Source organism: Micromonospora cathayae, from assembly GCF_028993575.1.
Classification (GTDB): Bacteria; Actinomycetota; Actinomycetes; order Mycobacteriales; family Micromonosporaceae; genus Micromonospora; species Micromonospora cathayae.
In genome coordinates, this window is record NZ_CP118615.1 from 3,297,346 (window position 1) to 3,353,999 (window position 56,654).

Here is a 56,654-nt window from a genome sequence, read left to right on the forward strand (position 1 = left end):
ATCCGTAATGGACGTCGAGGAAATGTTCGGCCACACAGAACTATCGACATCGGACAATGTGTCCGATGTCGTGGGGAAAGCGTGGGTCAGAGCGTGACGGTCACCAGCGGGGTCGCCACCCCGGCCGCGTCCACCGACTGCACCTGCAACCGCCGGATCTGGTCCCGCGCGGTGGCGGTGTTGGTGGACAACCGCAACGGCACCGAGTTCGCGCCGGTGCCGTACCCACCGGCCGGCACCGACCAGGAGCTGACCACCTCGGTACTGGCGTCGGCGTGCACCAGCACCAGCCGGCACTTGCGAGGGCCGGGCAGTCGGGACACCTGGAACGCGACCTGCGTGCCGAACGGCTCGGCGGCCAGGATCACGTCCAGCCGTACCCCGGTGACCTGGTCGGTCGCACCGGACTTGTCGCCCACGATCTCGTCCGGGCCACCCACCCCGCCGAGGTCCGGCCGGGTGGGACCGGGCTGCGGCGACTCCACCGCCGCGGAACCGGTGGGCAGGGCGACCGGCGGACCGCCGGGTTCCCCGCCGGTCACCGTGCCGATCCCGACCCCGGTGAGCACGCTGAACGCCACCACCGCCGCGGCGGTGGCGAGCACCTGACGCATCCGGGCCCGCCGCCGGTCGGCCCGGACCGCGGCCAGCGTCCGATCCAGCAGGGCCGGATCGGTGGCGGTCTGCTCCACGGCGGTCATGGTGTCCCCGTCGATGCCGGAGAGCAGCCCGACCACCGGCACCATGGTCTCCAGTTCGGCGGCGCACGCCCAGCAACCGGCCAGATGCTCCTCGAACCGTTCCGTGTCCTGCTGGTCCAGCACGCCGAGCGCGTACGCCGCGACGTCCCAGTGGTCGGCCCGGCTCACCCTGTCACCCCCCGTTCCCGCAGAGCCGTACGCAGCGCACGCAGCGCGTAGTACACCCGCGACTTGGCGGTGCCCAACGGCAGCCCCAACTCCTCGGCCGCCTCCGGCACCGTCCGGCCCCGGAAGTACGTCGCCACCAGGATCTCCCGGTGCGACTGGCTCAGCGTACGCAGGGCGTCCGCCACGGTCATCGTCCGCAGCACCTGGTCCGTACTGTCCGACTCGGCGAACGCGGTGAGGTCCCGGTCGTACGTCTCCGCCGGCCGGGCCTGCTCGCTGCGGTGCTCGTCGATGGCGATCCGTCGGGCCACCGTCACCAGCCAGGGGCGCAGCGACGTCTGGCCCTGCGTACCGAGGCGGTGCGCGTTGCGCCAGGCCCGCAGCAGGGTCTCCTGCACGATGTCCTCGGCCCGCTGCCGGTCCCCGCCGGTCAGCCGCATCACGAACATCAGCAACGGCCCGGCGTGCTCGGCGTACAGCAGCCGGATCAACTGGTCGGAGTGACTGGCCTCGGTGGACCGCGCCTGGTGCCGCCCGGGGGCGGGACGGGGTGCCACCGGCTCGTCATGGCGACCGGTGGAGCGGGCGTCGACCCCGCGAGTCGACGTGGCCGGACGGGACGGGGAGCGCGTCGGGGTCCACTTCGCCCTCACCATGTCGCCGTGCCAGCCGGCCGCCACCGCGTGCATGCAGACCTCCGGGGTGCCATTGACATCAGCCGCGCAGTGGTACGGGTCGGGACGCCGGAAGGATCAACGCCGGACGGAGAAAATTCCCGGCGGGGGCGGCGTCGAGTCGGCCGCCCCGTCGTCCCGGACCACGGCCGCGCCACCGGCGAAGCGGTCCAGCTCGTCGCCGGCCACCAGCCGCCCGGGGAACCAGTCCCCGGCGGCCCGCCGGGTCAACGCCGCGACCGGCGGCTCGACCCGTCCGGCGACCAGCACCAGGTTGCCGTACCGGCGACCGCGCAGCACCCCGGCGTCACCGACCAGGCAGGCCCGGGGCAGCACGGCACGGACCGTCGCGACCTGGGCGCGGGCGTACCGCAGCGGCGGCCCGTCGGCCAGGTTCGCCAGGTACCAGCCGTCCGGCCGCAGCACCCGGGCCACCTCGGTGGCGTACTCGACGGAGGTCAGGTGGGCCGGGGTACGGGCACCGGCGAACACGTCGGCGACCACCACGTCGTAGGCGGCGTCCCGGGTGGACGTCAGCACCTCCCGGGCGTCGGCCACCCGGACCCGCAGCCGGGCCGTGGCGGGCCAGGGCAGTGCCCGACGGACCAGATCCACCAGTGCTCCGTCCACCTCGGCCACCCGCTGCGTCGACCCGGGCCGGGTGGCCGCGACGTACCGGGGCAGGGTCAGCGCGCCACCGCCCAGGTGTAGCACCCGCAGCGGCGCGCCGGTCGGGGCCAGCAGGTCGATCGCGGCGGCGAGTCGGCGGACGTACTCGAACTCCAGGTGGGTCGGGTCGGTCAGGTCGACGTGCGACTGCGGTGCGCCGTCGAGCAGCAGCGTCCACGATCCGGGCCGGTCGACGTCCGGCACGAGTTCCGCCCGCCCGGTGTCGACCTGCTCGACCACCCGCTGTTCGTCCCGCCTGCGCCCCACCCCGCCCAGTATCCCCACCACCCCGCCCCCCAATCCCACCCGCCCCCACCCAGCCCCCCACCCAGCCCTCCACCCGCCCCCGCCGCGGGCACCGCTCGGTTGACCATGAAGTTGTTGTCACCCCGCCCGGCGTGTCGCGACAACAACTTCATGATCAACGCGGCGGGGGCAGGATCAACGCAGCGGGGGCAGGATTCACGCGGCGGGGGCAGGATCAACGCGGCGGGGCAGGGGCGGGGCGGCGGGCGGCGGTGGAGAGGGCGCGGTGCAGGAGGCGGGCGTCGCCGAGCAGGGACCGCAGCCGGCGTTCCAGGCCGGCGATCGGGATCAGGTTCTGCGGGGCGCGCGGGTCCTTGTACGGGGTGGAGGCGAACCTCGGCAGGGTGACCAGGGAGAGGTCGGCCAGCCCGATCGCCTCGGCCGGATCCAGCTCGGGGGAGCACTCCACCCGGACGATGCCCGCCCAGGGCGCGCCCCGGCCCACCGGCAGCCGCAGATACCACGACCAGCCACCCCAGGCGGTACCCAGCCGGAACACCGGGCAGCGCTGCCCCGGGGCCAGCCCGGTCACCACCGCCGCCAGCCGGGCGTCGAGGTACTGGCTGTGCTGCGTCTTGACGTACCCGAGGGTGCGCGGCAACTGCCGGCGGGCCCGCAGCGGACCGTCCACCACCAGCAGGTCGTCGTCGGTGCGGGCGGCGTTGGAGACCTCCACCTCCAGCGCGGTCAGCGGCCCCTGCACGGCGGCCGGCAGCTTGCTCAGCTCACCGCTGCCGCCGACCCGGTGCACCGGGTAGCGGACCGTGCCGGCCACCACCTCCTCCGCCGACGGGCTCGCCGTGAACAGGCCCCGGGCCACCCGCGCCCCGGCCAGCTCCGCCGCGCCCCGGCCCAGGTCACAGCGGACCACCCCGGCCGCGTACGACGCCGCCACCCCCGGGTACGACACCCCGTCCGCCTCGGCCGTCCAGACGCTGGCGTCGATCCGGCGTACCCCGTCGACCAGCAGCACCACCTGCGGGGCGCGTACCCCGGCCCGCGGGCCGAGCGCCCGCCAGTCCGCCGCCGGCAGCTCCACGTCCGGGTCAACCTGGGCGCTGCTCGGGGCGGCCGGGCCGGCCACGGACGCCTCGAACGACGCCCCGTACGCCGGATCCCAGGCGTCGACGAAGAAACCCGGCCGGGTCATCGGCCGGTCCGTTCGACCCGGGCGCTGCGGGCGTCCTTGCTGACCTCGAACCGGACCGGGATCCGTTCGGCCAGCGCCGGTACGTGGGTGACCACCCCGACCATCCGGTCACCCCGGGCGGCCAGGCTCTCCAGGGTGGCGGCGACGGTGTCCAGGGTGGCCGCGTCGAGGGTGCCGAAGCCCTCGTCCAGGACGATCGACTCCAGGCTGGCCGAGGTGGTGGACAGCCCGGCCAACTGCTCGGACAGGGCCAGCGCCAGGGCCAGCGACGCCTGGAACGTCTCCCCGCCGGACAGCGTCCGCACCCCGCGTCGCAGTCCCGCGTCGTGGTGGTCCACCACGAAGAACTCGCCCTTGTCGTGGACCAGGTCGTACTGCCCGCCGGAGAGTTCCCGCAGGATGCCGGAGGCCCCGTCGACCAGCAGGTCCAGCGCCTCGGCCAGCAGCCAGCGTTCGAAGTTGTTGGCCCGCAGGTGACCGGCGAGCGCGCGGGCCACCCGGGCGTCGCGTTCGTGCCCGGCCCGCTGCTCGCGCAGCTCGGCGGCCTGCTCACGGCGTTCCACCAGCCGCCGGTGCGCCGCCTCGGCCCGTTCCACCGCCACCGTGGCCGCGCGGACCGGGTCGTCGCCGGCCGGCAGGCCGGCGGCGGCGAAGATCCCGTCGATCCGTTCCTCCACCGCCTCGGCGGCGGCCTCCGCCTCGGCCACCGCACCGGCCAGCCCGGCCCGGTCGGCGCGCCGCCGGGCCGCCTCCCCGCCGGCCCAACCGGCCAGGGCCGTCCAGGCGGCGGCCACGTCGTCCCGGTCGGCGGCCGGCGGGCCGAACCGGGCCAGCCCGTCGCGGACCGTGTCGAAGTCCCGCCACGCGGCGCGCAGCCGCTCCTCGGCCGTGTCGAGCACGCCCCGGGCCCGCCGGGCGGCGTCCCGGCCGGACCGGACCGCGCCGGCCGCCTCGTCCAGTTCGGCCCGCAGTCGGGCGTGTTCGGCCAGGTCGTGCCGCAGCGCCGCCACCGTGGCCGCGCCGGAGAGCTGGTCGTCCAGCTCGGCCAGCCGGCCGGTGAGCTGGTCGTGCTGGGCGCGGGCCCGCAGCAGTACCCGCTCCAGCTCCCGGGCCGCCGCGTCCTGCTCCTGCACCGCCCGCCGGGCCGCCTCGCTGGCCGCCCGCGCGGCCTTACCGGCGGCCACCGCCGTCGCCACCGCCGAGCCGGCCGGCACCGCCGGCACCCGGGGCACCGGCTGCTCGCACACCGGGCACGGCGCGCCGGCGACCAGGTGGGCCCGCAACGCGACCGCCTGGTCGGTGGCCTTGGCCTCCTCGTGCGCCCGGAACGCCGCCTCCAGGTCGGCCTCGGCCCGTTCGGCCGCCGTCCGGGCCCGGGTCAGCGCGGCCACCGCCGTGTCGTGTTCCCGTTCGGCGGCGGTCAACGCGGCGGCCACCGTCGCGGTCTCCTCGGTGAGCCGGTCCCGGTCGGCGTACGCCTTCAGCAGCAGCCGCACCGTGCTCTCGTCGCCCGCCCCGGCCAGTTCGCCGCGCAGCTTCTCCTCGCGCTCCTCGGCCAGCACCACCGCCTTCGCCGCCTCGTCCACCCCGGCCCGCGCGGCGGCGACCTTCCGGGCCACCTCGGCCACCCCGTCCGGCGGGCGGACCGCGTCCAGCACGGTCAGCTCGGCGTCCAGGGCGGCCAGCGCCGCGTGCGCGTCCCGCGCCGCCGACCGCGCGGCGTCCCGCTCCGGTACGGCCGCGGCGACCGCCCCGGCCAGCTCGTGCGCCCGGTCAACCTGCGCTCGGACCTGCGCCAGCGCCGCGTCGTCGACGTCGGTCAGCCCGGCGAGCACCCGGTCGACCGCCTCCAGCTTCGCCTCGGCCTGCCCGGCCCGTTCGGTGGCCTTCTTCTGCACCGCCTCGTAGACGCCCAGGCCGAGCAGGTTCACCAGGATCTGCTGCCGGGTGGCCGGTTTGGCGTGCAGGAAGTCCGCGAACTGCCCCTGCGGCAGCACCACGCAACTGGTGAACTGCTCGTACGGCAGGCCGACCGCCGCCAGCACCGCGTCCTCCATCTCGGCCGGGCTCCCGGCGAGTACCTCGCCGAGATCGTCCGGGCTCAGCCCGGTGTCCAGCTTGGTCACGTCGAACCCGGCCGGCATGAGCTGCAACCCGGCCCCCGCGGTCTTGACGGTGCCCCGGCCGTCCCGGCGGACCACCCGGGTCGCCACGTAACGGTCCCCGGCGGACTCGAACACCAACCGGACCCGGGCCTCGGTGGCGGACGGGGCCAGCGCGTTCGCCAACCCCCGCGCGCCACCCCAGCGGGGCACCGTGCCGTAGAGGGCGAAGCAGATCGCGTCCAGCACCGTGGACTTGCCCGCACCGGTCGGCCCGACCAGCGCGAAGAAGTCCGCGTCGGTGAAGTCGACCCGGGTCTCCTCCCGGAACACCGTGAAGCCGGCCATGTCCAGTCGCATCGGTCGCATCAGCGGTCGACCTCCTCGAACAGCTCGTCGAACAGCTCCCGCACCTCGTCGTCGGCGTGCCCCCGGCTGTCCAGGTAGTCGGCGAACAACTGGCCGGGGGAGCGGCCGGCCCGCTGGGCGGCCCGCGCGCCGCCGCCCGGGGCCGGCACCAGCTCCGGGTCGATCCGGATCTCCAGCGCCCCGGGGAGCAGCTCCTGGACCTCCTCCCGCAGCCCGGCCCGGGGCTGCTCCCGGACGAACACCCGCAGCCAGCCCTCCGGCGGCTCCAGCTCGGCCAACTGGGCCAGGGTGCCGCGTACCGTCCGCAGCGGCACCGCCCCGGGCAGCGGCACCTCGCGGACCTGCGCCGCCGTCCGGGCGGTCACCTCCACCACGGTCACCGAGCAGACGTTCTCCTGCTCGCCGAAGTCGATCGCGATCGGGGAGCCGCTGTACCGCACCGGGCAGGGGCCGTCCACCCGCTGCGCCCGGTGCAGGTGCCCCAGCGCCACGTAGTGCGCGGTGCCCGGGAAGACCGTCGCCGGGACCGCGTACCCCATGACGGTGTGCGCGTCCCGTTCGCCGCCGCCGGCCGCCGCCCCCACCACGGTCAGGTGCGCGGTGACCAGGTGCACCCGGTCCGGCTCGGTGAACCCCTCGGTCAGCCGGCCGATCACCCGGCCCAGGTGGTCGGCGTACGTCTGGGTGGCCTCGGCGGCGGTCAGCTCGTACATCTCCACCGCGCGGACCGCGTACCGCTGGGAGAGGAAGGGCAGCGCGGCGAGCTGCCAGCGCTCGCCGTCGCGGGTCGTCCCGTCCACGATCAGCTCGTCGGGGGACTCCCGGACGCTGCCGCGCAGGGTGATCCCGGCGGCCTCCGCCCACGGGCGCAGCGCGTCCAGGGCCGGCCCGTTGTCGTGGTTGCCGCCGATGGCGACCACGTCCGCGCCGGTACGCCGCAGCGCGGTCAACGCCCGGGTGACCAGCCGGGTCGCCTCCGGGGTGGGCGCGCCGTTGTCGTACAGGTCACCGGCGACGATGACCAGGTCGGGCCGTTCCCGGCGGGCGACCTCGATCACCTGGGCGAGGACCTGCTTGTGCTCCTCGGCCCGGGACCGTCCCTTGAGGACCTTGCCGACGTGCCAGTCGGAGGTGTGCAGGATCTTCACCGGTGAGCTTCCCCTCTAGAACGGGATGTCGTCGTCGGATCCGCCGGAGCCGACCACCGCGAACGGGTCGGCCGCCTGGGTGATCGAGCGGAGGGTCTCCGACGGGGCGCGGCCGGCCTCGGAGACCCGGGTCGCCCAGGCCGGGAAGGGGAACTCCAGGCACAGCGGCACCGGGATGTCCGGCTGGTTGACGAACATGGTGCCCGGCTTCGCCAGCAGCGCCCGCTGCCGCTGGGCCGGCGGGAGGAAACCGTACTCCGGGCGGGACGCCTCGGCCGGGTCGAGCCGACCCACCACCCGGATCGCCGAGTTGGTGACGATCCGCCGTTCCACCTCGCTGGCCGTCTGCTGCGCCCCGACCAGGATCACCCCGAGCGACCGGCCCCGCTCGGCGATGTCAAGCAGCACCTCCTTGATCGGCGAGGAGCCCTCCCGGGGGGCGTACTTGTTCAGCTCGTCGAGCACCACGAACAGCAGCGGCTTCGCGGTGCCGGCCTTCTCCTTGCGCTCGAACTCGCCGCGCAGCGTCACCCCGACCACGAACCGCTGCGCCCGGTCCGGCAGGTTGTGCAGGTCCACCACGGTGACCTGGGCGCTCTCCGCGGTGTTGATCGAGTGCGGGCGGCGGGTGGCCAGGTCACCCCGGATCAGCCGGCCCAGGTCCTTCTTGCTGCCGATCAGCCGGCGGGCGAAGGCGTTGACGGTGCCGATGCCGACCGCGCTGCCGGCCCAGTCGCTGCGGGTCTCGTCGTCGTTGAGCTGCTCGACGATGTGGTCGACCAGGTCGCCGTACGAGCCGAGCCGGACCCCGTCGACGCTCACCCCGCCGTCGGCGGGCTGGGCGTACCGGGCCAGGTGCGCGGTGACCGCGTGCACCACCATCGTGTACTGCTGGCGTTCGTCGTCGGCGTCGGCGAAGACGTACGGCAGCAGCCGGTCGGCGCAGAACTCGCTCAGCGTCCAGTAGAAGCTGTCCACCCCGGTCAGCCGGCTGCTCACGTCCGGGGTGCCGGACGAGTCACCGGGGCGCGGCGGGGCGTACACCCGCACGTCGGGGAAGGCCCCCGCGGCCAGCCCGAGCTTCGCGTACGCCGCCCGGGTGGCGTCGTCGAGCCGGGTGTTCGGGTGGTCCAGGAAGAGCAGGTCCTCGCCCTTCACGTTGAAGATCAGCGCCTTGGCGTTGACCGCGTCCCCGCCGAGCACCCCGGAGCGGAACACCGAGTAGAGCAGGAAGGTGGCGAAGCTGGTCTTGGTCGCCACCCCGGAGATGCCGGAGATCGACACGTGCGCGCCCCGGCTGCCGTCGAGGAAGTCGGCGTTGAGGTAGACCGGCACCCCGTCCCGCCCGGTGCCCATCGGGATCCGGCGTTCCATCCGGTCGAAGTGCAGCGCCCGGGCCCGGGCGTCGCCCTCGGCCCGGTACACCACCGCGCCGGGGGTGGGCGGCACGTACAGCTCCGGGTCGACCCGGGTGGTGGTGATCTCGGCCGCCTCCTGCACCATCGCCGGCAGCGTGCCTTCGGCGATGGCGAACACGTCCGAGTCGAACTGGGCGCCCTCGTGCCGGGCGCGCACCTGGGTCACCACCCCGGCGATGGTGACCGGCTCCCGGTCGGGCAGCTCCCGCCGGGTCACCACCACGTCGTCGAGTTGCAGGTAGCTCTGCGTGGAGACCGCCGTCCAGAAGGTCAGCGGGGTGGCGTCGGCGGTGCCGAGGACCCGCCCGACCTCCTCTCCGGGGCCGCCGGAGACGTCGTCGGTCATCGCCGGGCCGTCGGTCATGGTCGGACTCCGCTGCTCAGTCGCTCGTCTCGCTCAGGGCACACGTGCTGCATCCTGCCCCAGCGGTACGACAGGTTGCCAGGCGACGCGGCCGGGAGCACCCCACGGTCACCCACCGTCACTGATCGTTGGCGAATCGTCAGGTTCTGGGGCGATCCGCCCCGCAGGTCGGGGCCGGCGCGGGATCCTGTGAGCAGCCACGACGGCGAGGGGGAGCGGTGGGGTCGACACGGAGCCGGACCGGCTGGCTGCTCGTGCTGACCACGGTGCCACCGCTGGTCGAGACCGTGATCTTCTCCGCGTTCGGCTACCGCGCCGCCCAGGCGCTCGCCCCGCAGTTGACCGCCGTCTGGCCCTACGACTCGTACCACGACATGCGCTGGCTGTTCGTCTACCACAACTCCTGGGCCGTGTTCGTGGTCGGTCTGGTCGCCCTGGTGGGCCTGCGCGGGCTCTTCTCCGGCCTGGTGACCTGGCTGGCCTGGCCGACCGGGCGGCCCCGGCCCACGTTCCGCTGGCTGCTGGTCCGCAACCTGCGGGTCGCCGCCCTCGCCGCGCTGGTGGTCAGCCCCTGGGCGATCCTGTCGGTGTTCGCCGCGGTGGTGTCGCTGTCCTGGTTCCTGGCCGCCTCGCTGGTCCCGATGCTGGTCATCGCGCCGTTCCTGCAACGGGCCGGGGTGACCGAGCACTGGTGGCGGGGGTTGCCCAGCATCGAGCAGGTCGGCTGGACCCTGCTGAACGTCGCCGCCCTCACCGTGGTCGGCGCGGCCCTCTGGTCGGTCGGCCGCTGGTGGGACCCGCTCGTGGTGATCCCCGGCGGCATCGTCAACGGGCTGCTCTGGCGGCAGACCATCCGGGCGGCCGTGCTGCCCACCCGGGTGCGCTGGGCGCGGGTGCCGGTGGCGCCGCTGGTGGCCGCCGTGCTCGTGGTCGCCGCGGCCGGCGGGTACGTCCGGGTCACCACCAACACACCCGGGCCGGGCGGTTGGCGGCCCCCGCTGATCACCCGGCCGCTGCCGGCCACCGTCGACCGGGCGGTCATCGTGCTGGCCGGGTACGGGACCGCGTACGACGGGCAGCCGGCCGTGGACCCGGCGGTGGTCCGGTTCTCCTACCGTGGCCTGGACGGCCAGGGCCGGCCACTGCCGTACGCCCCGGAGGACACCCACCGGTCGCTGGAGTCCAGCACCGCGCTGCTCGCCGCCCAGGTGGACGTGCTGCACCGGCGGACCGGCCGGCCGGTGGCGCTGGTCGGGGAGAGCGAGGGCGCGATGGTCGCCCGCACGTACGTGGAGCGACGACCGGGGTCGCCGGTCGACACGGTGCTGATGTTCAGCCCGCTGGTCCGTCCCGGCCGGGTCTACTACCCACCCCGGGACGAGCGGACCGGGTGGGGGATCGCCGCCGGCTGGGCGCTGCGGATCCTGCTCGGGCTGGGCAACCTGATCAGCCCCGGCGAGGACGTCAACGCCGACCAGCCGTTCCTCCGGTCGCTGCTGGACGACGCGCCGTTCTACCGGTCCCGTACCCTCTGCCCGGTCCCCGGGGTCCGGATGCTCGCGTTCGTGCCCACGGTGGCCGCGACCGAGGCCCCGCCCCGCGACGTCGCGGGCATCCCGGTCTTCGAGATCCCCGCCCTGCACGGTGGCCTGCTCGGCCGGGCCGTGGTCCAGGACGAGGTGGTCCGGTTCCTGGGTGGCGCACCGGTCAGCGGCGGACGGCGCGAGTACGACCTCTTCCAACGCCTCAGCGGCGCCTGGCAGGCACCCTCGCTGGTCATCTCGATCAATCCGGCCTGGCGGGTGGCACCGTCGTTCGACCCGTCGTTCACCCCGCGCCGGGCGTGCTGACCGGGCCGTCCGTCGCCACCGGCCGGGACCGCAGCACCAGCCGGGCGGCGGCCAGGTACAGCCCGAGCACCAGGGCGGCCCGCAGCGGGTGGTACGGCAGGAACAGCAGGTTGACCGCGCCGGCGGCCACCGCCGCCACCACCCCGACCCACCACGCCCACCGGCGGCCGGTGAGCACGACCAGCGCCGCGACCAGGGCCAGGCTGCCGGTGCCGACGTGCAGCCAGAGCCAGCCGGTGACGTCCAGCCGGACCAGCCCCTCGTCGGTGACGACCAGGTACGGGTCGATGTCCAGTTCGCTGACCCCGGCCAGGATGTCGACCAGGCCGGCGGACCCCAGCAGCGCCGCGGCGAGGCGGACCGCTCCCGCCGACGCGACGGTCGGGACGTGTCCCGCACCGGTCATCGGTCTCACCCCGCCGTCCTCGAGCCCCGTCCCCAGGCTAGTGCCCGAACTGGGAACTTTCCGGCGGTTGCCGCCGGCCCGGAACCCGCCGAACACCCCCGTTTCCGGCTCGCCGACGGCCCGGACGCGGCATCCTCGCGGAAGGAGCGCGGGACGGGGGGTTGGACGGATGGGGCGACCGGGCCGCCGGACCACGGCTCTGCTCGTGCTGGCCGCGTTGCCCCCGACGATCGAGGCGGCGCTGCTGGTCGGGCTGCGGCTGCCCGCCGCCGAAGGGCTGGCCCCGCAGGCCAGCGCGGTCTTCCCGTACGACTCCTACCACGACCTGCGTTGGCTGCTGGTCTACCACAACTCCTGGTTCGGGTTCGGGTCCGAGTTCGTGCTGGCGCTCCTGTTCCGGGCCGTCCTCACCACCGCGCTGATCGGGCTGGCCTGGCCGCCGGACACCCGGCCCCGCCCGTCGTGGCGGTGGCTGTTCGGCCGCAGCCTCCAGATCGCCGTGCTGGCCGCGCTGATCATCTCGCCCTGGGCGGCACTGTCGGTGGCCGCCGCTGGGGTGGCCCTGTCCTGGTACCTGCTGGCCTCGCTGGTGCCGCTGCTGCTGCTCGCCCCGTTCCTGCAACGGGCCGGCGTGGTACGCGACTGGTGGCGGGGACTCCCGTCGTGGGAGCTGACCGGCTGGACCACGCTCAACTTCGCGACGCTCACCCTGATCGGGGCCGTCACCTCCAGCGTCCTCAACTGGTGGACGGTGCCGATGGCCACCGTGGCCGGGCTGGTGAACGGACTGCTGTGGCAGCGGACGGTGCGGGCGGCGCTCCGGCCGGTCCGGATCCGCTGGCGTCGGGTACCGGTCGCGCTGATCGCGGTCCTGCTCGCGCTGGCCAGTCCACTGGTCGCCGAGAGCGTCATCGGTATCGCCGCCGGCGGGCAGCGGCAGTGGCGGCCCCCGGTGCTCCGGGAGGACCTGCCCGGCACGGTCGACCACGCGGTGATCGTGCTGGGCGGGTACGCGTCCCGCTACGACGGGCAGCCGGCCGGCGACCCGCTGGTCGAACGCTTCTCGTACCGGGGTCTCGACGGCCGGGGCCGCCCCCGGCCGTACCCGCCGGAGGCCACCCAGCAGTCCCTGACCGACAGCGCGCGCTTGCTCTCCGCGCAGGTCGACGCGGTGCACCGGCGGACACGCCTACCGGTCGCGCTGGTCGGGCAGAGCGAGGGCGCGATGGTGGCCCGTACCTTCCTGGAACTGCGGCCCCGGTCACCGGTGGACACCGTGCTGCTGTTCAGCCCGCTGGTCCGCGCCGGCCGTACCTACTACCCGCCGCCTGAGGAGAAGCAGGGCTGGGGGCTGGCGGCCGGCTGGGGGCTGCGCGGGATCTTCGCCGTGACGAACCTGACCCAGAAGGAGAAGGACCATCCGGACGTCCCGTTCGTCAGGTCGATCCTCGACGGCGCGCCGTTCTACCGCTCCCAGACGCTCTGCCCGGTGCCCGGCGTACTGATGGTGGCGTTCCTGCCGACGGTCAGCGCGGCCGAGGCCCCGCCGGGGGAGTACGCGAAGATCCCGGTCTACCAGGCGCCCGCCTTCCACGGCGGGTTGATCGGTCGGAGCGCCGCCCAGCGCCGCCTGGTGAAGGTCCTGGAGGGGGCGGTGAACGACGAGCGGCGCCGGGAGTACGCCCCGCTCCAGCGGTTCGCCGCGGCCTGGCAGGCGCCACCGCTGGCGCTGTCGGTCAACCCGGTGTGGCGGGCCGGGAGCGAGCGGGTGGTCGACCCGGCCCGCACCGGCCGGGTCTGCCGCACCCGGTGACGGCTCCCGCCACCCGGCTCCCAGTTTCCGTCGCCCGGTCCGGCCGGGTGTGCCGCCGGCCGGTCAGTCCCGGGCGTGCCGCAGCATCAGGACGCCGTCGGCGGCGGTGAGCACGTGGCGCAGTGGCAGGTCCCGGGGCGGGCCGACCGGTCCCGCCGTGATCCGGTCCGCGCCGGGGCCGGCCAGCAACGGTGCGACGGTGAGGCAGACCTCGTCCACCAGACCGGCGGTGGTGAGCGCGCCGAAGAGCCGGGGACCGCCCTCGCAGAGCAGTTGCCCGAGACCGCGTCGACGCAGCTCGGCCAGGCCGGCGGCCAGGTCGACCCGGTCGTCGCCGCAGCGGACCAGGTCGGCGACCTCGGCCAGCCCGGCCGGCGCGGTGGCGTCGGCCCGGGTCAGCACCACCGGCCGGACCGGCGCGTCGGCGAAGGCGGCCTGCGCCGGGTCGAGCCGCAGCGAGCCGGAGACCACGACCAGGGTCGGGTACTCGGCGAGCCCGTGTTCCCGCCGCCAGGCCCGGCGGGCCGGGTCGAGGCGTACCGCCCGGTAGCCCTCGTGCCGCAGCGTGCCGGCGGCGACCACCAGCGCGTCGCAGAGCATCCGGAGCACGCCGAAGACCCGCTTGTCCGGCTCACCGGAGAGCCCGGCGGAGTAGCCGTCCACGGTGACCGCGCCGTCGATGCTGGTCACGAAGTTGACTCGGAGCCGGGGACGGTCGTGGCGGCGGTAGAGCGCGGTGAGCGCGGCATCGTCCAGCGGACCGCTGGTCGGCCCGGGCCAGGCGCGGTGGATCGGGATCCGGACGCTCATTCGCTCGCCGGACCGGTGACCGGAGGGGTGGGTCCGGGGGTACGGTGCTGACAGTCGCACCAGTTCCGGCCCGGGCAGTCACCGTGCCGCTTCGCCCGACACGCTCGGCAGATCATGGTGGCAGCCTATGCCGAGGGAGGATGGGACAGCATGCCGCGTCAGATCTTCCAGTTGCAGGTCTCGCTGGCCGGGGTCCGCCCGCCGGTCCGGCGTCGGGTGCTCGTGCCCGGCGGGTACACCCTGGACCGGCTGCACCGGGTGGTGCAGTACGCGGTGGGCTGGCAGAACTGCCACCTGCACTCGTTCGAGATCGACGGGGTGCAGTACGGCGTCCCCGACCCGGTGGGCGAGTTGCCGCTGCGCGACGAGCTGGACACCCGGCTCGACGCCGTCGTGGGCAAGGGCAGCCGGTTCCGGTACACCTACGACTTCGGCGACTGGTGGGAGCACGATCTGGTGGTGGAGGACGTGCTGACCGCCGACCCGGACGAGCGCTATCCGGTCTGTCTGGACGGCGAGGGCGCCGGTCCGCCGGAGGACGTGGGCGGGCCACCGGGCTACCGGCTCCTGCTCGACGCGCTCGCCGACCCACTGCACCCGGAGCACGACGCGATGCGGGACTGGCTGGGGCGGCCGCTCGACCCGACGGCCTTCGACCCCGGCCGCGTGTCCACCCTGCTGCGCCGGCTCTGCTGACCCGCTGACGTCCGGGCCCGTCTCCCCGGTAGGGGAGACGGGCCCGCCGCATGCTCCCGGCGCGCCCGAAAAGGGGCAAGACGCCGGCCGCGAAAGCGCTCTCGCGGTAACGATATGGGAACGCTCCCACGATCTATTGACACGCCCGTTACCCGACGGCAATCTCATGGGAGCGCTCCCGGGCGCCCCCACCACAAAGCCTCACCACCGAAAGAGGGGTCAGCAATGAGCCTCACACTCCGCCGTCGGCGGTTCGCGGCCATCGCGCTCGCGTCCGTCGCGGTGATCGCCACCGCCACCGCCTGCGGAGGCGGTGACGACTCGTCGGACAGCAGCGGCAGCGCCGACGATCCGATCACCCTCACCGTCGACGTCTTCGGCGACCAGGGCTTCGGCTACGACGCGCTGTACAAGCAGTACGAGGCCGAGAACCCGAACGTCAAGATCCAGGAGCGCGGCAAGGGGCTCGGCCTGGGTGACTACAACACCCGACTGACCCAGCAGATCACCGCCGGCTCCGGCGCCGGTGACGTCGTCGCCCTCGAAGAGGGCACGATCGTGCAGTTCTACGCCCAGGCCGACAAGTTCGTGAACCTGGCCGACCACGGCGCGAACGACCTCAAGGCCAACTTCCTGCCGTGGAAGTGGGAGCAGGGCAGCACCCCCGACGGCAAGGTGCTCGGCCTCGGCACCGACGTCGGCTCGATGGCGCTGTGCTACCGCAAGGACCTCTTCCAGGCCGCCGGCCTGCCCGCCGACCGCGAGCAGGTCGGCCAGCTCTGGCCGACGTGGGACGCCTTCATCGAGGCCGGCAAGAAGTTCACCGCCGCCGACCCGAAGCACAAGTTCATCGACTCGGCGACCAACTTCTACAACGTGGTGCTGATGCAGATCGCCGGTGCCGGCACCGGCTACACGTACTACGACAAGAGCAACAAGCTCGTCATCAAGGACAACCCGGACGTCAAGGCGGCGTACGACCTCACCACCAAGCTGGTCGACGCCAAGCTGTCGAACAACCTCCAGGCGTTCTCGAACGAGTGGAACGCCGGTTTCAAGAACGGCACCTTCGCCACCATCGCCTGCCCGGCCTGGATGACCGGTGTCATCAAGGGCCAGGCCGGTGACGCGGCGGCCGGCAAGTGGGACGTCGCCAAGGCCCCCGGCGCCGGCGGCAACTGGGGCGGCTCGTTCCTCGCCGTGCCGAAGTCCAGCAAGCACGCCGCCGAGGCGGCCAAGCTGGTCAAGTTCCTGACCAGCGCCAAGGGCCAGGTCGAGGCGTTCAAGACGGTCGGCAACCTGCCGTCCTCCCCGCAGGCCCTGGCCGACCCGGCCGTGGCCGACTCGACCAACGAGTACTTCAGCGGCGCCCCGGTCGGCAAGATCTTCGCCGCCGGTGCCAGCGAGCTGAAGCCGGTCTACCTGGGCCCGAAGAACAACGCGGTCCGCACCGCCGTGGAGAACACCCTGCGCGCCGTCGAGCAGGGCAAGCCCGCTGGCGAGCAGTGGGAGGCAGCGCTGAAGAACGGCGAGGCCGCCGGCAAGTGACCCTGGCCGAGCCACCCCGGGATGGCGTCGACCGCGGCAACGCGGCGGCGCCATCCCGGTGCCTCCCCGACGTCACCCGCGCCGGTGGCGTCGCCTGACGTGTGAAGGACCGCTGATGAGCCTCGACCTGCACGCCGACGCGCCCCCCGACGGACGCCGGCCCCGCTCCACCCGTGCCGAGTCGCGCCGTCGCCTCTCGCTGACCCGGGCGGACCTGAAGTACTCGCCGTACCTGTACGTCCTGCCGTTCTTCGTCCTCTTCGCGATCTTCGGGGCGTACCCGATCGCCTACACGGTCTGGATCGCGCTCACCGACCGTTCCCCGCTGAACCCCACGATCAGCTTCGTCGGGCTGGACAACTTCGTCGAGCTGCTCACCAACGACCCGCAGTTCTGGAACGCGGTCGTCAACACGTTCGGCATGTTCGCCATGTCGACCGTGCCGCAGCTGCTGATCGCCCTGATGCTGGCGAACGCGCTCAACCGGCGGCTGCCGGCGCAGACGTTCTTCCGGATGGCCATCGCCATGCCGATCATCACCTCCACCGCCGTGGTCGCGCTGATCTTCTCGATGATCTACGCGCGCGAGTTCGGCCTGGTCAACTGGGCCCTCGACCTGGTGGGCATCGACCCGATCGACTGGCGGGCCAACCGGTTCGCCTCCTGGTTCGCCATCTCCACCATGGTCGACTGGCGGTGGATCGGCTACAACGCCCTGATCTACCTGGCCGCCATGCAGTCGATCAGCAAGGACATGTACGAGGCGGCGTCGCTGGACGGCGCGTCCCGGCGGCGGCAGTTCTGGTCGATCACCGTCCCCCAGCTCCGCCCCACGATCATCTTCACGCTGATCATCTCCACCATCGGCGGGTTGCAGCTGTTCACCGAGCCGCTGCTGTTCACCAGCGGCGCCGGCGGCATCTCCGGCGGCTCCGAAGGTCAGTTCCAGACCATCACGATGTACCTGCTCGACGTGATGAACACCCGCTTCCGCTGGGGGTACGCCGGCGCGGTCGCGCTCGTGCTGTTCCTGCTGATCGCCTTCATGTCGGTCGTGAACTACCTGCTGGCCCGTCGGATCAGCTCGGACAAGTGAGGGTACGCAGATGACGACCACGACACTCCGTCCCCCGGTACGCCAGCCCGGGCACCGGGCCGACCGGCCGTCCCGCGGGCACCGGGCCGCAGCGCTGTGGAAGGCCAGCCCGCTCACCTGGGTCGGCCTGGTCCTCGGCGTGATCCTGTCCCTCTTCCCCTTCTACTGGATGATCGTCATCGCGTCGCGTACCAACGACGCGGCGAACTCCTGGCCGCCGCCGTTCCTGCCCGGCGGCAAGCTCGGCGAGAACATCGAGCGGGTGCTCGCCAACGGCGACGCCAACGTGCTCAAGGGCCTGATGAACTCGTTCCTGGTCTCCGGGACGATCACCGTCGCCACCGTGTTCTTCGGGTCGCTCGCCGGGTTCGCCTTCGCCAAGCTCCGCTTCAAGGGCAAGAACGCGCTGCTGCTGATCATCCTCGCCTCGATGATGGTGCCGATCCAGCTCGGCGTGCTGCCGCTGTACATCCTGATGGCGAAGCTGGAGTGGCTCAACACCATGCCGTCGGTGACGGTGCCGTTCCTGATCGGCGGGTTCGGCATCTTCATGATGCGCCAGTACGCCGAACAGGCCGTGCCCAACGAGCTGATCGAGGCGGCCCGGGTGGACGGCTGCTCCACCTGGCGGATCTACTGGCACGTGGTCGCCCCGGCACTGCGGCCGGCCGCGGCGGTGCTCGGCCTGCTCACCTTCATGGAGCAGTGGAACCAGTTCTTCTGGCCGTTCGTGGTGCTCGCCGACCCGGCGAACCCGACCGTGCAGATCTCCCTGCGTAGCCTGAACACCGCCTACTTCGCCGACAACTCGCAGATCTTCGCGGGCACCCTGATCGCGACCCTGCCGTTGTTCGTGATTTTCGTCCTGTTCGGCCGCCAGATCATCGGCGGGATCATGGAAGGTGCCGTCAAGTCGTGAGCAACCCTGCCACCCCGCCCGCCGTCGGTCTCCTCGACCAGGGGCCGGAGCTGATCTTTCCGCCGGACTTCCTCTGGGGCGCGGCCACCGCCGCCTACCAGATCGAGGGGGCCGCGGCCGAGGGCGGCCGGACGACCTCGATCTGGGACACCTTCAGCCACACCGACGGCCGTACCGTCGGCGGCCACACCGGCGACGTGGCCTGCGACCACTACCACCGGATGCCCGCCGACGTGAAACTGATGGCGGAGCTGGGGCTGAAGTCGTACCGGTTCTCCATCTCCTGGCCCCGGGTGCAGCCGGGCGGCTCGGGGGCGGCCAACCAGGAGGGCCTGGACTTCTACCGCCGGCTGATCGACGAGCTGCTGGCCCACGGCATCGAGCCGTGGGTGACCCTCTACCACTGGGACCTGCCCCAGGAGCTGGAGGACGCCGGCGGCTGGCCGGTCCGGGACACCGCGTTCCGGTTCGCCGACTACGCGAAGCTCGCCCAGGACGCCCTCGGTGACCGGGTGAATTACTGGACCACCCTCAACGAGCCGTGGTGCTCGGCGTTCCTCGGGTACGGTTCCGGCGCGCACGCCCCGGGTCGCTCCGACGGCGGCGACGCGGTCCGCGCCGGGCACCACCTGATGCTCGGGCACGGCCTGGCCACCCAGGCGCTGCGCGCCGGCCGGGCGGACGCCGAGATCGGCGTGACGCTCAACCTGTACCCGGTCACCCCGGCCACCGACGCGCCCGGCGACGCCGACGCGGCCCGCCGGATCGACGGGCTCGCCAACCGGTTCTTCCTCGACCCGATCCTGCGCGGCGAGTACCCGGCCGACCTGGTCGCCGACCTGCGCGAGGTGACCGACTTCGGGCACGTCCACGACGGTGACCTGGCGACCATCTCCACCCCGCTGGACGTGGTCGGCATCAACTACTACAGCCGGCACGTGGTGGCCGCCCCGATCGAGGGGGCCGAGCCGGAGAAGTACTGGCGGGCGCCGTCCTGCTGGCCGGGCAGCGAGTCGGTGCGCTTCGTGACCCGCGGCGTGCCGGTCACCGACATGGACTGGGAGATCGACGCCCCCGGCCTGGTCGAGACGCTGCGCCGGGTGCACGAGGAGTACACCGACCTGCCGCTGTACGTGACCGAGAACGGGTCGGCGTTCGTCGACACCGTGGTCGACGGTCGGGTGGACGACACCGACCGGTTGGCGTACTTCGACGCCCACCTGCGGGCCGCGCACGAGGCGATCCGCGCGGGCGTGCCCCTGCGGGGATACTTCGCCTGGTCGCTGATGGATAATTTCGAGTGGGCGTGGGGCTACACCAAGCGCTTCGGCATGGTGTATGTCGACTACGACAGCCAGCTCCGCATCCCCAAGTCCAGTGCCAGGTGGTACGCCGAGGTGATCCGACGCAACGGTCTGGCCGCACAATAGGCCCCAGGGCCAGCCAGTGAACGGGCGGCGTCGGCGGATCTCCCCCTGCGGGGGTTCCGCCGGCCCGTCCGACGTCGGAGGAGCAGACATGACAACCCAGCGCACCCGCTCGCTCGGGCGCCCGACCCTCGACGCGGTCGCGGCCCGCGCCGGCGTCGGGCGCGGGACGGTCTCCCGCGTGGTCAACGGCTCGCCCCAGGTGAGCCCGGAGGCCCGGGCCGCGGTGCAGCAGGCCATCGCCGAGCTGGGGTACGTGCCGAACCGGGCCGCCCGAGCCCTGGTCACCCAGCGCACCGACTCGGTGGCCCTGGTGGTCAGCGAGTCGGGGGAGCGGGTCTTCACCGAACCCTTCTTCGCCGGCATCGTCCGGGGCATCAGCTCCGGGCTGCTGGACACCCCGATGCAGCTCTGGCTCGCCATGGCCCAGTCGCCGGTGGAACGCGAACGGGTCGAGCACCACCTCACCAACCAGCACGTCGACGGGGTCCTGCTGCTGTCCCTGCACGACGCCGACCCGCTGCCCACCCTGCTGGAGGAGCGCGGTCTGCCGACGGTGCTCGGTGGGCGTCCGGCCCGGATGCTGCGTCCCGGGGCCCAGCCGGCGTACTTCGTGGACGTCGACAACGTCGGCGGGGCCCGGCAGGCGGTGGAGTACCTGGTCGGCAAGGGCCGCCAGCGGATCGCCACCATCGCCGGTCCACAGGACATGGGCGCCGGCCTGGCCCGGCTGAACGGCTACCGGGAGGCCGTCACGGCCACCGGCGGCCGGGTCAACCCGGCGATGATCGCGTACGGCGACTTCAGCGAGGGCAGCGGCACCGCCTGCATGCGCCGGCTGCTGGAGTTCTGTCCGGACCTGGACGCGGTCTTCGTCGCCAGCGACCTGATGGCGTACGGGGCGCTGCGGGCGTTGCGCGAGGCCGGCCGGCGGGTCCCCGACGACGTGGCCGTGGTCGGGTACGAGGACTCGCCGATCGCCCGGCAGTCGGACCCGCCGCTGACCACGGTCTTCCAGCCGGTGGAGGAGATGGGCCGGCAGATGGCCCGACTCCTGGTGGCCCGGATCCGGGGCGACGACCTGCCCGCCCCCTACGTCCTCCTGGACACCCACATGGTCCCCCGCGCCTCCGCCTGACCCCCCCACCCCCTCCAGGGCCGCGTTGATCATGAAGTTGTTGTCCGGGCAAGCGATTTCCCGGGACAACAACTTCATGATCAACGGGGGGTGGGAGGGGTCGGCGGGGAGGGGAGGGACGGGGGAGTGGGGGTAGGGGGTTAGGGGGTGGGGGTGCGGTAGGGGCGGAGTTCGCGGCGGGCCAGGGAGGCGCGGTGCACCTCGTCCGGGCCGTCGGCGAGGCGGAGGGTGCGGGCCTGGGCCCAGAGCGCGGCCAGCGGAGTGTCCTGGCTGACCCCGGCCCCGCCATGCGCCTGGATCGCCTTGTCGACCACCCACTCGGTCATCGCCGGGACAGCGATCTTGATGGCCTGGATCTCGGTGTGCGCGCCCCGGTTGCCGACCGTGTCCATCAACCAGGCGGTCTTGAGTACCAGCAGCCGGGCCTGCTCGATCCGCACCCGGGACTCGGCGATCCACTCCTGGACCACGCCCTGCTCGGCCAGCGGCCGACCGAACGCGACCCGGTCGACCACCCGCCGGCACATCAGCTCCAGCGCCCGCTCGGCCATCCCGACCAGGCGCATGCAGTGGTGGATCCGACCCGGACCGAGTCGGGCCTGGGCCATGCCGAAACCGCCACCCGCCTCCCCGACCAGGTTCGCCGCCGGCACCCGCACCCCGGTGAAGTCGATCTCCGCGTGGCCGCCGTGCGCCGCGTCGGAGTACCCGAAGACGGTCATCCCGCGCCGTACCGTCACGCCGGGGGTGTCCCGGGGCACCAGGATCATGCTCTGCTGCTTGTACCGTTCGGCGTCCGGATCGGTCTTGCCCATCACGATCAGGAGTTCGCAGGCCGGGTCCATCGCCCCGGACGACCACCACTTGCGCCCGTCGATCACGTACTCGTCGCCGTCCCGGACGATCCGGGTGGCGATGTTGGTGGCGTCGGACGAGGCCACCGCCGGCTCGGTCATGCAGAACGCCGAGCGGATCTCGCCGGCCAGCAGCGGACGCAACCAGCGTTCCTGCTGCTCCTCGGTGCCGAACGCGGCGAGCAGCTCCATGTTGCCGGTGTCCGGGGCGGCGCAGTTGAGCGCCTCCGGGGCCAGGTGCGGGCTGCGCCCGGTCAGTTCGGCGAGCGGGGCGTACTGGAGGTTGGTCAGCCCGGCACCGTGGCGCGGGTCGGGGAGGAAGAGGTTCCACAGGCCCCGGGCCCGCGCCTCCGCCTTCAGCTCGGCCAGCACCGGCGGACGCGCCCACGGGTCCCCGGCCGCTGCGACCTGCGCGGCGTGCACGGCCTCCGCCGGATACACCCTCTCGTCGAGGAAGCGCAGCAACGTCTCGCGCAGTTCGGTGGTACGGGCGTCGAAGCTGAAGTCCATCGTCTCTCCCCGGCGGCGCGTGTCGCCGCCCTCTCGTACGTCTCCCGGTGGCCGACGTCGCCGACCATCCTCCGTCGCCGGACCGGTCCCGGTGGTGCTCAACGTCGGGTGGCGGCCAGCCCGTGCGCGACCAGGGGCGCCACCAGGGCACCGATCCGGTCGAACCCGTCACCCAGGGTCTGCCCGAGGGTGTGCCGGTAGTGGATGCCCTCGCAGATCACCGCCAGCTTGAAGCAGCCCAGCGCCACGTGCCAGTGCAACGGCCCCACGTCGACGTCGGCGCGGGCGGCGTACCGCGCGATCAGCTCCGCGCCGGTGGGGAAGCCGGCGCGCGGGCCGAGCCCGTCGGCGACCGGGTTGCCAGCGGCGAGGTCGGAGTCGCCGAGCACGTCCCAGTAGGTCAGCAGCAGACCCAGGTCGGCCAGCGGGTCGCCGAGAGTCGCCATCTCCCAGTCCAGCACCGCCCGGACGGCCACCGGGTCGACCGAGGCGAGAAGATTGTCCAGCCGGAAGTCGCCGTGCACGATCCGGCCCGCGTTCGCCCCCTCCGGCACCGTCGCGGCGAGCCGGTCCCGCAGCTCGTCGACACCCGGCAACGGCCGGCTGCGGGACCGGTCGAGCTGCCCGGCCCAGCGGCGCACCTGCCGGGCGAGGAAACCGTCCGGACGGCCGAAGTCGGCCAGCCCGACCTCGTCCGGCGGCACCGAATGCAGGGTGGCCAGGGTGTCCATCATCGCCTCGGCCAGCTCACGCCGCTGGTCGCCGGTGAGCCGGTCGGTCTGCGTCCGGCTGCGGTAGACCACCCCGTCGACCCGTTCCATCAGGTAGAACGGCGCGCCGATCACGTCCGGGTCGGTACAGAGCAGCAGGGCGGCCGGCACCGGCACCCCGGTCGGCGCGAGCGCGCTGATCACCCGGTGCTCCCGGGCCATGTCGTGCGCGGTGGCCAGCACGTGCCCCAACGGTGGCCGACGCAGCACCACCTCGCGGTCGCCGACGGTGAGCAGGTACGTCAGGTTCGACTTGCCGCCGGCGATCAGCCGGGCGCGCAGCGGGCCGTCCCCCAGATCGGGCCGGTGGGCGGTGAGATGAGCGGCGAGCCGGTCGAGGTCGAGCCCCTTCGGCGGCGGCCCGGCCGGATCGGTCATCCGACTAGTTGATGGCACGGCCGTTCACCATGTCAAGACTTGTTTTTCGCCGGGGACACCGTGCGGCAACAGGGGCGAAACCCCCGTCCGGCACGCTGGGGACCAGCCTGCCGGACGTCTACGTCCGGCCCGCCGAACGATGGGGGACAGACATGCTGCTGAGAGTTCGGGTGACCCTGCCGGACCGGCCCGGCACGCTCGGCCAGGTGGCGCGCACCCTCGGCGTCTCCGGGGCCGACATCGTCCAGGTGGTGGTACTGGAACGCCTCGGCGGCCGGGCGGTGGACGACTTCACCGTGGTCTGGCCGGGCGCGGCCCGCCTCGAACGCCTGCTGGCCGGCCTCGCCGCGATCCCCGGCGTCCAGGTGGACGGGGTGTGGCGGGCCATCGGCGCGCCGACCGCCACCGGCCAGGACGCCGAACTGCTGGCCCAGGTGGCGGCCAACCCGGCCGACGGGTGCGCCACCCTGGTCGACGCGGTGCCCGGCCTGCTGGCGGCGGACTGGGCGGTGGCCGCCGTGGTCCCGATCGACTGGGCCTCCTCCGGCGGCGGGGCGGCGACCGTCGGCTACGCGAGCTGGCGTACCCCGGTCCCGCCGAACCTGCCGGAGGTGACCCCGCTGCGCTCCCGTGCGTTGACCATGCCCGACGGCAGCCACTTCGCGGTCGTCCCGTTCGGCCGGGCCGGCCTGGTGCTGGTGGTCGCCCGGGACGTGGCCGAAACCCTCACCCCGGCCGCCTTCCACCGCACCGAGGTGGACCGGCTGACCCAACTGGTCAAGGCCAGCGCGGTCATCCTCGGCGACCGGCTCGACCTGGTGGGCGCGCCCACAGCCCCGGCCACCGGGGGACGATCGTGACCCTCTGGCGGATCCGGGCCACCGTGGACGACCGGCCCGGCTACCTTTCCGTGCTGACCGCCAGCCTCGCCCTGCGCGGGGTGAACATCCTCGCCGTACAGGTGCACACCACCGAGGCCGGCGCGGTGGACGACTTCCTCGTCGACGCGCCGGACGCCCTCGACGAGACCGACCTGCTCGCCGCCGTCGAGAAGGGCCGGGGCCGGGACTGCTGGGTGGAGCGCAGCGAGGTACGCGGTCTGGCGGACCAGCCGACCCGGGTGCTCGGACTCGCCAGCCGGCTGGTGCGCGACCCGGACGCGGCCGGCGAGGCGCTGCGTACCCTGCTCGGCGCGGACATGGTGACCTGGCGGCCGGGGCCCGCCGCCGGGCCGGTCGGGGTGGAGGGCACCCGGCTACGGCTCGCCGACGGCGACGGCGGGGTCTTCGAGCTGTCCCGGCCCGCGCCGGATTTCACCCCGGCCGAGTACGCCCGGGCGCAGGCGCTGGTGGAACTGGCGGTCACCGTCGCGCGGCGGTCCGCCGAACAGGTCACCCTGATCCTTCCCGACGGCTCCGAGCTGGGCGTACGCCCCGCCGGGCCGGACGATCTCACAGCCGTCCTGCGGCTGCACGAGCAGTGCTCGGCGCGGACCCTGCACCGCCGCTACCTCAGCGGAGCGGGCCGGCCGTCCCCCGACCGGTTGCGGCGGCTGCTCGATCCGGCGCGCGGGATGACCCTGGTCGCTGTCGAGACGGACCCCGCTGGTGCGGCGGAGTCGGTGGTCGCGATGGCGAACCTGCTCGGCGAGGGGGACCAGGCCGAGGCGGCGCTGCTGGTCAGAGACGACCGGCAGCGCCGTGGCCTCGGCGGCGCGCTGCTGCGCCGGCTGGTCACCCACGCCGACCGGACCGGGTACGCGGCGGTGGAACTGCACGTGCACGCCGCGAACACCCCGATGCTGCGGACCCTGCACCGACTCGGTCGGCCGATGCGGCTGGAGCGGGACGGTGCGGTGGTGACCGTGACGCTGCCGCTGGCCGCCAACCACTGCGCGACCGAGGTGCAACGACGGTAGGGCGGCATCGTCCGGGCTGGTGGCAGCGTGCTGGCGCCCGATGGACGGGTCGGCCCCCGGGTCGCCCTGCTGTTGGAGTTGCTCCTCGAACATGACGAACGTCTTCCGCCGGATGCCGTGGGTCACCTACCCCCCTGCACGACCAGGACCACCAACGAGCCACCACCGGCCAACCACCCCTGGGCTTCCAGGACTACCTGACACTCCTGGAGACCGCCCGCCTGGACGTCTTCCGAGTACGCGAACCAGCAGACCCCGCCGGCGGACCCACCGACCGCCCCTGCGACTCCTGCCTCACCGCCCTGGTCCACCTCCACCTACGCCCCTGGCCCGACCTCGCCTACGTCGATGAATGGCGACCCGAACCCCAGCCCGTCCCGCACCCCAACCGCTTCCCCCAGGAAGTCGCCCACTCCCTGGCGGCAGCCGGCTGGCAGCCACACTTCGGCGACGACCTGTTGGCAGAGGTGGCTATCGACGAGACCTGCGCTGCGGTCGGCGGCGAACGACACTCGCGTATCGCGGCCGCGCTCGGGGCGCTGACCGCCTTTCCGAGTCTGGCCAGCGGGCGGCGTGGTCCCGGGGAACAGGTTTGGATCTCACGATTCCAGGTGGATCCGTTGCTGGTCGCGCACACTGCTGCCAGTCTCGCCGACTTCGGGGCGGTGCCGGGCGTACGGCTGTTCCCGATCGGCACCGAACGGCAGGACAGCATCCTCGCCGTCGACGAACAGGGCCGCGTCTTCGCCCTCGACCAGGCCGGCGAACGGTTCCTCGGGCCGGACATCGACACCGCCCTCACCACGCTCCTGCTCGGACGGGCACCCGCCCGGGTACACGGCGACGGCACCTGGTGACCGTCCGAGCGAGCGGTCGACAGGTGCCGGCCGTCCGCCCGGACGGGCCAGTGGCGTACCGGCGTGCGCGCAAGATCCCGGACGGGCCGGTGGGCGTACGGCGTGCGCGGAGGAGCCCGGACGGGCCCCTCCGCGATCGGCGTGCGTCAGGTGGCGGGGTAGCTGTTGTAGTCGGGGAAGTTGCCGTAGAGGCGTCCCTCGCCGCCGACCGTGACGGCCTGTACCAGCAGGTCGCCGCCGACGAAGGCGCCCTTCCACGAGGCACCCCGGCCGCCGAACGGCTCCTCGCGGTCGCCCCGGGAGCGCGGCTTGTTGATGCCGACCTTGAACGCCTGCAGGTCCACCGCCAGCTTCCCGGCCAGTTCCTCGTCGTCGCAGGCCAGGCTGGCGACCAGCGCGCCGTTGGAGGCGTTCATCGCGGCGAGCAGTTCGTCGGTGGTGTCCACCACCACGATGGTGTCGACCGGGCCGAACGGCTCGGCGTGCATCAGCCGGGACCGGCCGGGCGGGGCGAGCAGCACCGACGGGGCCACGTACGCCGAGGTGTCCTGTGCGTCGAGGAACGGCGCACCGTCCAGCTTGCCCCGGTACAGCGGGATCGCGCCACCCCGGACCGCCTCGTCGACCTTGCGGCGCAGCTCGTCGGCCTTGGCACCGCTGATCAGCGGGCCGAAGTCCAGCTCGGGCAGCGGGTCGCCGGCGGACCAGTCGTCGGACACGGCGAGTGGGTGGCCGAAGCGGACCGAGGAGACCACCGGCAGGTACATCGCCAGGAACTCGTCGACCAGGTCCCGCTGCACGACGAAGCGCGGGTACGCGGTGCAGCGCTGCTTGCCGTACTCGAAGCCCTTCTTCAGGTGCTTGGCGAGCATGTCCCACTGGGAGAAGTTCCAGATGCCCCAGGCGTTGAGGCCCTCCTGCTCGATGAAGTGGCGCTTGTCGGAGTCGAGCAGCGCGGCGGCGACCTTGCCGCCGTTGGAGCGCCCGCCGACGAAGGCCACCGCGCCGATCTCGGGTGCCCGGACGAGCACCTCGGACAGTTCCTCGCCGCCGCCGGAGACCAGGGTGGCGGGCAGGCCGGCGCGGCGCATCAGCGCGTGGGCGACGGTGAGGCAGACCGCCCCGCCCTGCGAGGGGGTCTTGGCGATGACCGCGTTGCCGGCGAGCAACTGGACCAGTTCGGCGTGGACCAGCACGCTCATCGGGTAGTTCCAGCTGGCGATGTTGCTGACCGGGCCGGGCAGCGGTTCGCGTCCGTCGGCGAGCATCCGGTCGATCTCGTCGACGTACCAGCGGACGCCGTCCAGGGCCCGGTCCACGTCGGCGCAGGCCAGCCGCCACGGCTTGCCGATCTCCCAGACCAGCAGCAGGGCGAGCAGGTCGCGGTGGGCGGTGAGCGCGTCGAGCGCGTCGTTGACCTTGGCCTTCCGCTCGGCGAGGGGGGTGTCGGCCCAGGTGCGGTGTGCGGCGGCGGAGAAGGCGACCGCGGCGCTGGCGGTGGCGGCGTCCAGGCGGGGCAGGTTGACCAGGACGGTGTTGTCGACCGGGGTGCGGACCGGGCTGGGGGTGCCGGCCGAGGCCCAGTCGCCCTGGATCAGGTTGCGCAGGGTGACGGTGCCGTCCGCGTCGGCGGCGTCGAACGCCTCGGGGGTGGCCTGGACGGCGCGGGCCAGGGTGTCGGCCCAGGCGGTGCCATCGGCGAGTCGTAGAGCCATCGCGATCTCCTCAGGGTCATCCAGTGGAGCGGCGGCATCGACGGCACCGCTGGGCGTACTGTCCCGTGCCCGGAACACCGGCGGCAACAGTACGTTCGTATGCCAGGATGGTCGTCCACTGTCGAGGGCCGGTCGAGCCGCCCCTTTGCCTCGTGCATCTCGCCGCTGAGCTGCACTTACGTCGCCACTATATCGCAGTTCATCGATAATGTGATTCAGCTTGACTTGACGGGAAAGCGTTTTCCTGGTCGTCTCGGTCGGTCCCCGACGTCGGCCGGTCGCCCGAAGGCCACCCGGACCGGGCAGGCCGCGGCCCTGGTCGTCCGAACGCCAACCGGCCGTGCGAACCCGCCGCCTGGTCGTGCGGACGGTGCCTGGTCGTGCCGGCGGCTACCGGACGGGCGGACCGCCGCCCGGTAGCAAGAGCCGCCGCCTGGTCGGGCGAGCGGCGTCGCGGTCGGGCGAGCGGCGCCCCGGCCGGGCGGGCTACGGTCGGGCGCGCGAACGCCGACCGGCCGTCGGGCGAGGCCCGGCGGCCGGTCGGGGTGCGAGGAGCGACAGTCGGTACGCCGACCGGGTCAGCTCGTGAAGGTGATGTTGTCCCGACGGCGACGGAGCACCATCAGGGTCGCGCCGCCACCGATCAGGCCGACGCCGAGCAGGGCGATCGTGGTCGCCGCCGCGCCGGTGAGCGGCAGGTCGCCCCCGCCACCGCCGCCCGGAGTCTCCGATGTGGACGGGGTGACCGACTCGCCCGGGGTCGGGCTCGTCGACTCGTCGGGAGTCGGGCTGACCGACTCGTCGGGGGTGGGGCTGACCGACTCGTCCGGGGTCGGGCTGACCGACTCGTCCGGGGTCGGGCTGACCGACCCCGACGGGGTCGGGGTGGGGGTCGGGGTGGACGGAGCCGGCTCACCCGGGCAGGTGTGGCTCAGGTTGAAGTAGTCGGCCTTGCCGCTGATGGTGGCTTCGCCGGTGACCAGCGTCCAACCCGCCGGGGTGAACAGGTAGGCGTGCTTCACCTGTGCGTTCGGGCCGCCGGTGGTGTAGAAGGCGTCCGGGTACGGGTCTGCGTCGTCCGGGATCGTCACGGTGACGTCCTGCACGCCGTCGGTGAAGGTCAGCTCCAGGCCCAGGAAGTCGCCGGACTGGCTCTTGTTGCCGGGCAGGATGAAGTGCCAGCCGTCGTGGTCGTCGGGGAGGTCGGCGAACCGGGCGTCGCTGCACTTCTGGTTCTCGAACTCGCCCGCCTTGACGTCGGACTGGCGGAGTTCGGCGGTGCTGACGGCCCAGGCCGGGGTGGCGAAGGCGAGGAAGGTCGTGGCGGCGGCGGCAGAAACGACCGCGCAGGCCACGTGCCGGCGCTGCGGCATACGGTTTTCCTCCGGAGAGTAGTCGAGGGGACGGCCCATGATCCCATGGGTGGCGACCCGCCGAGGCATCGGACGAACGGCCTGAGCTGCTCAGACTCGCTGGTCAAAGGTCCTGTCGGAGTGGACCGACGGAGCCGTCGGCTGAGTCACTCCGCGTGTTGATGTAACGGAGCGTCCTGGTCGGACGCTGCGCCGGGGCGCGTCGCGGGTTTGACACCTGCTCTTCACAAACGGGTGAGACGGCCGTTACATTGTCGCGTATCCATGGGAGCGCTTCCACGGTCGTGGTGGCGCGGGCTCCCGGGACGTCCACCACCATGCCGCCCGGGGCGCGTCGACCCACCCCCGTCCCCGGTCGACCCGCCCCGGGCGGCGCCCTCCACCGACAGGAGCACCGGCATGCGCCACCGCACCGCCCGCGGGCGGTCCGAACCGCCCTGGTACCGGCGTCTCGTCGCGGCCGGTGCCGCGCTGACCACCGGCCTCGCCCTCGCCGTCACCGGCACCGCCCCGGCCCCGGTCGCCGCGGCCCCCGCCTACAACTACGCCGAGGCGTTGCAGAAGTCCCTGTTCTTCTACGAGGCCCAGCAGTCCGGTGACCTGCCCGCCTGGAACCGGGTCTCCTGGCGCGGCGACTCGGCGCTCACCGACGGCGCGGACGTCGGCCTGGACCTCACCGGCGGCTGGTACGACGCCGGCGACCACGTGAAGTTCGGCTTCCCGATGGCGTTCAGCGCCACCATGCTGGCCTGGGGTGCGGTGGAGTACCGGGACGGGTACGTCGCCTCCGGCCAGTTGACGCACCTGCTGAACAACCTGCGCTTCGTCAACGACTACTTCATCAAGGCGCACCCCGCCCCGAACGTCCTCTACGGACAGGTCGGCAAGGGTGACGACGATCACAAGTGGTGGGGTCCGGCCGAGGTGATGCCGATGGCGCGGCCCGCGTACAAGATCGATGCCAGTTGTGGCGGCGCGGACCTGGCCGGCGAGACGGCGGCGGCGATGGCCGCGTCGTCGATGGTGTTCCGGCCCACCGACCCGACCTACGCGAACACCCTGCTCACCCACGCCCGGCAGCTCTACACCTTCGCCGACACGGTGCGGAAGAGCTACCACGAGTGCATCACCGACGCGACCAGCTTCTACCGCTCGTGGAGCGGCTGGCAGGACGAACTGGTCTGGGGCGCGATCTGGCTGCACCGGGCCACCGGCGAGGCCAGCTACCTGACCAAGGCGGAGAGCGAGTACGACAAGCTCGGCACCGAGCCGCAGAGCACCACCCGGTCCTACAAGTGGACGATCGCCTGGGACAACAAGCAGTTCGGGGCGTACGTGCTGCTGGCCGCGCTGACCGGCAAGCAGAAGTACCTCGACGACGCCAACCGGTGGCTGGACTACTGGACCGTCGGGGTCAACGGCCAGCGGGTGCCGTACTCGCCGGGCGGGATGGCGGTGCTCGACTCGTGGGGCGCGCTGCGCTACGCCGCCAACACCGCGTTCGTCGCGCTGCTGCACAGCGACAGGATCACCGACGCGACCCGCAAGACCCGCTACCACGACTTCGCGGTCCGGCAGATCAACTACGCGCTCGGCGACAACCCGCGCAACTCCAGCTACCAGATCGGCTTCGGGACCAACTCACCGAAGAACCCGCACCACCGCACCGCGCACGGCTCCTGGTGGGACAGCCAGACGGTACCCACCGAAACCCGGCACGTGCTCTACGGCGCCCTGGTCGGCGGCCCGTCCGCGGCCAACGACGCGTACACCGACAACCGCTCCGACTACGTGATGAACGAGGTCGCCACCGACTACAACGCCGGGTTCAGCTCCGCGCTGGCCGCCCTGAGCGCCAAGTACGGCGGCACCCCGCTCGCCGGCTTCCCGACCGCCGAACGCCCCGACATCGACGAGCTGACCGTGGAGACCACGGTCATGCAGAACGAGCCGCGCGCCGTCGGGCTCAAGGCGATCGTCTACAACAAGTCCGCGTTCCCGGCCCGCGCGCTCACCGACGGCACGTTCCGGTACTACTTCCGGACCGACGGCACGCCGGTGCAGGTCACCCCCGGCTACACCCAGGGCTGCCCGTCGCCGTCGACCGCCCGCCAGGTCAGCGGCGACCTCTGGTACGTCGAGGTGGACTGCACCGGGCACACCATCGCCCCGGCCGGCCAGTCCCAGCACCGGATGGAGGTGCAGTTCAAGATCGGTGTACCGGAGGGTGGCACCTGGGACCCGACCAACGACCCGTCCTGGCAGCCCACCGCCGGCCCGAACCGCAAGGTGCCGCTCTACTCCGGCGGCCAGCGGGTCTGGGGCGAGGAGCCGAGTGGCCCGGTCCAGGACACCACCCCGCCCACCACCCCCGGCACCCCGGTCGCGTCCAACCTGACCGCCACCGGCGTCACCCTGACCTGGCCCGCGTCCACCGACGCCGGCAGTGGCGTGGCCGGCTACGAGATCACCCAGGAGACCGTCGGCAGCGACGCGCTGATCCTGCACCGGACCAGCACCAACAGCCTGACCCTGAGTGCCCTCCAGCCGTCCCGCAGCTACCGGTTCTGGGTACGCGCCCGGGACAACGCCGGCAACTCGTCGGCGTCCTCCCCGGTGGCGACGGTGACCACCCCGGCCGGCGGCGGCCCGGACACCAGCGCGCCCACCCCGCCCGGCACCCCCACCGCCTCGGCGGTCGGCCCGACCGGGCTCACCCTCAGCTGGGGGCCGTCCACCGACGACGTCGGCGTCACCGGCTACCGGGTGTACCGCCGGGACGCGTCGACGGACACCCTGCTCGCCACGGTCACCGGCACCACGTACCCGGTGACCGGCCTGACCCCGGCGACCGCGTACGTGTTCCACGTGGTCGCGGTGGACGCCGCCGGCAACCCGTCCGCCCCGTCTCCCACCGTCACCGTGACCACCTTGCCGGCCACCCCCACCGCCGCCTGCAAGGTCGGCTACACCACCAGCGACTGGAGCACCGGGTTCACCGCCACGGTCACCATCACCAACACCGGTACCAGCGCCCTGAACGGCTGGTCCCTCGGGTTCAGCTTCCCGGCCGGTCAGCGGCTCACCCAGGCCTGGTCGGCGAACGCCACCCAGTCCGGCGCGGCGGTGACCGCCACCAACCTGCCGTACAACGGCACGCTGGCCGTGGGCGCGTCGACCAGCTTCGGCTTCAACGGCACGCACACCGGCAGTAACCCGAAGCCGACGGCCTTCACCCTCAACGGTTCCCCCTGCACCATCGGGTGACCAGGTCGGAGTCCTGGACAGTTACCGTCCTCATACGACGGTGACTGTCCAGGATCCGGCGAACGAGCCGCCGTGGTGGCCGGCCCGGTCGGCGAGCCGGAGTGGGCCGGCGGCGTGGGGCGAGCAGACCGGCCGGCGGCGGTAGGGCGGGGTGGTCAGCCTTCGGTGGCGCCGTGTTCGACGCAGGACGCCCGCCAGCCGGTCGGCAGCACCTGTACCTTCATCCGGCGGCGGCAGCGCGCGCAGAACCGGGGCGGTTCCAGGTCCCGGGCCAGCCGGCACGCCTGGTGCGTTCCGGTGCCGGCCGGCTCACCGCACCGGTCACACCACGGCCCGGCTCCACCGCCCGGCCCGGCTCCACCGCCCGGCCCGGCTCCACCGCCCGGCCCGGCTCCACCGCCCGGCCCGGCTCCACCGCCCGGCCCGGCTCCACCGCCCGGCACCGCCACCTCACTCATGGTCACCACCGCGCCCGCGTCACAGGGTCGCGGAGAGCGCCTTGACCGGCATCTTCAGGTCGTCGAGAAGCTTGAGGTCGTCGGTAGCCGGTCGACCCAGCGTGGTGAGGTAGTTGCCGACGATCACCGCGTTGATGCCGCCCAGCAGCCCCTCCCGGGTGCCCAGGTCACCGAGGGTGATCTCCCGCCCGCCGGCGTACCGGAGGATGGTGCGCGGCATGGCCAGCCGGAACGCGGCGATGGCGCGCAGCGCGTCCCGGCCCTCGACCACCGGCCGGTCACCGAGCGGGGTGCCCGGCCGCGGGTTGAGGAAGTTCAGCGGGACCTCGTGCGGGTCCAGTTCGGCGAGCTGGGCGGCGAACTCGGCGCGCTGCTCGACCGTCTCGCCGAGGCCGAGGATACCGCCGCAGCAGACCTCCATGCCGGACTCGCGGACCATCCGCAGGGTCTCCCAGCGCTCCTCCCAGGAGTGCGTGGTGACCACGTTCGGGAAGTACGACCGGCAGGTCTCCAGGTTGTGGTTGTACCGGTGCACACCCATCTCGACCAGCTCGTCGACCTGCTCCTGGGTGAGCATGCCCAGTGAGGCGGCGACCTGGATGTCGACCGCGTCCCGGATCGCCTTCACCCCCTCGCGCATCTGCTTCATCAGCTTCGCGTCCGGGCCCCGGACGGCGGCCACGATGCAGAACTCGGTCGCCCCGGTCGCGGCGGTCTGCTTCGCCGCCTCGACCAGGGAGGGGATGTCCAGCCACACCGACCGTACCGGGGAGGCGAACAGGCCCGACTGCGAGCAGAAGTGGCAGTCCTCCGGGCAGCCGCCGGTCTTCAGCGAGACGATGCCCTCCACCTCGACCTCCGGCCCGCACCAGCGCATCCGTACCTCGTGCGCGAGCTGGAGGGTGTCCGACAGGTGCTCGTCGGGCAGGGTCAGCACGGCGAGGACACCGGCCTCGTCGAGGCCGACGCCGTTCTCCAGCACCTGGGTGCGCGCCTGGTCGAGGATCTCTGGCATGGCTCGTACCCTACAAGGCCGACCGCCGGGTCCGAATCCCCGCATGTACCGTCTCCAGCCGGGCCCGAGCCGCCCACGAAGCCGAGCCACGCCACGCCGCGCCGTCCGGTACGGGTGGTAACTTCGCCCGGCGGAACGGTCGTCGGATCGGACGGCCGGGATCGGTACGAGCAGGGGAGTGACGGTGGCGGACTGGCTGGCGACGCTCGACCGCCGGGCCGAGCTGCGGGCGAGGGCCGGGCTGACCCGGCGGTTGCACCCCCGGGGCGCGGCCGACGAGGTGGTCGACCTGGCCGGCAACGACTACCTCGGCCTGTCCACACATCCCGAGGTGACCGCCGCCGCCGGTGCCGCCCTGCGGGCGTACGGGCTGGGCGCGACCGGGTCCCGGCTGGTCCGTGGCTCCACCGACGCCCACCACGCTCTCGAGGACGACCTCGCCGACTGGCTGCGGGCCGAGCGCGCCCTGCTCTTCTCCTCCGGCTACCTGGCCAACCTGGGCGCGGTGCGCGCTCTCGTGCAGCCCCGTACCCTGCTCGTCTCGGACGCGCACAACCACGCCTCGCTGATCGACGGCTGCCGCATCTCCGGGGCGGAGACGGTGGTCGTCCCGCACGGCGACGTGGCGGCCGTGCAGGCCGTGCTGGCCGCCGCGCCGGGCCGGCCGGCGGTGGTGGTCACCGAGTCGGTCTTCTCCGTCGACGGGGACCTCGCCCCGCTCGACCGGCTGCACGCGGTCACCCGCCGGTTCGGGGCGGTGCTGCTGGTCGACGACGCGCACGCGCTCGGGGTGACCGGGCCGCAGGGTGCCGGCGGGGTGGTCGCGGCCGGGTTGGCCGGCGAGCCGGACGTGGTGGTCACCGCCACCCTCTCCAAGGCGCTCGGCGGGGCGGGCGGCGTGGTGGCCGGCCCGGCCCCGTTCGTCCGGCACCTGGTGGAGACCGGCCGGACCTTCATCTTCGACACCGCGCTTCCGCCGGCCGTGGCCGCCGGGGTCCGGGCGGCCGTCGGCCTGGCCCGGGCCGCCGACGACCTGCGGGCCGAACTGGCCGACCGGGCCACCCTCGCGGTACGCCGGCTCCGGGCGGCCGGGCTGACCGTGTCGGTGCCGGACGCGGCGGTGGTGTCGGTGACCGCGCCCGGCCCGGAGGCCGCCACGACCTGGGCGGCCCGGTGCCGGGAGCAGGGGGTGGCGGTGGGTTGTTTCCGGCCGCCGTCCACCCCGGATCCGCGCTCGCGGCTGCGGCTGACCCTCAACGCCGGGGTGCCCCGGGCCGACTTCACGCGGGCGCTGGACGTGATCGTGGCGTGCGCGCCGGTGGGCGCCACGGCTGAGCCGGGCAGCCGGGTCGCGCAGGTGGTGTCGTGAGCGGGGCCTGGCGGGGGGCGGTGCTGGTCACCGGCACCGACACCGGGGTCGGCAAGACGGTGGTGACGGCGGCGGTGGCCGCCGCCGCGCAGGCCGCCGGGCTGCGGGTCGCCGTGGTCAAGCCCGGCCAGACCGGTACGGCCACCGGTGAGCCGTCGGACGTCGACAGTGTGAACCGGCTGGCCGCCCCGCTGACCGCCCGGACGTTGGCGAGCTTCCCCGACCCGCTCGCCCCGCTGACCGCCGCCCGGGTGGCCGAGCTGGAGCCGCTGGAGCTGTACACCGTCGTCGACGCGGTCCGCGAGGAGGTCGACAAGCACGACCTGGTGCTCATCGAGGGTGCCGGCGGGCTGCTGGTGCCGATGGGTGTGCGTCCGTCCGGCGAGGCGTGGACGGTGGCCGACCTGGCGGTGTCGCTCGGCGCGCCGGCCGTGGTGGTGGCCCGGGCCGGGCTGGGCACCCTGAACCACACCGCGTTGACCCTGGAGGCGCTGGACCGCCGGGCGGTACCGGCCGGGGTGGTCATCGGGGCGTGGCCGGCCGAGCCGGAGCTGGTGCACTGGGCGAACCTCAGCGAGCTGGTGCCGAACCTGGTCGGCGCGCTGCCCACCGGGGCCGGCGCGATGGACCCGGGGGTGTTCCGGCGTTCCGCGCCGGGCTGGCTCACCCCGGCCCTGTACGGGGTGCTCGACGACTGGCGGGCCTGGGCCGAGGAGATCTGACCTTCGTCGGTGCCGGTTCCGCCGTCGGGTGGGTAGCGTCCCGGGACGTGCGGGCGCTCGGGGAACGGATCGACGGCGGATGGCGGCGACTGCTCGGCGACGGGCTGCTCGGCCTGTTCCTCGCCGCGCCGTTCGGGTACGCCCGGCTGACCCCGCCGTACCACCGGTACACGGTGCCGCTGCTGGTCGGTTGGCTGCTGCTGCTCGGCGCGGCGACCGTACTGGCCTGGCGGCGACCGCTGGCGGCGCTGGTGCTGGTGGTGCTCGGCTCGTACGTGGACGGCAACTTCGTCTTCGCGATCCCGGTCTTCAGTTATCTCGTCGGCCGGCGGGCCGTCCGGGCGCTGCCCGCCGCGCTGGTGTTCGCGGCGATCGCGGCCGGTGGCACCGTGCTGAACCTGGGGCTGCTCGGCACCCGGGCGCGGACCTGGTTCCTGCTCGCCACCATCCTGATCTTCGGTGGGGTGCTGCCCTGGCTGGTCGGCCGGTACCGCCGGCAGTACCACGCGCTGCTGCGGGCCGGCTGGGAGTACGCCGAGGTGGTGCGCCGGGAGCAGCAGGGCGCGGCCGAACGGGTGATGCTGCGGGAGCGGGCCCGCATCGCCCGGGAGATGCACGACTCGCTCGGCCACGACCTGAGCCTGATCGCGTTGCGGGCCGGGGCGCTGGAGTTGGCGGCCGACCTCGATCCCCGGTACCGGACGGCGGCCGGTGAGCTGCGGGTCAGCGTGACCGCCGCGACGGAGCGGCTGAGCGGGATCGTCCGGGTGCTGCGGCCGGACGCCGGTCCGGTGCCGGTGGAACCGGCCGACGTGACGGCGCTGGTCGACGGGGCCCGACGGGCGGGGATGACGGTGCTGGTGCGGGGTGACCCCGGGGACGCCGACCTGCCGGAGCTGACCGTGGTGGCGTTGCGCGGACTGGTCCGGGAGGCGCTCACCAACGCCGCCCGGTACGCCCCGGGTGCCCGGGTCGTCCTGACGGTGCGCCGGGTGCCGGGCCGGTTCACGGTGTCCGTGGTGAACGGTCCGGGGCCGACCGGTCCGCCGGTGCCGGTCTCCACCGGCTCGGGGCTGCTGGCGTTGGGCGAGCGGGTCCGCCTGGCCGGCGGTACCCTGGCCGCCGGGCCGGAGGGCACCGGCTTCGCCGTCCGGGCCCACCTGCCCGGCGGTACCGGCGACCCCGGCCGGGAGGGGGACAGCACCGTCCCCGATCCGACGCCGGCCCTGGCGTCGGCCCGGTCACCGGCCCCGACGCCGGACCGGTCACCGGCCGGGTCACCGGCCCCGACGCCGGACCGGTCACCGGCCGGGTCGCCGGCCCTGACGCCGGACCGGCCGTCGCCCTGGGACGGGTCGCCCGGAGCGGGCCCGCCGGAGCGCTTCGGGGCCGCCCGCCGACGGCTGCGCCGGAGCCTGCTGGTCGCGGTCGGGACGCCGGTCGCGCTGGCCGGGCTGCTGGCGCTGGTCTACCACCCGTACGTCACCGCCGACGCGGTGCTCGACCCGGCGGCGTACGAGCGGATGCGCCCCGGCCAGCCGCGCGCCGACCTGGCCGGGTTGCCCCGCCGGCAGGTGGAGCCGCCCGCCGACGCCCCGGCCGGCTGCGAGTACTACACCGACGGCAACTTCCCCCTGGCCCAGCCGACCTGGCGGCTCTGCTTCCGGCAGGGTCGACTGGTCGGCAAGGAACGGATCGACTGAATGATCTCCGTACTGCTCGCCGACGACGAGGCGATGATCCGCGCCGGGGTGCGGGCGATCCTCGCCACCGACCCGGGTGTCGACGTGGTCGCCGAGGCCGCCGACGGCCGGGCCGCGGTGGAACTCGTCCGTGCCCACCGGCCCCGGGTGGCGCTGCTCGACATCCGGATGCCCCGGCTGGACGGGCTGGCCGCCGCCGCCGAGATCCGTCGGCTGGTACCGGCCACGGCGGTGGTCATGCTGACCACCTTCGGCGACGACGACCACGTGGCCCGGGCGCTCGGGGACGGTGCCGCCGGTTTCCTGGTCAAGGCCGGTGACCCGCGTGAGCTGCTGGCCGGGGTCCGGGCGGTGGCCGACGGCGGGGCGTACCTGTCGCCCCGGGTGGCCCGCCGGGTGATCGAGTTGAGCGGGGCACGGATGGCCCGCCGGCCGGTGGCCCGGGACCGGGTGGCGGTGCTCACCGACCGGGAACGGGATGTGCTGGGGCTGGTCGGGGCGGGCCTGTCCAACGCCGAGATCGCCCGCCGGCTGCACCTGGTCGAGGGCACGGTAAAGGGGTACCTGACCAGCGCCTTCACCCGGTTGGGGGTACGCAACCGGGTGCAGGCGGCGATCCTCGCGTACGAGGCGGGGTTGGTGGACGCCGATCCCCGCTAGCGACTCAGCGGAAGGTGACCTCCGGGTAGGCGGGGTGCGGGCCGTCGAGCAGCGGCGCGGGCCGGGACCGCAGGTGCCGGTCGAGGAACGCGGCCACGTACTCCCGGGTGAGCAGCAGCTGCCGGTCGGCCGGGATCGGGCCGGGGTCGATGCCGAGCTGCGCGCCCAGCACCGGCCGGTCGGTGAACGACATGTGCCCGCTGCCGGCGACGGTCAGCCAGCGCTTCCAGCCGGTGAACGCGGGCCAGTCGCGCAGCCAGCTGTGGTCGGCCGGCCGGTCCGCGCCGACCAGCAGCACCGGCTCGTCGGTGCCGGTCGGCGTGAACAGCGTGCCGTCCAGGTCGGCGGCGGCGTCCAGCCGGGGTTCCACGGCGAGACCGCGTACCGCCGACGCGCCGCCGATGGAGTGGCCGACCATCGCGACCCGGTCCCGGTCCACGAAGCCCCGCCACACCGGGCGCGGCCCGGTCAGCCGGTCCAGCAGGAACGACGCGTCGGCCGTGCGTCCCGCGATCACCTTCGCCGCGGTGTCCGGGCCCCACTCGTCGCAGGCCAGGCAGTCGACCACCCGGCCGTCGGGGAACTCCACCCCGCGCGCCTCGTACGGGTGGTCGAGGCCGGCGACCAGGTAGCCCCGGCTGGCGAGGTCCTCGGCCAGCCCGGTCAGCGACTCCCGGCTGAGCGAGAAACCGGGGGAGAGCAGCACCAGCGGCCAGCCGTGCCGGTTCGGCCGCACCGGCACGTCCCGCCGGGCGTGGGTACGGACCGTGGTGAGCACGTCCGGGGGCAGCGGCAGCCCCTCCGCCTCGACGATCTTCGCCGACACGCCGGCGGTGGTGTAGGGGGCGGGCCGACCGGCACCGGTCGCCGCCGGGTACCACAGCGACACCATCAGCTCCCGGGGCCGTTCCGGCCGCCACGGGTCGGGCCGGTCGTGGTCGGTCAGGTGCAGCCAGGTGGTGCCGACCGGGTGCGGGCCGGTCGGCGCGGGCAGGGCCAGCGCGGGCACCGCCGGGGGCGCGGCGGTGACCGCGCCGCCGGCGGCCAGGGTCGCCGTCAGAGCCAGGAGTACGGCGACCGCCCGACCGCCGTGACGTGAGGTCATCATGCCGGCACGCTACGGTCCGGGGGTCCGGTCGCACCGCCACCGGACGGCACAGGCCCACCCTGACCTTCGTCAGTCCGCACCGGCGTTCCCGGGGCCGCAGCCCCCGGCGGGTCCCCGGCGTCGTCGGACCGGCCCGGCCAGGCGGGTCGGCCCGGTCAGGCAGGGCGGCCCGGTCAGGCAGGGCGGCGTGGTCAGGCAGGGCGGCCCCGGCCAGGCGGGTCGGCCGGTCAGCCGGACACCTTCCTGGTCAGGCGGGGCGGACCAGGAAGGTGTCCGGCATCCGGAAGGTGAGGTTGTCCGGGCACCACGGTGGCCGGACCACCCGCACCCCGGCCAGCAGCTCCGCCGTCCGGGCGACCACCACCGCCGCCTCCATCCGGGCCAGGTGCGCCCCGACGCAGCGGTGCGCGCCCGCGCCGAACGCCAGGTGCCGGCGGGAGCCACGCTGGCCCGGCAGGAACCGGGCCGGTTCGGCGACCACCGCCGGGTCGCGGCCGGCCCGGGCCAGCCAGAGCACCACGCTGGTGCCCCGGCGCACCGGGGTCCCGTCCAGGGTGGTGTCCATCCCGGCGACCCGCCGCCAGGTGACGATCGGCGGCTCCAGCCGCAGCCCCTCCTCGACCACGTCGGCGACCGGCACCGTGCCGGCCCGCAGCCCGGCCAGCACCGCCGGCTCACCGGTCAGCCGGTGCAGCAGCAGGGTGAGGAACTGGGAGGTGGTCTCCTGCCCCGCCACCAGCAGGAAGAACAGCGCGCCGACCAGCACGTCCGGCGGGTGGCCGGCGGCCCGCAGCCGGGCGGCCAGCCCACCACCGGTGGCGGCGAACTCCCGGAGCACCCGGTGGAACCGGCCCACCTCGACCGCCAGGGTCTGCTGCCGGTCGGCGTCCAGCGGGGCCCAGAAGAGTTCCAGGGCGGCCCGGGCGAACGCCTTGACCGCGCCCACCGGGGCGTCCGGCAGCTCGACCAGCCGGGCCAGCACCAGCAGCGGCAGGTCGGCGGCGAGCCCGGCGTACAGGTCGACGGTCTGCCCGGCGGCCAGTCCGGCGGCGAGCCGGGCCACCCGGGTGTCGACCAGGTCGGTCAGCCAGGGCTGTTGGGCGGCGACCCGCTGCGGGTGCAGCGCCTCGGCGACCAGCGCCCGGATGCCGGGGTGGCTCGGGCCGGAGTTGTTGGCGAGCGTCGGCGGCAGCCGGAACCGGTGCCCGGCGAGGATCCGCAACGCGGCCACCGGGATCGGGGTGACCGCGTCGAGCGCGTTGTCGGGCCGCCAGGTGACCGGGTCGGCGAGCACCTGCCGGACCAGGGCGTGCCGGGTGACCAGCAGGTGCTCGACCCCGAGGTGGTCGGTGACGGTCGTGGTGGCGGGCCCGTCGGCGTCCAGGGCCGGACCCCAGGCCCGGAACAGCGCTGCGGTCATGCGTCGGCGCGGGGACGGCCGGGGTTCAGTTCCCAGACGGTGGTGTGCCGGACCGACACGCTCTCCAACGCCGGCGGCACCGGGACGTCGTACCCGGCCAGCTCGGTGAACCGTTCCCGGGGCAGGAAGGCCCGACCCGGGTCGCCGACCAGCACCCGCGCCCCGGCCCGGGTGGCACGCAGCAGGAAACGCAGCATCCGGTTGGCCATCGCCGCGCTGTAGAAGACGTCCCCGGCGAGCACCACCTCGGCCGTCCCGGCGTCCGGTTCGTCGAGGACGTCGCCCAGTTCGGCGTCGACGCGTACCCCGTTGGCCTCGGCGTTGAGCGCGACGGCGGCGACGGCCCGTTCGTCGATCTCCACCGCGCGGACGCTGGTCGCGCCGGCCCGGGCGGCGGCGACGGCGACCAGGCCGGAGCCGGACGCCAGGTCGAGCACCCGCCGGCCGGCGACGGTCTGCGGATGGTCCAGCACGTACCGGGCCAGGGCCTGCCCGCCGGCCCAGGCGAAGGCCCAGAACGGCGGCGGCTGGGAACTGCGGAACTCGCCCTCGGTCAGCTCCCACAGCCCGATCGGCTCGTCGGCCTGGTGCAGCCGGACCTCGGGCACGAACGCCACCGGGGTGAGCCGGGCGTGCAGCCGGACGAAGGCCGTGGAGATCTCGGACATCCGGTGATTCTGCCCCGGCCCCGCCAACCGGCGTGTCGCGGGTCGCCGGTGACCGGTTCACCACCCCGGGTGAGATCACCCCCGATGGTTGCCGCCAGGTGCGAACTGACCCGGCTGTCGCCGTCCCGGTGCCGCCCCTAGCGTCGGGGTACGGGACGGCACGACCGGGAGGAACGAGACGGTGGCAGCGGTGTGGCGGCGGTACGCGGCCCGGTTCGGGGTGCTGGCGGTCGGGCTGGTGGTGGCGGTACCCGGCCTGCCCGCCCCGGCGAGGGCGGACTTCGCCACCATCCTGGAGGGGCTGCCGGACCGGTTGGGCACCGACCGGGTCGAGACGGTCACCGCGGTCGTCTCCCGCGACGACGCCGGCGGCTGCCTCCGGGTCCGCTGGTCGATGCTGCTCACCGTCCGGGGGCTACGGCTGGACCAGGTACGGATGGACCGGGTCGAGTCCGACGGCCCGTTCCCGGTGCAGGTGCGGGTGGCGGGGTCGGCGGCCCGGCTCACCGATCGGCGGCCCGACCCGGGCACCCTCTGCCCCGGCCGGACGGTCACCGCCCGGTACCGGTTGGCGCTGGCCGGGGACGTCACGGGGGGACGCGTCACGCTGACCGCCGAGGCGTACGACGAGGGGTCGCGGCTGCTGGCCCGGCAGACCGCGACCCGGAACGTGGCCGGCCCGTCGGCCCCGGAGCCGACCGACGGCCCGGCTGTCCCGGACCCGGCCGAGGCGGACCCGGATGGGGCGGACCCGGATGGGGCGGACCCGGATGGGGCGGACCCCGTCGACCCGGGCCTGGCCGCTGACGGGGAGCCGGCCGATCCGACCGACGTGGTCGATCCGACCGACGTGCCGGGCGAGGCTGCCGGGTCGACTGCCGGGCCGGCTGCCGGGACGGGTGGTCGGGTGGTCGCGGAGCCGGCAGGGTCGACCGGCGGCTTCGGCGTGGTACAGGCGGCGTTCCTGCTGGGCGGGCTGCTGGTCTTCCTGGGGGTCGGCCTGCTGCTGCGGATGCGTCAGGTGCTGGGCCGGACCGCCGACGAACCGGCATTTGATCGACCCTTTACAAAGTATGAGTCCTTGTAAAGAGAAGTGATCCGTGCCACAGTCGGAGGGCAGCCGCTCATCGGAGGTTGGCCATGGCCGACGGCATCGACGCGCGCCCCCACCCCGTCCGCTGGCGGGATCCCCGCCGGCTGTTCTGGCCGCTCGCGCTACTCGTCCCGGCGCTGCCCTTCCTGAGCTGGTGGGTGTGGCACGCCACCGGCGGATGGTGGGCCTGGTGGCTGGCACCGGTGATCGTCTTCGGGGTGATCCCGGTGATCGACCTGCTGGTCGGCGACGACCGGCGCAACCCGCCGGAGGAGGCGGTGCCCCGCCTCGCCGCCGACGGCTACTACCGGTGGCTGACCTACCTCTACCTGCCCGCCCAGTACGCCGGCCTGGTGCTCGGCTGCGCGGTGTGGGTTCACGACGAGCCCGGCCCGCTCGGCGCGGCCGGCCTGGTCGCCACGCTCGGCGTGGTCAACGGCATCGCCATCAACACCGCACACGAACTGGGGCACAAACGGGAACGGGCGGAACGCCGGCTCGCCCGGATCGCGCTCGCCCCGACCGGGTACGGGCACTTCCAGGTCGAGCACAACCGGGGGCACCACGTACGGGTGGCCACCCCGGAGGACCCGGCCAGCTCCCGGCTGGGGGAGAGCTTCTGGGCGTTCTGGCCGCGTACCGTCCTCGGCGGCCTGCGGTCGGCCTGGCGGCTGGAGAGCGCCCGGCTCCGTCGACGCGGCGGCAGCCCCTGGACGTGGCGCAACGACGTCCTCAACGCCTGGGCGCTGACCGTGCTGCTGGTCGGCGTGCTGGTGGCGGCCTTCGGCCCGGCGGTGCTGCCGTTGCTGGCGCTCCAGGCGGTGGTCGGCTTCTCCCTGCTCGAGGTGGTCAACTACGTGGAGCACTACGGCCTGGCCCGGCGGCGCACCCCGGCCGGCCGGTACGAGAAGGTCGATCCCCGGCACAGCTGGAACAGCGACCGTACCGTCACCAACGTCTTCCTCTTCCAGCTCCAGCGGCACAGCGACCACCACGCCAACCCGCTCCGGCGGTACCAGACGCTGCGCAGCTTCGACGCGTCACCGCAGTTGCCCGCCGGGTACGCCACCATGGTGGTCGCCGCGCTGGTGCCACCGCTTTGGCGGCGGGTGATGGACCCGCGCGTCCTGGCCCACTACGGGGGCGACCGGTCCCGGGCCAACGTGCGCCCACCCCGCACCGGTCGGTCCGGTGACCGCGACGGCCGGTTCCGCCGCCGTCGGGGTCAGGAGCCGGGGGTCCAGGCCGGGTCGCGGCCGAACGCGGCCAGCAGCCGGTCCTGCTCGTCGGCGTCGGCCGGCACGTCCACCCCGGAGCGGACCAGGTTCCCCTCCTGGTAGTCGGAGACCCGCTCGGTGAACCACCGGCCGCACTCGTGCACCAGCGCGTCGTCCAGCCGGGGGTCCGCGCCGATCGCCACCGCCAGGTCCCACCCGTGGACGAGATGCTCGGCGAGCAGTTGGTGGAGGTACTCCCGGGCGGGTGTCGGACCGGCCGACAGCGCGACCGTCCGGTCCAGCGTCCCCGGTTCGCTGGCCGCCCGCTCGGCCTGCCGGGCCGCGTCCCGGGCCGCGTCCACCGGGTCCGGGCCGAGTTGGTCACCGGTGAGCCGGTCACCGACCGACTCGACGGTCGCGCCCCCGAGCAGCGGCACCGCCCACCGTTCCTCGGTCACCACGTGGTTGACCAGCGCGCGGACGTCCCACGCCGGGCAGGGCGTCGGGTCCGACCACTGTCGCGGCCCGACCCGACCGACCCGGTCGGTGAACTCCGCCAGGCTGCGTCGGTACGTCTCCAGCAGGTCCATGCCGCCGATTGTCCCGGTCGCCCGCGACGACGGGGGCCGTTCCGGCGACCTCGCGTCCGTGCGGCCCGGGGTGTTCAGTCCAGTTGGGCCGGGTCGAGGCCCAGTTCCCGGGCGGTGACCAGGCGGATCCACTCGCCGAACTGGCGTCGGGTGATCACCCGGTGGTGCACCGCGAGCTGTACCGCGAGGCCGTCCATCACCGCGTGGATCCGCCAGGCCGCCCCGGCCGGGTCGGCGCACTCGAAGGTGCCGTCCTGCACGCCGGCCGAGATCACCTCGGCGAGGTCCTGACGCCAGCGCAGGTCCAGCCGGCGGCAGACCTTCTCCAGCTCGGGGGTGCGCAGTGACTCCGACCAGCCGTCGATCCACAGCGACCACGAGGTGGACCGCCCGGCCGGGGTGTAGAGCCGAAGGATCTTCTTCAGCTTGGTCAGCGGCGGCGCGGCGGACCGGACCACGGTGTCCAGGCGGGCGAGGTCCTGCTCGACGGCGTACGCGAACGCCTGCTCCAGCAGCCGGTCCTTGGTGGCGAAGTGGTAGAAGACCAGCGCCTGGCTGACCCCGGCCGCCTGAGCCACGTCGGCGGTCCGGGTGTTCGCCAGGCCCCGTTCCACGATCACGTCGCACGCCGTGCGCAGCAGGGCATCCAGGCGGATCTCGGCGGCACGTCTCGTCACGCGGCTACCGTAGCCTATCCGACCGCTCACGAGGAGTTACCGCTCCGGGCGGGTGGAGCGGACAGTCAGAACCCGGACAGAACCACCTGCCGCTCCTCGTCCCGGCCAGTCACCCAGGCTCCTAGGAAGCCTTGCCGAGAGTGACGATCTGGACCCGCGCCCACACCGTCCACCCCGGGCGCGCCCACCGCCATCCCGGACCGACAGCCCGGACGCCGCGTGAACGGGCGAAACGCGCCAGAAGGGCCCCCGATTTGGCAAGCGTTCCCGGCCTCGGCTAGAGTTCTCATCCGTCACCGGGAAACACCGGGGGCGTGCGGACGTAGCGCAGCTGGTAGCGCATCACCTTGCCAAGGTGAGGGTCGCGGGTTCGAATCCCGTCGTCCGCTCGGCGAGATGCCATCACGCATGTCGGGGGCAACCTCGGTGGAGTGGCCGAGAGGCGAGGCAACGGCCTGCAAAGCCGTGTACACGGGTTCAAATCCCGTCTCCACCTCGGCGTTAGACGAGGGCGATTGGCGCAGTGGGAGCGCGCTTCCTTGACACGGAAGAGGTCACTGGTTCAAACCCAGTATCGCCCACCAGGTGAACGAACCCGTTGTCGGTCAATCCGGCAACGGGTTCGCTGTTTCCGGGGCCGTCCCGCAGGGCGGGTCAGCGTGCGACGCGGCCGGAGCCGCCGCAGGTCTCGCACATGGCGGAGCCGTGGTCGACGTCGGCGAACCCTTCCCCGGTGAAGGTGAGGGTGCGTTCCCGTCGGTTCGTCCAGCCCCGTCCCTGGCACCGGATGCAGAGCACCGTCACCTCGTCCGGTAGGCGGGGGCCGGGCAGCTTCGGTTCCCGCCCGAGCACGCGCCGTACCCGGTCGGCGAGTCGACCGTTCCCGGCGGCGGGGCGGTGGCCGTCGCGGAGGATGCGCCGGCCGTCGGGCAGGAAACGCCGCTCGTCCCGGGGCGGCGGGGAGCCGGCGCGGGCGCGTCGACGTCGCCGGGCCACGACCAGCCCCGCCACCAGCAGCAGCAACCCGCTGGCCAGCACGGCCCAGACCATGAGGGCTCCTCGCAGTCGACGACGGGGACCGGACAACTCTAGGCCCGGTACCGGCCGGTCGCGGACGGTGGTCTTCTCGTTTCGCCAGGTGCCTGGTTAACTGCGAATTCGATCCTGGATCCTGCCACTGTGGAAGGCGGCGCCCTGCCCCATGACCGAGATCGCGCACCGAGACAGCCCGCTGCCCCGGCTCGCCGTGCCCGGGGAGCGGTTCGGCTGGATCTTCCAGGACCGCAACCTCTACCGCCGTCGGTTCCCTGAGCCGCCGCCGGTGCCCGGGGCCGTCCCGCCGGAACTGGTCACCCGGGCCACCACGGCCCGGCAGCAGGCGGCCCGGCGGATCGGGATCTCGCTCGGCGTGGGGCTGGGCCTGGCGGTGCTGTTCGGGTGCTGCGGGCGCTTCGCGGACAGCCTGAACCCGGTGCTCGGCGGGCTGGTCATGTTCCTGGTGATCCTCTCCGCGTTCGGCGGGCTGGGCGGCGCGGCCGTGGTGTGGCTGCTCAAACGCCAGGCCGAGCGGGACCTGAGCACCGCGCAGGAGCAGGCCCGCAGCGGGTACGAGCAGGCCAGGGCGGGGTGGGAGGCCCGCCGGGTCGAGTTCGAGCAGCACCAGCAGCGGGCCCTGGAGCAGATGTACGAGTGGAGCGCGGCGGCCCCGTCGCCGGGCACCCGGCGGATCGACGTGGTCGGGGGCACCAGCTACGGCTGGGAGGCGTTGCTGACCGTCTTCGGTGGTTCGTTGTTGAGTACCCGGGGGCCGATGACGCTGGTGGACTTCACCGGCGAGGCGCTGTGCGGGGAGCTGATGAGCCTGGCCGAGCAGACCGGCCGGTCGGTGCGCGTCACCGGGTTCCCGTCCGGGTTGCGTGAGCTGGACCTGCTCGCCGGGCTCTCCGCCCGGGAACTGGTGGATCTGCTGGTGGAGTCGATGTACGGCGAGGGTGGCGAGCGCGCCGACCGGCACCGGGACGCGATGCTGCTGGGGGAGCTCTGCGACGTGCTCGGCGACGACCTGACCATCGCCCGGATCGTCGCCGGCCTGCGGGTGCTGACCGACCGGCCGGGGCAGCCGGCGCTCAGTGAGATCGAGTGCTCGCTGGTGGTGAGCCTGATGCCGGAGGAGGCCCGCCGGCAGGCGCACCACCAGTTGCGGCGGCTGGAGAGCTTCCTGCGTCCGCTGGAGACGTTGGGGCAGGGCGGCGGGGGCGGCCCCGCGCCGGCCGAGCTGTCCTGTCTGGTGGCCGACCGGGACGGGCGCAGCGCCCAGCACGAGTTGCTCAAGGACCTGCTGGTGCAGTGGCTGATCCGTCGGGTCAGCCGGGAGGCGGTCAGTGGCGGGTCGATCGTGCTGGTCGGGGCGGACGAGGTGCACCACCGGCAGGTGGAGCGGCTGAGCACGCTCTGCGAGCGGCGCGGCATCCGGCTGGTGCTGTTCTACGCGCACCTGCGGGAGCAGGCGTTGCACACCCTCGGTGGTGGCGAGGTGGCGTTCATGCGGTTGGGCAACCACCGGGAGGCGCAGCAGGCCGCCGAGTTCATCGGTCGGCAGCACCGGTTCGTGCTCAGCGGGTTGACCCGGACGCTCGGCGGCGACGAGACGCACACCCTCGCCGACACGCAGGGCGGTTCGGAGACCGAGGGCGGCAGTGAGGGCAGCCGGGGTGAGGGCAAGTCCCTGATCCGGCAGCGCAGTCGCAACTGGAGCCGGAGCCGGAACTGGAGCCAGACCCAGTCGGTCGCCAGCGGTACGAGCTGGAGCGACGCCGCCGCCGCGCAGCGGGTGTACGAGTACGCGGTGGAGCCCCGGGTGTTGCAGGATCTGCCGGACTACGCCCTGCTGCTGGTGAAGGGGGAGGGCCGGGGTTCGGTGGTGCAGGCGGTGGAGTGCAATCCGGAGATCGTGACGTTGCCGCACATGACGATGGATCCGGTGCCGCCGGTGCCGCTGCCGCCGGTGGGGGAGGCCGCGCATCCGGTTTCCGGGCCGTCCGGACAGGTCACGCTCTCCCAGCCGGCGCCGTTCGCGCCGCAGCCGACGTCGCCTGAGCAGGCCGCCTCGGGGGTGCTGCCCGGTTGGGGGGCGCCGGGTCCGCAACAGCAGCCGGTACGGCAACCGCAGCCGCAGCAGCCGCCCCGGCAGCGGCCGCAGTCGGATCCGCCGGGGTCGGGGCCGGGGTGGGACCCGCGGTGAGCGCCGGGGCGGGGGTGGGCCCGCGGTGAGTGCCGGCGGACGGGGATACCCGGTTTCGGGCTGATCTTGGCTTCGGGTAGAGTTCACCCCGTCGCCGGGAACACCGGGGGCGTGCGGACGTAGCGCAGCTGGTAGCGCATCACCTTGCCAAGGTGAGGGTCGCGGGTTCGAATCCCGTCGTCCGCTCTCGGCCCTCCTGCAGGGCAGGGGCGATTGGCGCAGTGGGAGCGCGCTTCCTTGACACGGAAGAGGTCACTGGTTCAAACCCAGTATCGCCCACCATCAGCGACGAGCGTCAGTGGCGTGTCCGCCCGCGCCGTCGGTCGTGCCAGCCGTACGGGATGACCTCCGAGCCCGCCCCGCAGCTCCCCGACGGCATCGGGATCACCGCATCTCTTCCGTAGGCAAATCTGCTCGTGCAATAATTTCCAGCGGTTGTTTCCGGCTGTGGAATTGCTTTTCCGGAAAACCGTTTCAGTGATGCTGGTCCATGGAACCGGTCACTTTCCTCCAGCAATTTTCGAGGTTTCTCCGGTTGACTCCACCTGCTCGGCGACACAGGGGAGAGTGGAGAATGGACAGACGACGCGCGCTCACGCTCGGAGGGCTGGCCGTCGGGGGTGCGGCGATCCTCCCGTCCGCCGGGGCCGCCGGCGCTGGTGCGGCCCGGCACAGCGGGCACCACGGGCACGGTGGTACCGACCCGGTCCGGACCGTCGCGGCGGCGACGGTCGAGCCGTTCGGCGTCGCCCTGCCGGTCCCGCCGGTGCTGCGCCCGGTGTACGTCGGTGGCGACGCGGACCTGTACCAGCTTCCGGTGCGGGCCGGCACCACCGAGATCCTCCCCGGGGTCGCCACACCCGTCCTGGGCTTCGACGGCCGGTTCGTCGGCCCCACCATCAGGGCCCGCCGGGGGCGGGCGGTGGCCCTCCAGGTGACCAACCAGCTCGGCCACCCGACCAACGTGCACCTGCACGGCGGTTTCGTGCCACCGGCGCACGACGGTCACCCGATGGACGTGATCGCCCCGGGCGCGACCCGCAGCTACGCGTACCCGAACCTCCAGCAGGCCGCCACGCTGTGGTACCACGACCACGCCCACCACATGGAGGCCGAGCACATCTACCGGGGGCTGCACGGCTTCTATCTGATCTCCGACGACGCGGAGCAGGCGCTGGGCCTGCCGTCCGGCCAGTACGACGTCCCGATCCTGCTGCGTGACGCGCTGATCGGCGCGGACGGCAGCCTGGTCTTCGACCCGGCCGACGCGGACAACCGGCCCACCGTGCTGGCCAACGGCAAGCCGCAACCGTATCTGCGGGTGGCCGCCCGCCGGTACCGGTTCCGGCTGCTCAACGGCTCACTGCACCGGATCTTCCGGTTGCGGCTCGACCGGGGACAGCTCATCCAGATCGGCACCGACGGCGGCCTGCTACCGGCCCCGGTGGCGGTCTCCGAGGTGAAGCTGACCCCGGGGGAACGGGCCGAGGTGGTGATCGACTTCGCCGGCCAGCCGGTCGGTACCCGGGTGGTGCTGGAGGACACCTCCGGGCCGGTGGTCGGCTTCGACGTGGTCGGCACGGCCACCGACGACAGCCGGCTGCCGGACCGGCTGATCCCGCTGCCGGCGCTGCCCACCGCGACGGTCACCCGGGACCTGGCGCTCAGCTTCGACCCGGCCAAGGTCGCCTTCACCATCAACGGCCAGACGTACGACGCGACCCGGGTGGACGCCCGGGTCGTCAACGGGACCACCGAGATCTGGCGGGTCACCAACCTGGACACCCGGTTCAACATCGACCACGACTTCCACCTGCACATGATCCAGTTCCGGCTGCTGGACCGGGACGGCGTCCCGCCGGCACCCGGAGAGGCCGGCTGGAAGGACACCGTGCACGTGCCGCCGGGCTCCACCGTCCGGGTGCAGGCCACCTTCTCCGGGTTCACCGGCAGGTACGTCTACCACTGCCACTTCCCGGAGCACTCGTCGTTCGGGATGATGGCGCAGCTCGAGGTGGTGAACCGGACCGCCTGACCCGCCCGGTCGGGCCGCCTGACCCGCCCGGCCGGGGCGCGGGCCGCCCCGGTCCGCCTGGTCGGAGCGTCAGACCTGCGGCACCGGCAGGTCGAGGACCTCGTCGACGGCGCGGCGGGGGGTGGCCCGCCCCGGCTGGCCGTACCCGATCCGCAGCACCATCTGCGGGGTGCCGAACCGGCCCAGCGACAGCCGCAGCTGTTCCCGTGCGCCGGGCACCTCGATCGGCTGGGAGAGCATCGACACGGCCAGTCCGGCGTCGGTGGCGGTCAGCAGCACCCGTTGCAGGGCCTGCCCGGCGACGATCTGGTCGGTGGCGGTGTTGCCGGCCGAGATGAGCACGGCCACCAGCGGCTCCGGCTCGAAGTCCCGGCCCGGCGGGCGGTCGAGGCCGCCGAAGCCCCGGGCCGGCAGCAGGTCCTGGGGTTCGCTCTGCGGGCCACCGGCGGCGGCCGGCACCCCGTCGTCGGCGGGGGCGGCCCGGGTCCACGCGATCCGTTCGGCCCGGTACGCCGGGTCACGTTCCAGCACCCGGTGGGCGCTGCGGGCGATCTCGGCGAACGCGTTCACCGCGCTGGTGCCGATCACCAGTTCCAGCCAGCACTGCTCGGCCCGCGCGGCTTCGCCGAGCCGCCAGCGCACGTCCGCCGGTACCGGGTCGGGCCAGAACGGCCGACGGTTGCTGAACCGGCGCGGGACGGCCGCGTGCAGGCTCAGCTCGGTCGGGGTGGGCCGGCGCGGCAGGTCCGGGACCAGCCGGGCCAACACGTCCGGTTCGCCCGGGTACGGGCGCAGCCGCACCGAGGCCGGGGTGCCGGCGGCGGCCAGGGCGAGCCGCAGGTTGTGCAGGGCCGCCCCGCCGGACAGCCGGACACCCCAGCCGCTCGGGTCGGTGGCGGGCAGCCGGCGGGTCGGGTCGACGGCGAGTTCGATCCCGCCGTCGCGCAGCCGGAACCGCCACGGCTGGGTGTTGTGCAGCGACGGGGCCCGGACGGCGTCCGCAGCCGCGGCGCGCAACTGTTCGACGGTGTAGCCGACGTCCATGGTCGGTGCTCCCTTCCGGGCGGGTCGGTACTCTGCGGGCTCGTCTCCACGGTGCGCCCCCGGCGGGGGTGCCGGGCAGGGCCGGACGTCCCCACCCGCCGGGACCAGCTACCCGCCGGCCCCGCCCCGTTCGGGACCTTCGGCCCGTGTCAGGTGCCGCCCGGACGGGGTAGAAACGAGGGATGATCCGGGTGTTTCTCCTCGACGACCATGAGGTCGTCCGTCGTGGCCTCGCCGACCTGCTCACCAGCAGCGGCGACATCGAGGTGGTCGGCGAGTCCGGCTCCGCTCCCGAGGCGGCACGCCGCATCCCGGCGCTCCGGCCGGACGTGGCGATCCTCGACGCCCGGCTCCCCGACGGCAACGGCATCGACGTCTGCCGGGACATCCGGGCCGTCGACTCGTCGATCAAGGGCCTGATCCTCACCTCGTACGAGGACGACGAGGCGCTCTTCGCGGCGATCATGGCGGGCGCGGCCGGGTACGTGCTCAAGCAGATCCGGGGCACCGACCTGGTGGACGCGGTCCGCCGGGTGGCGGCCGGGCAGTCGCTGCTCGACCCGGCGATCACCACCCGGGTGCTGGAGCGCATCCGCAGCGGCGTGGAGCAGCCCCGGGAACTCAAGTCGCTCACCGAGCAGGAACGGCGGATCCTGGAGTACGTCGCCGAAGGGCTGACCAACCGGGAGATCGCCGGCAAGATGTTCCTGGCCGAGAAGACCGTGAAGAACTACGTCTCCAGTGTGCTGGCCAAACTCGGCCTGGAGCGGCGTACCCAGGCCGCGGTGCTGGCCACCCGGCTGCTCGGCCACCGCCCCTGAGCGCTACCGGCGGCCCGGCGGCCGGCCCTGAGCGGCGGCCCACCCGGCTGAGCGCCACCCGGCGCTGAGCCGGGCCGGGGGCGGCCTCAGTCCCGCAGCGGGACGCTCCAGCACAGTTCGGTGCCGTGCGGGTCGACCGGCCGGATCTCGAACTCCCCGCCGAGCCCTTCGGCGCGGTCCCGTAGGTTGACCAGCCCGCTGCGGGCGGCGGCCGGGTCGGTGCCCACCCCGTCGTCGGCGACCAGCACGGTGACCCGGCCGGCGTCGACGTGCACCGCGACCCGCACCCGGCTGGCGCGGGCGTGCCGGACCGCGTTGGACAGCGCCTCCCGCAGCACGGCGAGCAGGTCGGGGCGGACCGACTCGGGCACCGCGCTGTCGACCGGGCCGTCGAGGTCCAGTTCGGGCCGGAACCCGAGGGACTCGGCGGCGGCATCGACGGCTTCGCGGATCTCGGTGCGCAGCGCGGCGCTCATCGGGGTACGCAGCTCGAAGATGGTGCGCCGGATGTCCCGGATGGTGGCGTCCAGGTCGTCCACCGCGGCGTTGATGCGTTTCGCCACGTCCGGCCGGGTGGACATCGGGGCGGCGCTCTGCAACTGCAGGCCGGTGGCGAAGAGCCGCTGGATCACCACGTCGTGCAGGTCCCGGGCGATGCGTTCGCGGTCCTCCAGGACCACCAGCAGCTCGCGTTCCTCCTGGCCCCGGGCCCGTTCCATGGCCAGCGCGGCCTGCCCGGCGAAGCTGCGCAGCAGGGCCACGTCGTCGTCGGTGGTGCCGCCCCGGTCCGGCTGGTGCGCGGTCACCAGCACACCGTGCAGGGTGTCGGCGGCGGCGAGCGGGGACACCACCGCCGGGCCGGCGGTCACCGGCGCGGGCCAGGGCGCCGCCTCGGCGAGATTGTCGAGCAGTTCGTGCCGGTGCTCGGTGACCGAGCCGCGGAAGGTGGTCTCCCCGGCCGGCAGCACCGCGCCGAGCAGTTCCCGGACCCGGTCGCCGGCCCCGTCGACGACCTCCACGGTGAACTGGTCGGCGTCCTCGTCGTAGAGGAGCACCAGCGCCAGTTCGGCCTCGGCGACCTCGCGGGCCCGGCGGGCCACCAGGGCCAGCGCGTCGGTGCGCCGGACCTCGCCCAGCAGCACCGAGGTGATCTCGGCGGTGGCGGCGAGCCAGCGTTCCCGCCGGTGCGCCAGCGCGTACAGGCGGGCGTTCTCGATCGCCACGCCGGCCGCGGCGGCGAGCGCGACGACGATCTCCTCGTCGTCCTCGGTGAACTGCACGCCGCCCTGCTTCTCGGCCAGGTACAGGTTGCCGAAGACCTGGTCGCGGATGCGGACCGGCACCCCGAGGAAGGTGTGCATCGGCGGGTGGTTGGGTGGGAAGCCGTACGACTTCGGGTGCTGGGTGATGTCCGGCATGCGCAGCGGACGCGGGTCGTCGATGAGCAGCCCGAGCACGCCCCGGCCGTGCGGCAGGTCACCGATGGCGGCGTGCTGCTCGGGGGTGACGCCGTGCACGATGAAGTCGTGCAGCATCCGGTCCGGGCCGACGATGCCGAGCGCGCCGTACCGGGCCCCGACCAGCTCGCAGGCCGACCGCACGATTCGTTGCAGGGTGCTGTGCAGGTCGAGGTCGGTGCCGATGCCGACCACCGCGTCGAGCAGCGCGCGGAGCCGTTCCCGGCTGGTGACCACCTCGCCGACCCGGTCGAGCATCTCCTGGAGCAGTTCGTCCAGCCGGACCCGGGACAGCGGACTCAGGCCCAGCGACGGTACCGCCGGATGCGGCTCGGGACGCGGGTGCGGTGCGGGATCGGCCACCGGGGGATGTTACCGCCCGGTGACCGTCCGGCACGAGACCATGATCCGAATCTCACTCAGCTCCGGTCGCGGACGGCCGAGGTGTCCACCACCTGTGCGGTGGCGAGCCGGGGGGTGTGCGCCGGGCCGGTGTGCGCCGGGTCGGCGTGCCCCAGCCGCAGGACCAGGTACGGGAAGCCCAGCCCGGCCAGCAGCCGACGCAGGGTCTGCCGGGTGCCGTCCACCTCCACCACGCCGCTGAGCGGCACCACGGACACGCCCAGCCGGGTGGCGGTCAACCAGGCCGCGGAGAGCGCCTCGCCGGCCTTCAGCCAGCTGTCCGGCTCGTCGGCGTCGCCGAACAGGATCGCGTACACCGCCGCCCGGTCGTGGCCCGGACCGATCGGCAGGCTGCCGGCCCGGCCGAAGTCCCGGCCCGGCACGGTGGTCTGCGGGGCCTGCTCGGGCAGCACCTCCGGCGGCAGGCCGGTGCCGGTGTCGGTGCGGCTGGTCCAGTACGCCAGCTCCTCCCGCAGCCGTGGGTCGTCGGCCTCCACCGCGCCGGCGTGGCCGGCGGCCGCGGCGAGTTCCAGCATCTGGCCGCCGTCCAGGACCTGCAGCTGGGCGCCCTGGTCGCTGGCCGCCCGGGTGATCTCGTCGAGCGTGGCGGTGGACACCGGCTCGTCGCTGACCGGCCGCCGGTCGGTGTGCCGGACCTGCATGCACTGCACCAGACGCATCGCCTCCGGGTCGACCCCGTCGCGGCGGGAACCGGTGATCCGGGCCAGCAGTTCCGGTTCCGCCGGGTCGGGCAGCCGCTCCACGGCCGGCGTCCAGCCCTCGGCGGTCAGCGCCACCCGGGCGTGGTGCAGGGCCGTACCGCAGCTCAGGGTGAGCAGCCGCCCCTCCGGGTCGGTCGCGGCGAGCTGCCGGTCGGCGACCGTCCGCAGCTCCAGCGCGTCGGGGAGCACCCGCCAGCGCCACGGCTGGGTGTTGTGCACCGAGGGGGCGTAGCCGGCGGTGGCGGCGGCCTCCGCGTACGCGGTGGTCAACGAACGTGCCGTCGTCTCGTGGCTCATGTGGCGACCTTTCGTCTCGTCCCCATCGTGCCCCACCCGGGGGCGCTCCGGGGCGGGCTTGTCTGTCATCCTGCTCGCCGCGTCCCGCGCCGTGCAGTGCCGCACGTCCCGTGCCGCGGGCCGTTGGTCCCGGCCGGATACGCCGGATACCGGTCTCCTACCCGTCAGGGGCTGCGACGATCCCCCCATGGGGGACCGTGGGTGCGTCCCGGAGCGACCGGTCGACCGGGGTGGCCGCCGGTGGTGGCAGCGGTGGCAGTGGTTGCCGCTGACCGTGCTGACCGTGGTGGTGCTGGTCGGCGCGGGACTGTGGCTGGCCGGTCAGCGGGGCGTGGCCGGGCTGGTCTGGGCGGCGGTGACCCTGGCGACGCTGCTGCCGGCCGCCGCGTCGATGCTGCGGCAGCTCTGGCACCGGCGGTTCGGGGTGGACGTGATCGCCGTCCTCGCGCTGGCCGGCGCGCTGGTCGTCGGCGAGTACCTGGCCGGGGCGGTGGTGGCGCTGATGCTCGCCACCGGCCGGTCGTTGGAGGCGTACGCGCAGCGCCGCGCCACCCGGGACCTGCGGGCGCTGCTGGCCCGTGCGCCCCGTACCGCCCGGCGGCGGCGCGCCGACGGCACCATCGAGCAGGTGCCGCTGGACACGGTACGGGCCGGGGACCGGCTGCTGGTCGGCCCGGGTGACGTGGTGCCGGTCGACGGGACGGTGACCGAGCCGGTCACCCTGGACGAGTCGGTGGTGACCGGGGAGTCACGGCTGGTGTCCCGGGCGGCGGGGGACCGGGTGGCCAGCGGCGTGGTCAACGCGGGGGCCGGGTTCGGGCTGGTCGCCACAGCGGACGCGGCGGGCAGCACGTACGCGGGCATCGTCCGGCTGGCCGAGGAGGCCACCGCCCGCAAGGCCCCGATGGTGCGGCTGGCCGACCGGTACGCGGCGGTGTTCGTGCCGTTCACCCTGGTCCTGGCCGGGCTGGCCGGGCTGCTCTCCGGTGACCTGGTGCGGGCGGTGGCGGTGCTGGTGGTGGCGACGCCCTGTCCGCTGCTGCTGGCCACCCCGATCGCGATCGTGTCCGGGCTGTCCCGGGTGGCCCGGCGCGGGGTGCTGGTCCGCGACGGCGGTTCGCTGGAGCTGCTGGGCCGGGCCCGGACCCTGCTGCTGGACAAGACCGGCACGCTCACCGCCGGGCGGCCCCGGGCCGCCGAGACGGTCACCGCGCCGGGCGGCGACCGGGACGAGGTGCTGCGGCTGGCCGCGTCGGTGGAGCAGCTCTCCCCGCACGTGCTGGCCGCCGCGCTGGTCCGGCAGGCCCGGGAGCGCGGGTTGACGCTCACCGAGCCGACCGGCGTCACCGAGGAACCGGGCCGTGGGGTGCGCGGCCGGGTGGCCGGGCGGACGGTGCGGGTCGGTCAGCTCACCGACGACCTGCCCGACTGGGCGCGCCGGGTACGCGACCGCGCCGAGTCGGACGGCCGGTCCACCGTCTGGGTCAGCGGCGACGACGGCCCGCTCGGCGTGATCCTGCT

Annotated in this window: 46 protein-coding genes and 5 tRNA genes (1 of these 51 running past the window's edge); 27 read left to right on the forward strand and 24 right to left on the reverse strand. The window is 73.8% G+C overall.

Features of this window, described 5'->3' with window-relative positions; genetic code table 11:
- Nucleotides 1–86: 86 nt before the first annotated feature.
- The 7 genes from PVK37_RS15245 to PVK37_RS15275 all read right to left on the reverse strand — a co-directional run bounded on the left by PVK37_RS15245 (nt 87) and on the right by PVK37_RS15275 (nt 9,051).
- Complete coding sequence (locus PVK37_RS15245; protein WP_275034666.1) at nt 87–869, reverse strand: zf-HC2 domain-containing protein; 783 nt, start codon at nt 867–869, stop codon at nt 87–89.
- Entirely contained in the window at nt 866–1,558 is a 693-nt protein-coding gene (locus PVK37_RS15250; RefSeq protein ID WP_275034667.1) for a sigma-70 family RNA polymerase sigma factor, read from the reverse strand. Before PVK37_RS15250 ends, PVK37_RS15245 begins: the two co-directional genes overlap by 4 nt.
- 63 nt (nt 1,559–1,621) lie before the next feature.
- Nucleotides 1,622–2,479 (reverse strand): spermidine synthase, encoded by an 858-nt coding sequence (locus PVK37_RS15255; RefSeq protein ID WP_275034668.1) that lies wholly within the window; start codon nt 2,477–2,479, stop codon nt 1,622–1,624.
- A gap of 214 nt (nt 2,480–2,693) precedes the next feature.
- Nucleotides 2,694–3,668 carry a hypothetical protein gene (locus tag PVK37_RS15260; RefSeq protein ID WP_275034669.1) on the reverse strand — a complete coding sequence of 325 codons (975 nt, stop codon included), beginning with the start codon at nt 3,666–3,668 and terminating at the stop codon, nt 2,694–2,696.
- Complete coding sequence (locus PVK37_RS15265; RefSeq protein ID WP_275034670.1) at nt 3,665–6,139, reverse strand: AAA family ATPase; 2,475 nt, start codon at nt 6,137–6,139, stop codon at nt 3,665–3,667. The genes PVK37_RS15260 and PVK37_RS15265 overlap by 4 nt, the downstream gene beginning before the upstream one ends.
- The gene (locus tag PVK37_RS15270; protein ID WP_275034671.1) at nt 6,139–7,287 is read right to left on the reverse strand and encodes an exonuclease SbcCD subunit D; all 1,149 of its coding nucleotides are present in this window, start codon (nt 7,285–7,287) and stop codon (nt 6,139–6,141) included. The genes PVK37_RS15265 and PVK37_RS15270 overlap by 1 nt, the downstream gene beginning before the upstream one ends.
- A 15-nt stretch (nt 7,288–7,302) precedes the next feature.
- The gene (locus PVK37_RS15275) at nt 7,303–9,051 is read right to left on the reverse strand and encodes an ATP-binding protein (protein ID WP_275035129.1); all 1,749 of its coding nucleotides are present in this window, start codon (nt 9,049–9,051) and stop codon (nt 7,303–7,305) included.
- Nucleotides 9,052–9,287: 236 nt separating this feature from the next.
- On the opposite strand from PVK37_RS15275, the gene PVK37_RS15280 reads away from it, so the two are divergent.
- Nucleotides 9,288–10,919 carry a lipase family protein gene (locus tag PVK37_RS15280; protein WP_275034672.1) on the forward strand — a complete coding sequence of 544 codons (1,632 nt, stop codon included), beginning with the start codon at nt 9,288–9,290 and terminating at the stop codon, nt 10,917–10,919.
- Here the strand turns inward: PVK37_RS15280 and PVK37_RS15285 are convergent.
- Nucleotides 10,897–11,325: a DUF7144 family membrane protein gene (locus PVK37_RS15285; RefSeq protein ID WP_275034673.1), complete on the reverse strand. Its 429-nt coding sequence runs from the start codon at nt 11,323–11,325 to the stop codon at nt 10,897–10,899. The two genes, PVK37_RS15280 and PVK37_RS15285, sit on opposite strands and share 23 nt — an antisense overlap.
- A 169-nt stretch (nt 11,326–11,494) precedes the next feature.
- Here PVK37_RS15285 and PVK37_RS15290 point away from each other — a divergent pair, with 169 nt between their 5' ends.
- The gene (locus PVK37_RS15290) at nt 11,495–13,138 is read left to right on the forward strand and encodes an alpha/beta fold hydrolase (RefSeq protein WP_275034674.1); all 1,644 of its coding nucleotides are present in this window, start codon (nt 11,495–11,497) and stop codon (nt 13,136–13,138) included.
- Nucleotides 13,139–13,201: 63 nt separating this feature from the next.
- Here the strand turns inward: PVK37_RS15290 and PVK37_RS15295 are convergent, their stop codons facing one another.
- Nucleotides 13,202–13,948 carry a pyrimidine reductase family protein gene (locus PVK37_RS15295; protein ID WP_275034675.1) on the reverse strand — a complete coding sequence of 249 codons (747 nt, stop codon included), beginning with the start codon at nt 13,946–13,948 and terminating at the stop codon, nt 13,202–13,204.
- 150 nt (nt 13,949–14,098) lie between these two features.
- On the opposite strand from PVK37_RS15295, the gene PVK37_RS15300 reads away from it, so the two are divergent.
- From PVK37_RS15300 to PVK37_RS15325, 6 genes are all read left to right on the forward strand, one after another.
- Entirely contained in the window at nt 14,099–14,644 is a 546-nt protein-coding gene (locus tag PVK37_RS15300; RefSeq protein ID WP_275034676.1) for a plasmid pRiA4b ORF-3 family protein, read from the forward strand.
- 225 nt (nt 14,645–14,869) lie between these two features.
- Complete coding sequence (locus PVK37_RS15305; RefSeq protein ID WP_275034677.1) at nt 14,870–16,192, forward strand: ABC transporter substrate-binding protein; 1,323 nt, start codon at nt 14,870–14,872, stop codon at nt 16,190–16,192.
- A gap of 115 nt (nt 16,193–16,307) precedes the next feature.
- Entirely contained in the window at nt 16,308–17,288 is a 981-nt protein-coding gene (locus PVK37_RS15310) for a carbohydrate ABC transporter permease (RefSeq protein ID WP_275034679.1), read from the forward strand.
- A gap of 10 nt (nt 17,289–17,298) precedes the next feature.
- Nucleotides 17,299–18,207: a carbohydrate ABC transporter permease gene (locus tag PVK37_RS15315; RefSeq protein ID WP_275034680.1), complete on the forward strand. Its 909-nt coding sequence runs from the start codon at nt 17,299–17,301 to the stop codon at nt 18,205–18,207.
- A complete protein-coding gene (locus PVK37_RS15320) occupies nt 18,204–19,637 on the forward strand; it encodes a GH1 family beta-glucosidase (RefSeq protein WP_275034681.1) in 1,434 nt (477 codons plus the stop codon). Before PVK37_RS15315 ends, PVK37_RS15320 begins: the two co-directional genes overlap by 4 nt.
- Nucleotides 19,638–19,725: 88 nt before the next feature.
- Nucleotides 19,726–20,772, forward strand: coding sequence for a LacI family DNA-binding transcriptional regulator (locus tag PVK37_RS15325; RefSeq protein ID WP_275034682.1), 1,047 nt, complete (start codon nt 19,726–19,728; stop codon nt 20,770–20,772).
- A 140-nt stretch (nt 20,773–20,912) separates the two neighbouring features.
- Here PVK37_RS15325 and PVK37_RS15330 read toward each other — a convergent pair whose 3' ends face one another.
- Entirely contained in the window at nt 20,913–22,136 is a 1,224-nt protein-coding gene (locus PVK37_RS15330; protein WP_275034683.1) for an acyl-CoA dehydrogenase family protein, read from the reverse strand.
- Nucleotides 22,137–22,234: 98 nt separating this feature from the next.
- Nucleotides 22,235–23,284 carry a phosphotransferase family protein gene (locus PVK37_RS15335; RefSeq protein WP_275034685.1) on the reverse strand — a complete coding sequence of 350 codons (1,050 nt, stop codon included), beginning with the start codon at nt 23,282–23,284 and terminating at the stop codon, nt 22,235–22,237.
- Between the two features lie 152 nt (nt 23,285–23,436).
- Between PVK37_RS15335 and PVK37_RS15340 the strand changes: the two genes are divergently transcribed.
- The 3 genes from PVK37_RS15340 (at nt 23,437) to PVK37_RS15350 (ending at nt 26,059) form a co-directional block, all read left to right on the forward strand.
- A complete protein-coding gene (locus PVK37_RS15340; RefSeq protein ID WP_275034686.1) occupies nt 23,437–24,144 on the forward strand; it encodes an ACT domain-containing protein in 708 nt (235 codons plus the stop codon).
- Complete coding sequence (locus PVK37_RS15345) at nt 24,141–25,202, forward strand: GNAT family N-acetyltransferase (RefSeq protein ID WP_275034687.1); 1,062 nt, start codon at nt 24,141–24,143, stop codon at nt 25,200–25,202. The genes PVK37_RS15340 and PVK37_RS15345 overlap by 4 nt, the downstream gene beginning before the upstream one ends.
- Nucleotides 25,203–25,504: 302 nt before the next feature.
- The gene (locus PVK37_RS15350; protein ID WP_275035130.1) at nt 25,505–26,059 is read left to right on the forward strand and encodes an SUKH-3 domain-containing protein; all 555 of its coding nucleotides are present in this window, start codon (nt 25,505–25,507) and stop codon (nt 26,057–26,059) included.
- 146 nt (nt 26,060–26,205) lie between these two features.
- Here PVK37_RS15350 and PVK37_RS15355 read toward each other — a convergent pair whose 3' ends face one another.
- Both PVK37_RS15355 and PVK37_RS15360 read right to left on the reverse strand, forming a co-directional pair.
- Nucleotides 26,206–27,774 carry an aldehyde dehydrogenase family protein gene (locus PVK37_RS15355; protein ID WP_275034688.1) on the reverse strand — a complete coding sequence of 523 codons (1,569 nt, stop codon included), beginning with the start codon at nt 27,772–27,774 and terminating at the stop codon, nt 26,206–26,208.
- 578 nt (nt 27,775–28,352) lie between these two features.
- The gene (locus tag PVK37_RS15360; protein ID WP_275034689.1) at nt 28,353–29,147 is read right to left on the reverse strand and encodes an LPXTG cell wall anchor domain-containing protein; all 795 of its coding nucleotides are present in this window, start codon (nt 29,145–29,147) and stop codon (nt 28,353–28,355) included.
- Between the two features lie 399 nt (nt 29,148–29,546).
- Between PVK37_RS15360 and PVK37_RS15365 the strand changes: the two genes are divergently transcribed.
- Entirely contained in the window at nt 29,547–32,414 is a 2,868-nt protein-coding gene (locus PVK37_RS15365; protein WP_275034690.1) for a glycoside hydrolase family 9 protein, read from the forward strand.
- 155 nt (nt 32,415–32,569) lie between these two features.
- On the opposite strand, the gene bsaP is transcribed toward PVK37_RS15365, so the two are convergent.
- Nucleotides 32,570–32,872 (reverse strand): biotin synthase auxiliary protein BsaP, encoded by a 303-nt coding sequence (gene bsaP / locus PVK37_RS15370; RefSeq protein WP_275034691.1) that lies wholly within the window; start codon nt 32,870–32,872, stop codon nt 32,570–32,572.
- Nucleotides 32,873–32,891: 19 nt separating this feature from the next.
- Nucleotides 32,892–33,887, reverse strand: a complete 996-nt coding sequence (bioB, locus tag PVK37_RS15375) for a biotin synthase BioB (RefSeq protein WP_275034692.1) — start codon at nt 33,885–33,887, stop codon at nt 32,892–32,894.
- A gap of 184 nt (nt 33,888–34,071) precedes the next feature.
- Between bioB and PVK37_RS15380 the strand changes: the two genes are divergently transcribed.
- From PVK37_RS15380 to PVK37_RS15395, 4 genes are read left to right on the forward strand one after another with little or no spacing between them, the layout of a single operon-like run.
- Entirely contained in the window at nt 34,072–35,256 is a 1,185-nt protein-coding gene (locus PVK37_RS15380; protein ID WP_275034693.1) for an 8-amino-7-oxononanoate synthase, read from the forward strand.
- 20 nt (nt 35,257–35,276) lie between these two features.
- Nucleotides 35,277–35,978, forward strand: coding sequence for a dethiobiotin synthase (gene bioD, locus PVK37_RS15385; RefSeq protein ID WP_275035131.1), 702 nt, complete (start codon nt 35,277–35,279; stop codon nt 35,976–35,978).
- A gap of 47 nt (nt 35,979–36,025) precedes the next feature.
- Entirely contained in the window at nt 36,026–37,681 is a 1,656-nt protein-coding gene (locus tag PVK37_RS15390) for an ATP-binding protein (protein ID WP_275034694.1), read from the forward strand.
- Nucleotides 37,682–38,341 carry a response regulator gene (locus PVK37_RS15395; protein ID WP_275034695.1) on the forward strand — a complete coding sequence of 220 codons (660 nt, stop codon included), beginning with the start codon at nt 37,682–37,684 and terminating at the stop codon, nt 38,339–38,341.
- Nucleotides 38,342–38,345: 4 nt separating this feature from the next.
- On the opposite strand, the gene PVK37_RS15400 is transcribed toward PVK37_RS15395, so the two are convergent.
- The 3 genes from PVK37_RS15400 to PVK37_RS15410 form a co-directional block, all read right to left on the reverse strand.
- Complete coding sequence (locus tag PVK37_RS15400) at nt 38,346–39,449, reverse strand: alpha/beta hydrolase family protein (RefSeq protein ID WP_275034696.1); 1,104 nt, start codon at nt 39,447–39,449, stop codon at nt 38,346–38,348.
- 247 nt (nt 39,450–39,696) lie between these two features.
- Nucleotides 39,697–40,869, reverse strand: a complete 1,173-nt coding sequence (locus PVK37_RS15405; protein WP_275034697.1) for a cytochrome P450 — start codon at nt 40,867–40,869, stop codon at nt 39,697–39,699.
- On the reverse strand, nt 40,866–41,537 hold the full coding sequence (locus tag PVK37_RS15410; protein ID WP_275034698.1) for a class I SAM-dependent methyltransferase: 672 nt from the start codon (nt 41,535–41,537) through the stop codon (nt 40,866–40,868). Before PVK37_RS15410 ends, PVK37_RS15405 begins: the two co-directional genes overlap by 4 nt.
- Nucleotides 41,538–41,718: 181 nt before the next feature.
- On the opposite strand from PVK37_RS15410, the gene PVK37_RS15415 reads away from it, so the two are divergent.
- Entirely contained in the window at nt 41,719–42,624 is a 906-nt protein-coding gene (locus PVK37_RS15415; protein WP_275034699.1) for a hypothetical protein, read from the forward strand.
- Nucleotides 42,625–42,677: 53 nt separating this feature from the next.
- A complete protein-coding gene (locus tag PVK37_RS15420) occupies nt 42,678–43,970 on the forward strand; it encodes an alkane 1-monooxygenase (RefSeq protein ID WP_275034700.1) in 1,293 nt (430 codons plus the stop codon).
- Here PVK37_RS15420 and PVK37_RS15425 read toward each other — a convergent pair.
- The gene (locus PVK37_RS15425) at nt 43,856–44,437 is read right to left on the reverse strand and encodes a TIGR03086 family metal-binding protein (RefSeq protein ID WP_275034701.1); all 582 of its coding nucleotides are present in this window, start codon (nt 44,435–44,437) and stop codon (nt 43,856–43,858) included. The two genes, PVK37_RS15420 and PVK37_RS15425, sit on opposite strands and share 115 nt — an antisense overlap.
- Nucleotides 44,438–44,511: 74 nt before the next feature.
- A complete protein-coding gene (locus PVK37_RS15430; protein ID WP_275034702.1) occupies nt 44,512–45,114 on the reverse strand; it encodes a TetR/AcrR family transcriptional regulator in 603 nt (200 codons plus the stop codon).
- 316 nt (nt 45,115–45,430) lie between these two features.
- Between PVK37_RS15430 and PVK37_RS15435 the strand changes: the two genes are divergently transcribed.
- The 3 genes from PVK37_RS15435 (at nt 45,431) to PVK37_RS15445 (ending at nt 45,698) form a co-directional block, all read left to right on the forward strand.
- Nucleotides 45,431–45,503: transfer RNA gene (locus PVK37_RS15435), tRNA-Gly, on the forward strand.
- Nucleotides 45,504–45,539: 36 nt separating this feature from the next.
- Nucleotides 45,540–45,610 (forward strand) — tRNA-Cys (locus tag PVK37_RS15440).
- A 13-nt stretch (nt 45,611–45,623) separates the two neighbouring features.
- Nucleotides 45,624–45,698: transfer RNA gene (locus tag PVK37_RS15445), tRNA-Val, on the forward strand.
- Nucleotides 45,699–45,768: 70 nt separating this feature from the next.
- Here the strand turns inward: PVK37_RS15445 and PVK37_RS15450 are convergent.
- Nucleotides 45,769–46,164, reverse strand: a complete 396-nt coding sequence (locus PVK37_RS15450) for a hypothetical protein (RefSeq protein WP_275034703.1) — start codon at nt 46,162–46,164, stop codon at nt 45,769–45,771.
- A gap of 151 nt (nt 46,165–46,315) precedes the next feature.
- On the opposite strand from PVK37_RS15450, the gene PVK37_RS15455 reads away from it, so the two are divergent.
- The 4 genes from PVK37_RS15455 (at nt 46,316) to PVK37_RS15470 (ending at nt 50,390) form a co-directional block, all read left to right on the forward strand.
- Nucleotides 46,316–48,355 carry a hypothetical protein gene (locus PVK37_RS15455; RefSeq protein WP_275034704.1) on the forward strand — a complete coding sequence of 680 codons (2,040 nt, stop codon included), beginning with the start codon at nt 46,316–46,318 and terminating at the stop codon, nt 48,353–48,355.
- Nucleotides 48,356–48,468: 113 nt separating this feature from the next.
- A tRNA-Gly gene (locus PVK37_RS15460) sits at nt 48,469–48,541 on the forward strand.
- Between the two features lie 21 nt (nt 48,542–48,562).
- A tRNA-Val gene (locus tag PVK37_RS15465) sits at nt 48,563–48,637 on the forward strand.
- Nucleotides 48,638–48,929: 292 nt separating this feature from the next.
- On the forward strand, nt 48,930–50,390 hold the full coding sequence (locus PVK37_RS15470; protein WP_275034705.1) for a multicopper oxidase family protein: 1,461 nt from the start codon (nt 48,930–48,932) through the stop codon (nt 50,388–50,390).
- Nucleotides 50,391–50,459: 69 nt separating this feature from the next.
- Here PVK37_RS15470 and PVK37_RS15475 read toward each other — a convergent pair whose 3' ends face one another.
- Nucleotides 50,460–51,434, reverse strand: coding sequence for an Acg family FMN-binding oxidoreductase (locus PVK37_RS15475; protein WP_275034706.1), 975 nt, complete (start codon nt 51,432–51,434; stop codon nt 50,460–50,462).
- Nucleotides 51,435–51,616: 182 nt separating this feature from the next.
- Between PVK37_RS15475 and PVK37_RS15480 the strand changes: the two genes are divergently transcribed.
- Entirely contained in the window at nt 51,617–52,255 is a 639-nt protein-coding gene (locus PVK37_RS15480; RefSeq protein ID WP_275034707.1) for a response regulator, read from the forward strand.
- An 86-nt stretch (nt 52,256–52,341) separates the two neighbouring features.
- Here the strand turns inward: PVK37_RS15480 and PVK37_RS15485 are convergent, their stop codons facing one another.
- Both PVK37_RS15485 and PVK37_RS15490 read right to left on the reverse strand, forming a co-directional pair.
- Nucleotides 52,342–54,015, reverse strand: a complete 1,674-nt coding sequence (locus PVK37_RS15485) for a sensor histidine kinase (protein WP_275035132.1) — start codon at nt 54,013–54,015, stop codon at nt 52,342–52,344.
- Between the two features lie 116 nt (nt 54,016–54,131).
- Nucleotides 54,132–55,133 (reverse strand): Acg family FMN-binding oxidoreductase, encoded by a 1,002-nt coding sequence (locus tag PVK37_RS15490; RefSeq protein WP_275034708.1) that lies wholly within the window; start codon nt 55,131–55,133, stop codon nt 54,132–54,134.
- A gap of 187 nt (nt 55,134–55,320) precedes the next feature.
- Here PVK37_RS15490 and PVK37_RS15495 point away from each other — a divergent pair, with 187 nt between their 5' ends.
- On the forward strand, nt 55,321–56,654 hold the 5' portion of the coding sequence (locus tag PVK37_RS15495; protein WP_275034709.1) for a heavy metal translocating P-type ATPase. 571 nt of this gene lie beyond the right edge of the window; 1,334 of the gene's 1,905 nt are visible here — the first part of the coding sequence; the start codon lies at nt 55,321–55,323; its stop codon lies beyond the right edge, outside the window.

Bases quoted from the DNA above. Each gene is read 5' to 3' on its own strand.
- PVK37_RS15250 (WP_275034667.1), bottom strand. From the start codon at position 1,558: ATGCACGCGGTGGCGGCCGGCTGGCACGGCGACATGGTGAGGGCGAAG.
- PVK37_RS15260 (WP_275034669.1), bottom strand. From the start codon at position 3,668: ATGACCCGGCCGGGTTTCTTCGTCGACGCCTGGGATCCGGCGTACGGG.
- PVK37_RS15265 (WP_275034670.1), bottom strand. From the start codon at position 6,139: ATGCGACCGATGCGACTGGACATGGCCGGCTTCACGGTGTTCCGGGAG.
- PVK37_RS15275 (WP_275035129.1), bottom strand. From the start codon at position 9,051: ATGACCGACGACGTCTCCGGCGGCCCCGGAGAGGAGGTCGGGCGGGTC.
- PVK37_RS15285 (WP_275034673.1), bottom strand. From the start codon at position 11,325: ATGACCGGTGCGGGACACGTCCCGACCGTCGCGTCGGCGGGAGCGGTC.
- PVK37_RS15290 (WP_275034674.1), top strand. From the start codon at position 11,495: ATGGGGCGACCGGGCCGCCGGACCACGGCTCTGCTCGTGCTGGCCGCG.
- PVK37_RS15295 (WP_275034675.1), bottom strand. From the start codon at position 13,948: ATGAGCGTCCGGATCCCGATCCACCGCGCCTGGCCCGGGCCGACCAGC.
- PVK37_RS15300 (WP_275034676.1), top strand. From the start codon at position 14,099: ATGCCGCGTCAGATCTTCCAGTTGCAGGTCTCGCTGGCCGGGGTCCGC.
- PVK37_RS15305 (WP_275034677.1), top strand. From the start codon at position 14,870: ATGAGCCTCACACTCCGCCGTCGGCGGTTCGCGGCCATCGCGCTCGCG.
- PVK37_RS15310 (WP_275034679.1), top strand. From the start codon at position 16,308: ATGAGCCTCGACCTGCACGCCGACGCGCCCCCCGACGGACGCCGGCCC.
- PVK37_RS15315 (WP_275034680.1), top strand. From the start codon at position 17,299: ATGACGACCACGACACTCCGTCCCCCGGTACGCCAGCCCGGGCACCGG.
- PVK37_RS15325 (WP_275034682.1), top strand. From the start codon at position 19,726: ATGACAACCCAGCGCACCCGCTCGCTCGGGCGCCCGACCCTCGACGCG.
- PVK37_RS15330 (WP_275034683.1), bottom strand. From the start codon at position 22,136: ATGGACTTCAGCTTCGACGCCCGTACCACCGAACTGCGCGAGACGTTG.
- PVK37_RS15335 (WP_275034685.1), bottom strand. From the start codon at position 23,284: ATGACCGATCCGGCCGGGCCGCCGCCGAAGGGGCTCGACCTCGACCGG.
- PVK37_RS15340 (WP_275034686.1), top strand. From the start codon at position 23,437: ATGCTGCTGAGAGTTCGGGTGACCCTGCCGGACCGGCCCGGCACGCTC.
- PVK37_RS15355 (WP_275034688.1), bottom strand. From the start codon at position 27,774: ATGGCTCTACGACTCGCCGATGGCACCGCCTGGGCCGACACCCTGGCC.
- PVK37_RS15360 (WP_275034689.1), bottom strand. From the start codon at position 29,147: ATGCCGCAGCGCCGGCACGTGGCCTGCGCGGTCGTTTCTGCCGCCGCC.
- PVK37_RS15365 (WP_275034690.1), top strand. From the start codon at position 29,547: ATGCGCCACCGCACCGCCCGCGGGCGGTCCGAACCGCCCTGGTACCGG.
- bsaP (WP_275034691.1), bottom strand. From the start codon at position 32,872: ATGAGTGAGGTGGCGGTGCCGGGCGGTGGAGCCGGGCCGGGCGGTGGA.
- bioB (WP_275034692.1), bottom strand. From the start codon at position 33,887: ATGCCAGAGATCCTCGACCAGGCGCGCACCCAGGTGCTGGAGAACGGC.
- PVK37_RS15395 (WP_275034695.1), top strand. From the start codon at position 37,682: ATGATCTCCGTACTGCTCGCCGACGACGAGGCGATGATCCGCGCCGGG.
- PVK37_RS15400 (WP_275034696.1), bottom strand. From the start codon at position 39,449: ATGATGACCTCACGTCACGGCGGTCGGGCGGTCGCCGTACTCCTGGCT.
- PVK37_RS15405 (WP_275034697.1), bottom strand. From the start codon at position 40,869: ATGACCGCAGCGCTGTTCCGGGCCTGGGGTCCGGCCCTGGACGCCGAC.
- PVK37_RS15410 (WP_275034698.1), bottom strand. From the start codon at position 41,537: ATGTCCGAGATCTCCACGGCCTTCGTCCGGCTGCACGCCCGGCTCACC.
- PVK37_RS15420 (WP_275034700.1), top strand. From the start codon at position 42,678: ATGGCCGACGGCATCGACGCGCGCCCCCACCCCGTCCGCTGGCGGGAT.
- PVK37_RS15425 (WP_275034701.1), bottom strand. From the start codon at position 44,437: ATGGACCTGCTGGAGACGTACCGACGCAGCCTGGCGGAGTTCACCGAC.
- PVK37_RS15450 (WP_275034703.1), bottom strand. From the start codon at position 46,164: ATGGTCTGGGCCGTGCTGGCCAGCGGGTTGCTGCTGCTGGTGGCGGGG.
- PVK37_RS15455 (WP_275034704.1), top strand. From the start codon at position 46,316: ATGACCGAGATCGCGCACCGAGACAGCCCGCTGCCCCGGCTCGCCGTG.
- PVK37_RS15470 (WP_275034705.1), top strand. From the start codon at position 48,930: ATGGACAGACGACGCGCGCTCACGCTCGGAGGGCTGGCCGTCGGGGGT.
- PVK37_RS15475 (WP_275034706.1), bottom strand. From the start codon at position 51,434: ATGGACGTCGGCTACACCGTCGAACAGTTGCGCGCCGCGGCTGCGGAC.
- PVK37_RS15480 (WP_275034707.1), top strand. From the start codon at position 51,617: ATGATCCGGGTGTTTCTCCTCGACGACCATGAGGTCGTCCGTCGTGGC.
- PVK37_RS15490 (WP_275034708.1), bottom strand. From the start codon at position 55,133: ATGAGCCACGAGACGACGGCACGTTCGTTGACCACCGCGTACGCGGAG.